General features: G+C 67.1%; 35 protein-coding genes and 2 pseudogenes (2 of these 37 only partly in view). 20 read left to right on the top strand and 17 right to left on the bottom strand.

The features are described from left to right. Positions 1-19802, top strand: partial view of a non-ribosomal peptide synthase/polyketide synthase gene (locus ERC79_RS09385; protein WP_242676790.1) — the 3' portion only. Its footprint begins 4786 nt before the window's first position; only the last 19802 of its 24588 coding nucleotides appear in the window; its start codon lies off the left edge, out of view; the stop codon is at positions 19800-19802. A 28-nt stretch (positions 19803-19830) separates the two neighbouring features. Here the strand turns inward: ERC79_RS09385 and ERC79_RS09380 are convergent, their stop codons facing one another. Continuing rightward, complete coding sequence (locus tag ERC79_RS09380) at positions 19831-21432, bottom strand: acyl--CoA ligase family protein (protein WP_131577632.1); 1602 nt, start codon at positions 21430-21432, stop codon at positions 19831-19833. A 156-nt stretch (positions 21433-21588) separates the two neighbouring features. Between ERC79_RS09380 and ERC79_RS09375 the strand changes: the two genes are divergently transcribed. The 10 genes from ERC79_RS09375 (at position 21589) to ERC79_RS09330 (ending at position 32019) form a co-directional block, all read left to right on the top strand. Beyond that, positions 21589-22440 (top strand): response regulator transcription factor, encoded by an 852-nt coding sequence (locus tag ERC79_RS09375; protein ID WP_131577631.1) that lies wholly within the window; start codon positions 21589-21591, stop codon positions 22438-22440. Positions 22441-22699: 259 nt separating this feature from the next. Beyond that, positions 22700-23857, top strand: a complete 1158-nt coding sequence (locus ERC79_RS09370; RefSeq protein ID WP_131580936.1) for a magnesium and cobalt transport protein CorA — start codon at positions 22700-22702, stop codon at positions 23855-23857. A 214-nt stretch (positions 23858-24071) separates the two neighbouring features. Continuing rightward, complete coding sequence (locus ERC79_RS09365; protein WP_131577630.1) at positions 24072-24599, top strand: OsmC family protein; 528 nt, start codon at positions 24072-24074, stop codon at positions 24597-24599. Between the two features lie 62 nt (positions 24600-24661). After that, positions 24662-25735, top strand: a complete 1074-nt coding sequence (locus ERC79_RS09360) for an ATP-dependent DNA ligase (RefSeq protein WP_131577629.1) — start codon at positions 24662-24664, stop codon at positions 25733-25735. A gap of 26 nt (positions 25736-25761) precedes the next feature. After that, positions 25762-26832, top strand: a complete 1071-nt coding sequence (locus ERC79_RS09355; RefSeq protein ID WP_131577627.1) for a DNA polymerase domain-containing protein — start codon at positions 25762-25764, stop codon at positions 26830-26832. Between the two features lie 126 nt (positions 26833-26958). Next, on the top strand, positions 26959-28179 hold the full coding sequence (locus ERC79_RS09350; RefSeq protein ID WP_131577626.1) for a serine hydrolase domain-containing protein: 1221 nt from the start codon (positions 26959-26961) through the stop codon (positions 28177-28179). Positions 28180-28218: 39 nt separating this feature from the next. Further along, positions 28219-28425 (top strand): dodecin, encoded by a 207-nt coding sequence (locus ERC79_RS09345; RefSeq protein ID WP_131577624.1) that lies wholly within the window; start codon positions 28219-28221, stop codon positions 28423-28425. A 117-nt stretch (positions 28426-28542) separates the two neighbouring features. Next, positions 28543-30225 carry an FAD-dependent oxidoreductase gene (locus ERC79_RS09340; protein ID WP_165497067.1) on the top strand — a complete coding sequence of 561 codons (1683 nt, stop codon included), beginning with the start codon at positions 28543-28545 and terminating at the stop codon, positions 30223-30225. A 123-nt stretch (positions 30226-30348) separates the two neighbouring features. Further along, on the top strand, positions 30349-31380 hold the full coding sequence (locus tag ERC79_RS09335) for a L,D-transpeptidase (protein WP_131577623.1): 1032 nt from the start codon (positions 30349-30351) through the stop codon (positions 31378-31380). A 312-nt stretch (positions 31381-31692) separates the two neighbouring features. After that, positions 31693-32019: a YnfA family protein gene (locus ERC79_RS09330; protein ID WP_131577622.1), complete on the top strand. Its 327-nt coding sequence runs from the start codon at positions 31693-31695 to the stop codon at positions 32017-32019. Positions 32020-32076: 57 nt separating this feature from the next. Here the strand turns inward: ERC79_RS09330 and ERC79_RS09325 are convergent, their stop codons facing one another. Then, positions 32077-34035, bottom strand: coding sequence for a M13 family metallopeptidase (locus tag ERC79_RS09325; RefSeq protein WP_131577620.1), 1959 nt, complete (start codon positions 34033-34035; stop codon positions 32077-32079). 183 nt (positions 34036-34218) lie between these two features. On the opposite strand from ERC79_RS09325, the gene ERC79_RS09320 reads away from it, so the two are divergent. After that, on the top strand, positions 34219-35559 hold the full coding sequence (locus tag ERC79_RS09320; RefSeq protein WP_207390451.1) for a lytic polysaccharide monooxygenase: 1341 nt from the start codon (positions 34219-34221) through the stop codon (positions 35557-35559). A 55-nt stretch (positions 35560-35614) separates the two neighbouring features. Here the strand turns inward: ERC79_RS09320 and ERC79_RS09315 are convergent, their stop codons facing one another. From ERC79_RS09315 to ERC79_RS09300, 4 genes are all read right to left on the bottom strand, one after another. After that, complete coding sequence (locus ERC79_RS09315; RefSeq protein WP_131577617.1) at positions 35615-36538, bottom strand: hotdog fold thioesterase; 924 nt, start codon at positions 36536-36538, stop codon at positions 35615-35617. 84 nt (positions 36539-36622) lie between these two features. Then, positions 36623-37387: a pirin-like bicupin family protein gene (locus tag ERC79_RS09310; RefSeq protein ID WP_131577616.1), complete on the bottom strand. Its 765-nt coding sequence runs from the start codon at positions 37385-37387 to the stop codon at positions 36623-36625. Positions 37388-37593: 206 nt separating this feature from the next. Continuing rightward, positions 37594-38649 (bottom strand): pirin family protein, encoded by a 1056-nt coding sequence (locus ERC79_RS09305; protein WP_131577614.1) that lies wholly within the window; start codon positions 38647-38649, stop codon positions 37594-37596. Between the two features lie 105 nt (positions 38650-38754). Next, positions 38755-41310, bottom strand: coding sequence for a LuxR C-terminal-related transcriptional regulator (locus ERC79_RS09300; protein ID WP_242676789.1), 2556 nt, complete (start codon positions 41308-41310; stop codon positions 38755-38757). A gap of 336 nt (positions 41311-41646) precedes the next feature. On the opposite strand from ERC79_RS09300, the gene ERC79_RS09295 reads away from it, so the two are divergent. Both ERC79_RS09295 and ERC79_RS09290 read left to right on the top strand, forming a co-directional pair. Beyond that, entirely contained in the window at positions 41647-41928 is a 282-nt protein-coding gene (locus ERC79_RS09295) for a hypothetical protein (RefSeq protein WP_131577612.1), read from the top strand. A gap of 108 nt (positions 41929-42036) precedes the next feature. After that, positions 42037-42441 (top strand): VOC family protein, encoded by a 405-nt coding sequence (locus ERC79_RS09290; RefSeq protein WP_131577609.1) that lies wholly within the window; start codon positions 42037-42039, stop codon positions 42439-42441. Positions 42442-42474: 33 nt separating this feature from the next. Here ERC79_RS09290 and ERC79_RS09285 read toward each other — a convergent pair whose 3' ends face one another. Next, entirely contained in the window at positions 42475-43461 is a 987-nt protein-coding gene (locus ERC79_RS09285) for a sigma-70 family RNA polymerase sigma factor (protein ID WP_131577607.1), read from the bottom strand. Between the two features lie 194 nt (positions 43462-43655). Here ERC79_RS09285 and ERC79_RS09280 point away from each other — a divergent pair, with 194 nt between their 5' ends. From ERC79_RS09280 to ERC79_RS09265, 4 genes are all read left to right on the top strand, one after another. Further along, positions 43656-44498, top strand: coding sequence for an alpha/beta hydrolase (locus ERC79_RS09280; protein ID WP_131577605.1), 843 nt, complete (start codon positions 43656-43658; stop codon positions 44496-44498). 10 nt (positions 44499-44508) lie between these two features. Continuing rightward, positions 44509-45486 carry an alpha/beta hydrolase gene (locus ERC79_RS09275; RefSeq protein WP_131577603.1) on the top strand — a complete coding sequence of 326 codons (978 nt, stop codon included), beginning with the start codon at positions 44509-44511 and terminating at the stop codon, positions 45484-45486. Between the two features lie 104 nt (positions 45487-45590). Next, positions 45591-45932 (top strand): YciI family protein, encoded by a 342-nt coding sequence (locus tag ERC79_RS09270; protein ID WP_131577601.1) that lies wholly within the window; start codon positions 45591-45593, stop codon positions 45930-45932. A gap of 5 nt (positions 45933-45937) precedes the next feature. Continuing rightward, positions 45938-47203 carry a DUF6596 domain-containing protein gene (locus tag ERC79_RS09265; RefSeq protein WP_131577599.1) on the top strand — a complete coding sequence of 422 codons (1266 nt, stop codon included), beginning with the start codon at positions 45938-45940 and terminating at the stop codon, positions 47201-47203. A gap of 4 nt (positions 47204-47207) precedes the next feature. Here ERC79_RS09265 and ERC79_RS23395 read toward each other — a convergent pair. From ERC79_RS23395 to ERC79_RS09250, 3 genes and pseudogenes are all read right to left on the bottom strand, one after another. Then, positions 47208-47498: pseudogene (locus ERC79_RS23395) on the bottom strand (transposase); the annotation flags it as partial. Between the two features lie 76 nt (positions 47499-47574). Next, the gene (locus ERC79_RS09255; protein ID WP_165497066.1) at positions 47575-47913 is read right to left on the bottom strand and encodes a hypothetical protein; all 339 of its coding nucleotides are present in this window, start codon (positions 47911-47913) and stop codon (positions 47575-47577) included. Between the two features lie 5 nt (positions 47914-47918). Beyond that, positions 47919-48947 (bottom strand): trypsin-like serine protease, encoded by a 1029-nt coding sequence (locus ERC79_RS09250; RefSeq protein WP_131577595.1) that lies wholly within the window; start codon positions 48945-48947, stop codon positions 47919-47921. Positions 48948-49484: 537 nt separating this feature from the next. Between ERC79_RS09250 and ERC79_RS09245 the strand changes: the two are divergent. Next, positions 49485-49706 (top strand): annotated as a pseudogene (locus ERC79_RS09245) (transposase); the annotation flags it as partial. Between the two features lie 95 nt (positions 49707-49801). Here ERC79_RS09245 and ERC79_RS09240 read toward each other — a convergent pair. Beyond that, positions 49802-50203, bottom strand: a complete 402-nt coding sequence (locus tag ERC79_RS09240) for a DUF5313 family protein (protein ID WP_207390450.1) — start codon at positions 50201-50203, stop codon at positions 49802-49804. A gap of 29 nt (positions 50204-50232) precedes the next feature. Then, positions 50233-50718 carry a MarR family transcriptional regulator gene (locus tag ERC79_RS09235; protein ID WP_207390449.1) on the bottom strand — a complete coding sequence of 162 codons (486 nt, stop codon included), beginning with the start codon at positions 50716-50718 and terminating at the stop codon, positions 50233-50235. Between the two features lie 160 nt (positions 50719-50878). Here ERC79_RS09235 and ERC79_RS09230 point away from each other — a divergent pair, with 160 nt between their 5' ends. Next, positions 50879-52123, top strand: a complete 1245-nt coding sequence (locus ERC79_RS09230; RefSeq protein ID WP_131577593.1) for an acyl-CoA dehydrogenase family protein — start codon at positions 50879-50881, stop codon at positions 52121-52123. A 54-nt stretch (positions 52124-52177) separates the two neighbouring features. On the opposite strand, the gene hutG is transcribed toward ERC79_RS09230, so the two are convergent. The 5 genes from hutG to ERC79_RS09205 form a co-directional block, all read right to left on the bottom strand. After that, positions 52178-53143, bottom strand: a complete 966-nt coding sequence (gene hutG / locus ERC79_RS09225; RefSeq protein WP_131577591.1) for a formimidoylglutamase — start codon at positions 53141-53143, stop codon at positions 52178-52180. Continuing rightward, positions 53140-54345: an imidazolonepropionase gene (hutI, locus tag ERC79_RS09220; RefSeq protein WP_131577589.1), complete on the bottom strand. Its 1206-nt coding sequence runs from the start codon at positions 54343-54345 to the stop codon at positions 53140-53142. Before hutI ends, hutG begins: the two co-directional genes overlap by 4 nt. A 51-nt stretch (positions 54346-54396) precedes the next feature. After that, positions 54397-55833 (bottom strand): cytosine permease, encoded by a 1437-nt coding sequence (locus ERC79_RS09215; protein ID WP_131577587.1) that lies wholly within the window; start codon positions 55831-55833, stop codon positions 54397-54399. 167 nt (positions 55834-56000) lie between these two features. After that, positions 56001-57365 carry an FAD-linked oxidase C-terminal domain-containing protein gene (locus ERC79_RS09210; RefSeq protein WP_131577585.1) on the bottom strand — a complete coding sequence of 455 codons (1365 nt, stop codon included), beginning with the start codon at positions 57363-57365 and terminating at the stop codon, positions 56001-56003. A 14-nt stretch (positions 57366-57379) separates the two neighbouring features. Beyond that, positions 57380-57671: the final stretch of a histidinol-phosphate transaminase gene (locus ERC79_RS09205; RefSeq protein WP_131577583.1), read on the bottom strand. It continues 797 nt past the right edge of the window; 292 of the gene's 1089 nt are visible here — the last part of the coding sequence; its start codon lies beyond the right edge, outside the window — the gene reads right to left on this strand; the stop codon is at positions 57380-57382.

Raw genomic sequence — 57671 nt, 5'->3', positions numbered from 1 at the left:
ACGGGTTCTTCGCCCTCGGCGGCAACTCGCTCGTGGCGGCACAGCTGGTGGCGCGGATCAATGACGCGACCGGGGGCACGCTCGGCATCCGGGATGTGTTCGACGGCCCCACAGTTGCCGAGCTGGCGCAGCGGGTCGAGAGGACCGGCACCGGCGTCAATCGCCCGCCGCTTCGCCCCCATGCCCGGCCGCACAGGATTCCCCTGTCCCCGCCGCAGCAGCGGATGTGGTTCGTCAACCAGTTCGATCCGCAATCCCCCGCCTACAACATCTCGTTCTCACTGCGGCTGACGGGAGACCTCGACGTTTCGGCGCTGCGGGCCGCGCTCGGCGATGTCATTGCCCGGCACGAATCCCTGCGCACCGTCTACCCGCTCACTGACGACGGACCTCGTCAGGAGATTCGATCGGCTGCGTCGATGGAAGCCGATCTCGAGGTCGAGCCCGTCCCCGACGCAGCCGATCTGCGCGACCGGATTCGGGCAACGATGGCGCGCGGCTTCGACGTCGCCGACCAGGTTCCGCTGCGGGCCCGCCTGTTCCGGGTCGACGAGACCGACCATGTGCTGACCGTGGTGCTGCATCACATTCTCGCGGATGGCTTCTCTCTCAATCCGTTGGCTCGGGACATGGCGACGGCATACGCTGCGCGTCTGCGGGGGGCCGCGCCGCAGTGGTCACCCCTCGCGGCGCAGTACGCGGACTACACACTGTGGCAGCGGGACTGGCTGGGCGATGAGGACGACCCGTCATCGCCGCTCGCGCGCCAATTGGCCTACTGGACCACCGCGCTCTCCGGGGTGCCCGAGGTGCTCGATCTGCCGTGCGACCGTCCCCGTCCGTCGGTCCGCTCACAGTCCGGTGGCAGGGTGGAGTTCGCGGTCGCCGGTCGACTGCACCGGTGCCTGATCGAGTTGGCACGTGCGCACGATGCAAGTGTGTTCATGGTGATGCACGCGGCCCTGGCCACATTGCTCTCGCGGCTCTCCGGCACCGATGACATCGCGATCGGCACCCCGATCGCCGGCCGCGGTGCGGCCGCCCTCGACGACATGGTCGGGATGTTCGTGGGCACTCTGGTCCTGCGCTGCGATGTCGGTGGAGGGTGCTCGTTCGCCGAGCTGTTGCGCCGGGTCCGGGAGGCGGACCTGGGTGCGTTCATGAACTCCGACATCCCTTTCGAGCGGATAGTCGAGGAGTTGGATCCCCCGCGCTCGACGGCTCATTCACCGTTGTTCCAGGTAATGCTCGAGTTCCGAACGATCGCGCGACCGGACCTCGAACTGCCTGGGCTGCGCGTCACCCCCCTCGACTCCCCGGATGAGGTCGCCAACTTCGACCTGCAACTGAGCGTGGCCGAGGAGTTCGATTCTGCCGGTGACGGTGCTGGGATGTCCGCGGGTCTGGTGTTCGCTGCCGACCTGTTCGACGGGTCCACGGTACGGACGTTCGCGGACCGGTTCGTACGAATCCTCGAGGCGGTCACCGAATCCCCGGATAAGCCGGTGTCTGACATCGACATCCTCGATGGTGCCGAGCGTGCGGAGCTGAGCGCCCGCCGCGGTACTCCGGGCGCAGTGCCGCGCTCGCTGGCGGCGCTGCTCGCGTCGGGCGTGGCGGCAAATCCACACGGGACGGCCGCCCGCTTCGCGGACCGGGAGATCTCCTACGCCGACCTCGATCGCATCTCGAACAGACTGGCGCGCAGCCTGATCGAATCGGGTGCCGGTCCGGGTGCGGTGGTGGCGCTGGGTATGCCTCGCAGTCTCGAGTACGTGATCGGGTTGTGGGCCGTCGCGAAGACCGGGGCCGCCTTCGTTCCGATCGACCCCGCCCACCCCGCGGAGCGGATCGCCTTCATGCTCGACGATTCGGACGCGATCCTCGGACTGACTGTCCCGCGGTCCCGTGACGCCCTTCCCGATGACACCCGGTGGCGGGTACTCGAATCGGACGACCTTGCTCCCGAACCGTCGACGACGGCGGATCGGCCGATCCTCGATGCAGAAAGGACCGCTCCGCTCCGGATCGATCAGGTCGCATATCTGATCTACACGTCCGGTTCCACGGGAATCCCGAAGGGCGTGAGCGTGACCCATCGTGGGATCGCAGCGTTTGCCGATCACCTGCACCGACGGTGCCGGACGACTGCCCATTCCCGAACCTTGCACGCTGCCTCGCCGAGCTTCGATGCGTCGATTCTGGAATTGCTGCTCGCGGCCGGAGCCGGAGCGACGATGGTGATTGCCCCACCCGCCATGTACGGCGGTGATGAACTGCGGGATCTGCTGGCGTCCGAGCACGTCACCCACTGCATCCTTACCCCGACCTCGCTGGCGGCAACGGATCCGGATGGCCTCGACGAGCTTGGCTGCGTCCTGTCGGGTGGTGAGGCATGCCCGCCCGGCGTGATGGATCGGTGGTCGCCGGGCAGGGAGATGCTCAATGCGTACGGCCCGACGGAAGCGACGGTAGTGGCGAGCATCAGCGAGCGGATGGCGCCTGGAAGTCCCGTTACGATCGGCTCTCCCGCACCGGATTTCCGGGCTCAGGTGCTCGACCGCCGGATGCAACCGGTACCGATCGGGGTGCCCGGTGAGCTTTATCTGACTGGCCCGGCGCTGGCCCGTTGCTACCATCGGCGTCCAGCTCTGACGGCAGTGCGGTTCGTCGCCGATCCCGGTGGGGATCCCGGCGAACGTATGTACCGCACCGGCGATCTCGTGCGGTGGACTTCCGGTGGCCAACTGGTTTCCCTGGGTCGTTGTGACAGGCAGGTCAAACTGCGCGGCCACCGAGTCGAGCTGGGTGAGGTCGAATCGTCCTTGACCGCAGACCGATCCGTCGAGCAGGCGGTTGCCGAGGTCCGCGACGTCGGGTACGGCGGGAAGCGGCTGATCGGATACGTGGTGCCCGCGGCCGGCGGCGCGCCCGTCGACACCGCGCGCCTGCACGACGCGGTCTCCGGTCGTCTCCCGGCGTACATGGTGCCCGCGCACATAATGGTGCTCCCGGAACTGCCGATGACTGTGCACGGCAAACTCGATCGTGCAGCTCTGCCGACGCCCGATCTCGGGGATGCGGTGTCGCTGGACCGGGGGCCCTCCGGTGCGGCGGAGCAGACCCTGGGCCGGTTGTTCGCCGAGGTGCTCGGCCTGGACGCGGTCGGGATGGACGACTCGTTTTTCAGCCTCGGCGGCGACAGCATCATGTCTATTCAACTGGTCGCGCGGGCGAAGGCAGCCGGGCTGTCCCTCACACCGCGGGACGTATTCGATCAGCCGTCTGTCGCCGGGCTCGCAGCAGTGGCGAATGCCCGTGTCGCGACCGGATCGCCCGGGCTCGAGGAACTTCCGGGCGGGGGCGTCGGGGAGGTACCGCTCACCCCGATCCTCGCTTGGATGCTCCGCCGCAGTGCCGGCCGGATCGACCGTTTCTCCCAATCGGTGCTGCTGGCGCTGCCCGACGGGGTCGACCGGGCCGACCTCGAGGTCGCGGTGCAGGCGGTTCTGGACCGGCACGACCTGCTCCGCGCCCAGCTCTGCCGTGACGAGAGTGCCGAAAGTGGTTGGACAATGTCGGTTTCCGCGCCGGGTGAGGTCCGGGCCGCGGACGTGGTGACCCGCGTCGAAGTGGCATCGGTGGACGATGCGGCGTTCGACACCCGGTCGGCCGCGGCGGCGGATGCGGCTGCCGATCGTTTGAGTCCGTCGTCGGGCATCATGCTGCAGCTCGTGTGGTTCGACGGCCCATTCGGCGCCGGCCGTTTGCTGATGGTCGTCCACCACGTCGTGGTCGACGGCGTTTCCTGGCGGGTGCTGGTACCGGACCTGGCATCGGCGTGGGCGCAGGCATCGGAGGGGCTGGTTCCCAGGCTACCGCCGGTGGGCACATCGATGCGGCGATGGGCGCACGCTCTGGAAGACGTTGCCTCGCAGCGACTCGGCGAGCTGCCGATGTGGGAGCGGCTTCTCGACGGCGAGGACTCGCCGATCGGGTCACGACCGTTGGATCCCGAGCGCGACGTCCAGGCCACGAGCGAGACGGTGACCGTCGATGCGCCCGCAGGCATTACCGACGCGCTACTGACCGTGCTCCCCGAATCGTGCCATGCCAGCGTGCTGGACGGACTGCTGACAGCACTCGCGATGGCTGTGGTGCGGTGGCGAGGCGAGCGCGGCACACCGCGACCGGACACCCTGCTCGGCATCGAGGGACACGGCCGGGAGGAGTCCGTGGTACCGGGCGCCGATCTCACCCGCACCGTCGGCTGGTTCACCACACTGTCCCCGGTACGTCCGGACCTGTCGTCGATCGATCTCGACGGGGCTTTCGTCGGGGGTGTGGCGGCGGGAGCGGCGATGAAGCTGGTGAAGGAACACCTGCGAGCCATCCCGGACCGGGGCATCGGCTACGGAATTCTCCGCGAACACACCGGACCGTCCGGTGCGCGATTGTGCGAACGCGGTGAGCCGCAGGTGGTCTTCAACTACCTGGGCCGGATGGCCGCGGGTACCGGGAACGATGTACAGCCGTGGATGCCTACTCCGCGGCACGGGCTCGGCGGAGCACATGATTCGCGGATGCCGGTGACGGCCGCCGTCGACATCTCGGCGGGTGTCCGGTCGGGTCCGGAAGGAGCTGTCCTGCAGTCGTCGTGGACCTTCCCGACCGGGGTTCTGGACGCCGGTGACGTCCGCCGTCTGATCGATCTCTGGCACGGGGCGCTGAGCGCACTCGCCACGTACGCGCACACGCCCGGCGCGGGTGGGCTCACTCCGTCGGACATCGACCTGGTCCCGCTCGACCAGACCGTGCTCGACACACTCGAGGCGAGACGACCGGGACTGACCGATGTGTGGCCGCTGACCCCGCTGCAGTCGGGGCTGTTGTTCCATGCCCGCTTCTCGGAGCACTCGGTGGACGTGTATCTGGTGCAGCTCGTCGTCGAACTGCATGGCCGGCCGTCACGGGAGCGGATGCGCCGCGCTGCCCAGACACTGCTCGATACTCACCCGCCCCTACGTGCCTGCTTCGTGGAGGATGACGCGGGCGATGCCTACCAGATCATCGAGGATCGGGTTCCGCTGCTGTGGAAAGATATCGACCTTTCCGGATGCGCCGTGGACGATGTACCCCGACGCCTGCGGGCGCTGCGGGAGGTGGACCGGACGCTCCCGTTCCAGATGGACCGTGCACCACTGCTGCGCTTCACGCTGATCCGCGCCGGAGCAGAAGACTACCGATTGCTCGTCACCTACCACCACATCCTGCTCGACGGGTGGTCCACGCCGCTCCTGCTGGAGCGGCTGTTGACGTTCTATGCCGTGGACGAGGAATCGCGGGCGCTTCCGGGTCCGGGTGACTACCGGGACTACCTGGCGTGGTTGACCGTTCAGGATCACGACTCGGCGATTGACGAATGGCGGCGAGTCCTCGCGGACGCCGACGGCCCGACCCTGCTAGTCCCTTCCGGCTATGGCGACATCGCGGTGGCCGAACCGGGAGAGGTGGCGCTGGCACTGTCCGAGACGGATACCGCGGCGCTGGTGGCTGCGGCGAGGAGCCGGGGCGTGACGGTAAACACCGTCGTCCAGGTCGCGTGGGCGCTGGTACTCGGGACGCTGACGGGGCGCACCGATGTGGTGTTCGGTGCGACGGTGTCCGGTCGCCCGCCGCAGGTGCCCGGGATCGAGACCATGATCGGGCTGTTCATCAACACCCTGCCGGTGCGGATCGCATTCGATCCAGTAGAGTCCCTGGGCGACTTGCTGATTCGAGTACAGACCGAGCAGGCCGCGATGCTCGATCACCACCATGTCGGGCTCGCGGAGATTCAGCAGGCGTCCGGTCCGGCGGCGGTGTTCGACACCCTGACGGTTTTCGAGTCGTATCCAGTCGACCGCTCGGCACTGCTACGCGGCACCGATATTGCCGGGCTGCGGGTGGCCGGAGTCGAGGGATTCGACGCTACGCACTACCCGCTGACGGTACTGGCGAGCCTGGGAGATCAACTGCAGCTGGTTCTGAAGTACCGTCCGGACCTACTCGAGCGCACCGAGGTGGAGTCGATCGCCAACCGCCTACGGCGCGCCTTCGGGGCGGTGACGCACGAGGCCGCGTTGTCAGTCGCCCGGGTTGATCTGTTGTCGGGGCCGGAGCGTGCGGCGGTGGCCCCGATTCGTGTCGGCGCGGCCGTCTCGCCACGCTTGCTGCCGGAGATCCTCATGCTCGGCGCCGCGGTCGAGCCCGACCGTGTCGCGGTGGACGCGGAAGATAGCAGGCTGTCGTATCGGGAACTGGACGCGGAGTCGAATCAGCTGGCACGAAGATTGATCGGAGGAGGTTCCGGACCCGGAGCGGTGATCGCGATCGCGCTCCCCAGATCGGCGTGGTCGGTGACGGCGACGTGGGCGGTCGCGAAGACCGGCGCGGCGTTTCTTCCGGTGGACCCGACCTACCCGCGCGCCCGCGTCGAGCACATGCTCACCGATTCGGGTGCGGCAGTTGGCCTCGCGCTCGGAGCCGACCGTGACCGTCTACCGGACTCGGTGCAATGGCTGGTGCTCGACGATCCGGCGTGTGCAGACGGCCTGCGGGACCTCGCGCCGGACGCGATCAACGATTCCGATCGGATGCGCACCCTCCGGATCGACGACGCGGCGTACCTCATCTACACGTCGGGATCCACGGGCCGGCCGAAGGGCGTGACGGTCACCCACCGGGGCCTGTCGAGTCTGCTCGCCGAACAGGATGAGCGTTACCCGATCCCGCGCCGGGCCCGCTGTCTGCACGTGTGCTCGCCGAGCTTCGATGTCTCGGTTCTCGAGCTGCTGCAGGCCGCCGCGGCAGGTGCGACCCTGGTGATCTCCCCACCCCGGATCTACGGCGGGACCGAGCTGTCGGGGCTCCTCCGCAGCAAGCGGATCACCCACGCGTGCATCACACCTGCTGTCCTCGCCACTGTCGATACCGAGCACCTCGACGCACTCGAGGTGCTGGTCGTCGCGGGCGACGCCATCGGACCGGATCTGGTGTCGGACTGGGCGCCGGGCCGGAGGATGCTCGACGGATACGGGCCGACCGAAGCGACGATTCTGGCCACGCTCAGCGAGCCGCTGACTCCCGGGGAGCGAGTACCGATCGGAGGACCGGTCCGTGGCACCGATCTGCTGGTGCTCGACGGGTTCCTGCGACCCGTCCCGACCGGGGTTCCCGGTGAGTTGTACATCGCGGGAGCGGGATTGGCGCGCGGATACCATCGGCGGTCCGCGCTGACCGCCGAGCGTTTCGTCGCGGACCCGTACGGACGCGTCGGCAGCCGAATGTACCGCACAGGCGACGTCGTCCGACGGGGGTCGGATGGTTCGATCGAGTTCCTGGGCCGTATCGATTTCCAGGTCAAGGTGCGCGGGCTGCGCGTCGAGCTCGGCGAGATCGACGCCGTGCTATCCGCTCACCGGGCGGTCGGGTTCGCCGTCACGACCGCGCGACCGCGCGATGCGGGCGACCCACTGCTGGTGTCGTACGTCGTCGCGAACACCGAGGGTGGTGTCGATATCGCGGAGCTGACGGACTTCGCGGCGCGTCGCCTGCCGGCGCACATGGTGCCGACGGCGATACTGGTACTCGACGAGGTGCCGCTCACCCCGGTGGGGAAACTGGATCGGGGCGCGCTGCCCGAACCGGAATTCTCCTCCCTGGCAACTCGGTTTCGTGAACCGAGTACCTCTACCGAGGCCGATCTGGTCGCTGTCTTCACCGACATCACCGGGGTCGACACGGTCGGGGTCGACGACAACTTCTTCGCCCTGGGCGGCAACTCGCTCAGTGCCACGCGCGCCGTGGCCCGGATCAATCGCGCGCTCGGCAGCGGGATCGGCGTCCGCGATCTGTTCGAGTGCGGCACCCCGGCCGCATTGGCGCCCCGGTGCACGGCCGTCGGATCCTCGTCCGATACCGGGTTGCGCGCGGTCGTCCGGCCGGACCGCATCCCGTTGTCGCCGGCGCAGGAACGCATGTGGTTCGTCAACCAGTTCGATTCGGCGTCGGCCGCATACAACATTCCGATGGTGCTACGGCTCATTGGGAGCCTGAACGAAACGGCACTGCGCTGCGCGCTGGTCGACGTGGTCGAGCGTCAGGAATCGTTGCGTACGGTGTTTCCGGCGTCCCCTGATGGCCCATTCCAGACGACGATGCCCGCGTCGGAGGTGGTCGGGGACCTGTTCCCCGAGCCGATCGCGAGCGATCGTCTGCGCGACCGCGTGGACGAGATCGTTCACTCCGGGTTCGATGTGGCGCAAGAGGTTCCGTTGCTGATTCGGCTGCTGCGGATAGCGTCGGACGATCACGTGCTGGTGCTGGCCGCGCACCACATAGTCGCCGACGGCTTTTCGATCGGCCCGTTGGCTCGCGATGTGGCGTGCGCGTACTCGGCCCGGCTCGGCGGCGCCGCACCGTACTGGCCGCCGCTGCCCGTCCAGTACGCCGACTTCGCCGTGTGGCAGCACCGGACGATGGGCTCGCGGGACGACCCCGATTCGCGGGTGTCCCGGGAGCTGGCGTGGTGGGAGGCTCGCTTGTCCGATGCGCCGCCGGTGATGCAGTTGCCGCTGGACCGTCCGCGTGCGGTCCGGCGATCGACTCACGGTGGGCGGGTGCGCTTCTCAGTGGAGTCGGCCACTCACTCCAGGCTCATCGATCTCGCCCGCCGGCACGATTCGACGATCTTCATGGTGGTGCACGCTGCACTGGCGACTCTGCTGTCCCGCGTCGGCGCGGGCCGTGACATCGTGGTCGGCACCCCGGTGGCCGGCCGCGGTGAGGAAGAACTGGACGACGTGGTCGGCATGTTCGTCGGCACCCTGGTGCTGCGAACCGCGGTCGATCCCGCGGCCTCGTTCGACTCGGTGCTCGCTGCGACACGGAACGCCGACGTGGAGTCGTTCGCGCACGCCGATGTTCCGTTCGAGCAGCTCGTCGAGAGGTTCGCGGCGGCTCGGTCGACGTCGTATGCGCCCCTGTTCCAGGTGATGCTGGAGTTCCGCAACGTCGACCGTCCCCGCGTCGAACTGCCGGGTCTGACGGCCGAGGTACTCGATGTCGAGATAGCCGAGGTGAAGTTCGATCTCCAGTTCGGGATCGCGGAGTGTTTCGACGAATCCGGCTTCCCGGCAGGGCTGTCGGGAGAGGTACTGTTCGCATCGGATGTGTTCGACGAATCGACCGCCAGGAGACTGGCGGACATGTTCGCTCGGGTCCTGGCGGCAGTCGCGGCCGATCCTGCGGTCCCGGTCGGGGACATCGCAGTAACGGGGACGCGCTGTGCGGAGGTGGCCGAGCTCGCCTCCGGTCATGACCTGCCGGAGCCGGCGCACGCGACGTTGACCGAACTGTTCAACGCTGCGCTGGCCACTGACCCGGACGCCGTCGCGATCACCGATGGTGGCGAGCGGATGACGTACCGTGCGCTCGACGCGAGGTCGAACCGGTTGGCGCGGTGGCTGATCGGTCGGGGCATCGGGCCGGAGTCCGTGGTGGCCGTGATGATGCGACGCTCGGTGGATCTGGTGGCCACGCTCATCGGGGTCACCCGTTCGGGCGCGGCCTACCTGCCGGTGGATCCGGCGTACCCGGCGGACCGGATCGGGTTCGTACTCGGCGATGCGTCTCCGGCATGCGCGCTGGTCGATACCGGCGTCCCGAGGGATATTGTCGATCTCGACGTACCCATCGTGCGCATCGACGATGCCGAGATCCAGGAGCAACTGGCCGGATGCGATGCAGCAGCGGTGACCGAGGCCGACCGGATCGGTCCGCTGCACCCGGATTCGGTTGCCTACGTCATCTACACGTCAGGGTCGACAGGGAGGCCGAAGGGCGTCGCGGTGACACACCGGAACGCGGTGACGTTGCTGACCGGAGCCCACGCCGTCCTCGGCTTCGGGGCCGCCGATGTGTGGACGATGTTCCATTCGTTCGCGTTCGACTTCGCGGTATGGGAGATGTGGGGAGCCTTGGGCTTCGGCGGCCGGTTGGTGATCGTAGATCATGACACCGCGCGTTCGCCGGACGATCTGCGCCGCCTGCTGGTAGACGAGTCGGTGACGATGCTGAGTCAGACGCCGTCGGCGTTCTACCAGTTCGCGCGAGCCGACGCCGACTCACATGCCTACCCCCGTGACGGTGCCGACGCTGCTGCCATGGCCCTTCGGTGGGTGGTCTTCGGGGGTGAGGCTCTCGATGTCACCAGACTCGCCGAATGGGTGGACCGGCATGGCGATGCCGCCCCGGCCCTGGTGAACATGTTCGGTATCACGGAGACCTGTGTGCACGTGACGTGGCAGAGGATCGACGCCACGACGGTTCACGGGGCGCGAACCATCGGTTCATCGATCGGCAGGGGGCTGCCGGGGGTTCGGGTCCGGGTCCTCGACGACCGACTGCATCCCGCACCGATCGGCGTGGCCGGGAAACTGTACGTCGCGGGCCCGCAGGTAGCGCGAGGCTACCGGGCACGCCCTGGATTGACCTCGGAGCGCTTCGTGGCCGACCCGTTCGCGGCGGCGGGCCGGATGTACCGGACCGGGGATCGGGCGCGATGGACCTCGCGCGGCACGCTCGAGTATTTGGGACGCAGTGATTTTCAGGTGCAGATCCGCGGATTCCGGGTGGAGCCGGGTGAGGTCGAGTCCGCACTCGCCGCTGTCCCCGGAGTTGCGTCGGCGGTGGTGCTGGCACATCGAGGCGCGGGTGACGTTGGTGCGCGTCTGCTCGCCTACGTGGTTCCGGATTCCGGTACGTCCCTGGATCCGGTGGCGGTCACCGAAGCCGTTGGCCGTCGTCTGCCCGCATACATGGTGCCGTCGGTGACGACGGTGCTCGCGGAGTTCCCGGTCACCGCGAACGGCAAACTGGACCGGGCGGCTCTTCCCGCACCGCGGCTCGGCACAGCAGAGGGGCGGAAGCCGACATCTGGCACCGAGAGCATTCTCGTCGAGCTGTTCGCGGAGATCCTCGGCGCTCCGGCGGTGGGTGTCGACGACTCCTTCTTCGCTCTCGGTGGCGACTCGATCATGTCGATTCAGTTGGTGTCGCGGGCGAGGAGTGCGGGCGTGATCTTCACACCGCGCGATGTGTTCGAGCGCAGCACCGTCGCGGGGCTTGCGGAGATTGCCGACCTCTCCGATCCCGAGCGCGTCGAGGTGCTGCCGGAACTGCCGGGCGGTGGCGTCGGCGATGTTGTGCTCACCCCGATCGTTCACTGGATGCTCGAGCGTTCAAGGGCGCAGCGCGGTAGCGACTTCCGCCGCTACTCGCAGTCGGTCCTGCTTTCGGTGCCGGCCGAGATCGACCACCGGGCCCTCGTGCAGGCTGTGGCCGCGGTGCTGGACCGACACGACATGCTGCGGTCGCAGTTACGACCGGACGTTCGTGCGCGCTCCGGATGGCGGCTCGAGATTCGACCGCCTGGTGCGGTGGCGGACGAGGCCCTGGTACGGACAGTCCCGGCCGAAACCGTGACGGGAGCAGGCTTCGCCGCGGCCGCCCACAGCGAACTCGAGGCCGCGGCCGACAGGCTGGATCCGGAGTCCGGCATCATGATCCAGCTGGTGCACTTCGCCGGGACCGACGCTGGCCGGATACTCGTGGTTGCGCACCACGTTGTTGTCGACGGAGTGTCGTGGCGGATTCTGATCCCCGATCTCGCGGTCGCATATGCCCGGGCCGAAGCCGGCCTCGATGTGGACCTGCCGCCGGTCCGGACGTCGATGCGCACATGGGCGGACGCTCTCGCTCAGATCGCAGCCGCCCGTGCCGGCGAGCTGGATCTGTGGCGCTCGATGCTTCAGGATGACCCCGCGGAACGCGCTGTCCGCGAGATCGATCCGTCGGTGGATGTCACCGGAACACTCGAACGCATCGAGGTGGAACTGCCGCCATGGGTGACTCGGGGCCTGACGACGACAGTGCCGCGGATGTTCCATGGATCCGTCGAGGACGGACTGCTCGCCGCACTGGCGATCGCGTTGGCGCGCTGGCGCCGCGACCGCGGTGTCGACACTCGGAACGTCACGGTTGCCCTCGAAGGACACGGGCGGCAGGCGCACGTGGTTCCAGGGGCCGACCTGTCCCGAACCGTGGGGTGGTTCACGTCGATCCACCCGGTGCGGTTCGACCTGTCCGGCATCGACATCGACGCCGCACTCGGCGGCGGGGACGCCGTCGGTGTCGCCCTGAAAACGGTCAAGGAGCAGCTACGGCGGGTGCCCGACCATGGCATCGGCTACGGACTGCTCCGCTATCTCCACGAAGAGACAGCGGCGGAGTTGCGTGAGCTCCGAGAGCCGGAGATCAGCTTCAACTATCTCGGCCGCTTCGACGGCGGCTCCTACCCGCATGGCGACGAAAGCTGGCTCCCGGTCGTCGAATCCGGCCTGCACGACGCGGTTGCGGTGGACATGCCGGTGGCCTTCGCGATCGACGTCAATGCCGTGGCCGTGCCGGGCCCCGACGGTGCCCGGATCAAGGCGACGTGGGCCTTCCCACGCGGTGTGCTGGACGCCGCGGAGGCGGAACGATTGGCGAAGTGGTGGATTCGAGCCGCCGAGTCGCTGGTGGCGCACGCGAATACACCGGGGTCGGGTGGACGGACGCCGTCGGATCTGGATCTGGTGCGGCTGAATCAGGACGCAGTGGACAACTTCGAGGACCGGTTCCCGACCCTGTCCGATGTGTGGCCGCTGTCGCCGATGCAGCGCGGCATGCTCTTTCACGCGGAACTCGCCGATACATCGATGGATGCGTACCTGGTGCAGCAGATCCTGGCCCTCGATGGCGATGTGGACTCCTCGCGTCTGCGTCGTGCGATTCGAGCCGTGCTCGAGCGGTACGCGAATCTGCGTACCGCCTTCGTCCGCGCACCGGACGGTGAGGCCGCGGCGATCGTGCAGGACCAGGTGACCGCGCCGTGGACGGAAACGGATCTGCGCGCGTCCAGCGAGGTGGCTGCGTCGGAGCGTATCGGCGAGATCCTGGCTGAGGATCGCGCCCTGCCGTTCGACATGGCATCTGCGCCGCTGCTGCGAATTCACCTGATACATCTGCCGGGTGGCGGAAGCCGGCTCGTCCTGACCAACCACCACATTCTGTTCGACGGATGGTCGACACCGCTGTTGCTCGGAGAACTCATCGCGCTCTACGCTGCCGACGGTGACGCCGCCGTCCTGCCTCGAGTACATCCCTACCGGGCGTATCTCGAATGGCTTGCCGCGCAGGATCAGTCGCTGGCGCTACGCACATGGACCGGCGTCCTCGGTGGGCTGGACGAGCCCACGTTGCTGGTCCGCGACCGGTCCGCCGTGGTGGCGCAGTCCACCCCGGCGCGCGACGTGCCGTACGACCTCGACGCCATAGCGACGGCACGGCTGCGAGACCTTGCACACGAACGTGGCCTGACGCTCAACACCGTCGTCGAGGCCGCTTGGGCGATCGTCCTCGGTCTCCTCACCGGCCGGAGCGATGTCGTGTTCGGTGCCACGGTGTCCGGGCGGCCGCCGCATGTCCCGGGTATCGAGACCATGATCGGGCTGTTCATCAACACGGTGCCGGTCCGGATCCGGCTCGATCCTGCGGAAACCCTGGGGGCACTGCTCGACCGGGTGCAGGCGGAGCAGGCGTCGCTGCTCGACTACCACTACGTCGGTCTGTCCGATATCCAGCGCGCGGCGGGTTCGGGTGCGGGTTTCGACACGCTCACCGTGTTCGAGTCTTACCCAGTACCAGGCGAGCTGTCGGCGGACACCGATGTGGCCGGAATGCGATTGACGGGCATCGACGTCCGGGATTCCGCCCACTACCCGCTGAGCGTAGTCGTGTCCGCGTCCGGCCGTCTGCACCTGACGATGAAGTATCGCCCGGATCTCCTCGGTATGGATACGGTGAATGCCGCCGCTCGCCGCCTGCTGCGCGTGCTGAGTGCGATCGGAGAGGATCCGGGGCGGCCTCTGGCCCAGCTGGAGCTGCTGACCGCCGATGAGCGCCGGGCGCTGGCGCCGGTACGGGGCGGCCCGCGCGGCCCCAGCCGCACCCTTCCGGAGATTCTTGCCGCGGCCGCCGCACATGCCCCGGAAGCGGTGGCGCTGGTCAACGGCGGACGGGAACTCACCTACACGGAACTCGATGCCCGGTCGAACCGGCTGGCGCGAGTGCTCATCGACCACGGAGCAGGTCCGGAAACCTATGTGGCATTGGGGATTCCCCGATCAGTGGATTCGGTGCTGGCGATGTGGGCCGTGGCCCGGACCGGTGCCGCGTTCGTTCCGGTGGACCCCGACTATCCCGCTGAGCGCATCGAGAACATGCTTGCCGATTCGGGCGCCACGGTGGGGCTGACGGTGGCGGCGCACCGCGCCCGGTTGTCCGATGGGCTGGCATGGCTAACTCTCGACGATCCCGGTTTCGCTGCGGACTGCGCCTCCCGATCGGCAGCGCCGGTGACAGACTCCGAGAGGACGGCTCCCCTGCGGATCGACAACCCGGCATACCTGATCTACACATCCGGCTCCACCGGCCGGCCGAAGGCCGTGACCCTGACGCATCGGGGCCTGGCGAACTATGCGGATGAGCAGCGGGAGCGGTGCGCAGTGACCGAGGACGCACGGACACTGCACTTTTCGTCTCCCAGCTTCGATGTCTCGCTGCTCGAGTACCTGCTGTGCTTCGCGTCGGCCGCGACCATGGTGATCGTCCCGCGTACCGTTTACGGCGGCACGGAACTGGCTGCGGTGCTCGAGAAACAGCGCGTCACCCACGCCTTCATCACCCCGGCGGCGCTCGCCTCACTCGACCCCACCGGGCTCGACGATCTCGAGTGCGTGATGGTCGGTGGTGAGGCCTGGCCGCCCGAACTCGCCGCGGACTGGATGCCGCAGCAACGCATCGTCAACGTGTACGGGCCGACGGAGACCACGATCGTTGTCAACATGGAGGAGTGCGTCCCCGGGATCGTCCCCATATCGTTGGGCGGTCCGATCCGCGGCGTCGCCGAGGTGGTGCTCGACGGACGGTTGCAGCCGGTGCCGGCAGGTGTCGAGGGAGAGATCTACATCGCCGGGCCCGGTCTGGCCCGCGGTTACCATCGTCGTGCCGGTACCACAGCGGGACGGTTCGTGGCAGACCCGTTCGGCGAGCCCGGCGGGCGGATGTACCGTACCGGTGACGTCGGAGTGTGGACCGTCGATGGCAAGCTCGAATACCGTGGCCGCAGTGACTTTCAGGTAAAGATCCGAGGATTCCGGATCGAACTCGGCGAGATCGACTCGGTGCTCGCGGGACATCCCGACGTGCGGTTCGCTGCGACCCTCGGCCGCTCGGGGCCGGGCGGTGACACCGTGCTCGTATCGTATGTGTCGGTCTTCGACGGCCGGGATGTCGCCGTCGACGAACTCCGGGCGCGGCTGTCCGCGCAGCTCCCCGAGTACATGGTGCCGGCTTCTATCGTCGTCCTCGACGAGATTCCGCTGACGCCCACCGGGAAGCTCGATCGTCGATCGTTACCCGATCCTGAGTTCAGCTCCACAGCAACCGTGTTCAGGCCTCCCACCAATCCGGTAGAGGAGGCCGTCACCGAGGTGTTTGCAGCCGTCCTCGATGTCGGCCGTGTCGGTATCGGTGATGATTTCTTCGAACTCGGCGGCAACTCGCTGTCCGCGACCCGCGTGGTGGCGCGGCTCGGCGGGACCCTCGGAATCGATCTGGGGGTACGCGCGCTCTTCGAGGCTCCTACCCCGGCGGCACTCGCGGAGCGCATCGAGCACGAGGGCGCGGGTGCGTCCGGGCGACCTGTCCTCGAGGCCGTCACTAGGCCGGACGAGATTCCGCTGTCGCCGGCACAGCAGCGGATGTGGTTCATCAACCAGTTCGATCCGGCTTCGCCTGCCTACAACGTGCCACTGGTGGTGCGCCTGTCGGGAGCGCTCGACACTACAGCGCTCAGTGCGGCCTTGGCGGACGTCGTGGATAGGCACGAGGCGTTGCGGACGGTCTACCCGATCGGCCGCGACGGCCCGGTGCAGCAGGTGCTTCCGGTGGCCGAGGCGATTCCAGTCCTGCGTCCGGTTCGGGTCGCGGACGAACGCGAGTTGGCCCGGCGGATCCGGGCCGAGGTATCTGCCGGTTTCGACGTCACCGCCCGGGTGCCGATGCGGGGTGCACTGTTCGCCGTCGGTGACGACCAGCACATCCTGGTTCTGGTGGCGCACCACATCGCGGTCGACGGATTCTCCACCGGACCGTTGTCCCGGGACCTGGTCCGCGCCTATGCGGCGCGCGCGACGGGTGGTGCCCCGGTGTGGTCGCCGCTCGCCGTGCAGTACGCCGACTACACCCTGTGGCAGCGGAGGCTGCTGGGTGAAGCCGACGATCCTGGGTCGCTCGCGGCGCGGCAACTGGACTATTGGACGTCGACGCTCGCGGGGGCGCCGGATCTGCTGGGTCTACCGCTGGATCGACCCCGGCCGCTCCAGCAGTCGTTCCGCGGCGCCCGAACGCGATTCGACATCGAGCCACAGCTACATCGCAGGATCGAGGAGTTCGCGCGGCGTCACGGCACGAGTGTGTTCATGACGGTGCATGCCGCACTCGCGGTACTCCTGAGTCGTCTCGGTGACACCGACGACATCGTGATCGGCACCCCGATCGCGGGCCGTGGCGAACCGGCCCTGGACGATCTGGTGGGGATGCTTGTCGGCACCCTCGCGCTGCGCACCCGCGTCGATGCGGGACGGTCGTTCGCGGAACTGCTGGCAACGGTGCGTGATGTCGACCTCGGGGCGTTCGCGCAGGCCGACGTCCCGTTCGAACGCGTGGTGGAGGCCCTCGATCCGCCGCGATCGACTGCGTACTCCCCGATCTTCCAGGTGGCGTTGGAGTTCCAGAACGACGTACCCGTCCGTCTCGACCTTCCGGGGCTGACGGTAGAGGGGCTCTCCCCTCAGTCCGGTGTGGTCAAGGAGGATCTCGAGTTCGTGCTCGCCGGGCGGTTCGACGCTGCCGGTGACCCGGCCGGCATCGCCGGGAGCATCGAGTATGCGACGGACCTGTTCGACGCCGCCACAGTGCGCGGGTTCGCCGAACGCTTCGTCCGGGTCCTGGAGTCCGCGCTCGCGGAACCGCACGGCGCGGTTGGTGACATCGCGATCCTGGGCGATGCCGAGCTTCGCGGCCTCGCGCCGGCCCGCGGTGGTCCGGACGCGCCCTTGCTGATACTGCCGGAGCTGCTCGCTCGGGCGGCCCGAGAATCGGATGCGATCGCGGTCGTCTGCGACGGTGCTTACATGTCGTATGGCGAGCTCGATCGGCGGTCGAACCGGCTGGCGCGCATGCTGATCGGTCGAGGCGCGGGCCCCGAGCGCTATGTGGCGCTCGCACTGTCGCGATCACTCGAATCGGTGCTCGCACTGTGGGCGGTCGCGAAGACCGGTGCGGCATTCGTGCCGATCGATCCGGGCTATCCGGCCGGGCGGATCGAGCGCATGATCGGCGATTCCGGTGCCGTGCTGGGTTTGACAGTAGACAGTCAGCGGAATCTGTTGCCGGACAACGTCGACTGGGTGGTGCTTGACGACCCCGACACCCCGGCGGTGGTTGCGGTGATGTCGGAGACGGAGATCACCGACGCGGAGCGGCTCAACCAGGTGCACGTCGATCATCCCGCGTACCTGATCTACACGTCGGGATCCACCGGCATCCCGAAGGGCGTCGTCCTCACCCATCGCGGTCTGGCGAATCTCGCAACCGAGGAGCGCACACACCTGGGCGTGACGGCGGCCGCCCGTACCCTGCATTTCGCGTCGCCGAGCTTCGATGCATCGGTGTTCGAGACAGTGATGGCGCTCAGTGCCGGAGCGACGATGGTGATCGTTCCGCCGCACGTCTACGGTGGTGCTGAACTGGCTGATTTCCTCGAATCCGAGAAAGTATCACATGGATTCGTCACGCCGACGACGCTCGCTTCGGTGGACCCCGGCGGGCTCGACTCACTCCGGACGCTCGTCGTCGCGGGTGAACCGTGCCCGCCGGAACTGGTTGTGCGGTGGGCGCCGGGGCGGACGATGCTCAACGCATACGGGCCCACCGAAACCACGATCATGGCGAACATCAGCGCCCCGATGAGTCCGGGTGCACAGATCACTCTCGGCGGACCGATCCGCGGAGTGTCCGAACTGGTACTCGATGCGCGCCTTCATCCGGTGGCATACGGGGTGGTGGGCGAGCTGTACATCGCCGGGTCGGCGCTGGCACGTGGCTATCACCACCAGCCCGGGCTCACAGCGGGCCGCTTCGTTGCCGATCCCTTCGGTGATCCCGGCGAAAGGATCTACCGCACCGGTGATTTGGTTCGTCGACGAATCGATGGAGAGCTCGAGTACGTCGGGCGCAGCGACTTCCAGGTCAAGGTTCGAGGCTTCCGCATCGAACCCGCGGAGATCGACGCCGTGCTCACCGCGCAGCCGGGTGTCGCCTTCGCGGTCACGATCGCGCGCACCGGACCTGCGGGAAACTCGCTGCTGTGCTCGTATGTGCGGTCCGCCGAGAATGAGAACGTCGATCCTGACGAGCTGCGCCGCGCTGTGGCACAACTACTTCCGGGCCACATGGTTCCCGCATCGGTGACGGTACTCGAACGGATCCCGTCCACCCCGACCGGTAAGCTCGACCGGAATGCGTTGCCGATGCCCGAGTTCATGTCGGGCGGTAGCCGGTTCCGAGAGCCGTCGGGTCCGCTGGAATCGGCGGCGGCGAGCGTGTTCGCCGCGGCGCTGGGGTTGGATCGAATCGGCGCGGACGACAGCTTCTTCGACCTGGGTGGGAACTCGCTGCTGGCGACGCGGGTGGTGACCGAACTCCGTGAGCGGCTGGGACGGGAGATTCCGCTGCAGGCGCTGTTCCTTCATCCGACGCCGGCTGGGCTGGCTGGGCGGATCGGAGCTGCGGCCACCGAAAGTGACGTGGACCAGGCTCTGAGAGTTGTGATCCCGCTGCGCAACAAAGGAACCGGGCGCCCGCTGTTCTGTGTTCACCCCGGCATCGGGTTGTCGTGGGGGTACACCGGCCTGGTCCGCCACCTTCCGCCTGATCGCCCAGTGTTCGGGCTGCAGCTGCCCACGATCAGTGGCGGCCCTGGATATGGATCGCTCGAGGACCTCGCACACCGATACGTCGACGAGATCCGGTCGATCGCCCCGAACGGGCCGTACGATCTGCTCGGCTGGTCGCTCGGCGGCGTCCTCGCACACGCCATGGCCGTTGAGTTGCAGAGCAGCGGACACTCCGTGTCGACACTGGCCGTCATGGACAGCTACCCGGACGACGGTTCGGATCCCCTGCTCGGACGCCTCGACCTCGTTGATCTGCTTCGCGGTCTGGGGCTGGAGGTGGCTGTATCCGAAGATGATCGGGATCTCACCTACGAATCGGCGGCTCGCCTGCTGAACGACTTCCTCGGTACCAGGGGGATCACGGCCGCACATCTGGAACGAATCAACGACGGCTATGCGAACTCACGATTGCTGGTGCACCGCTTCGTGCCCGGAGTGTTCGCCGGGGACCTGCTGGTGTTCCCGGCGGCGCGCGGACAGGGCGGTGGCACCGACCGGTCGTCGCAAGAGTGGCGCCCGTTCGTCACCGGGGCCATCGATGAGCATCGCGTCGACTGTCGGCACAACGACATGATCGAGCCGTCATCGCTGTCCGTGATCGGGCCCGCGCTGTCCACGTATCTGCAGCGGCGGAGCTAGCCGGGATTCGGAGTCCGGCTGCTACGCATCAGTGCATTGCCCGGAGTTCGAATTTGAGGACCTTCCCGGTGGGGGTACGGGGCAAGTCCAGTGGGAACACGATCTCCTCTGGCACCTTGTACCGCGCGAGCAGTGTGCGGGTGTGCGCGATGATCTCGTCGGCGGTGGCCGAGTGTCCCGGCTTGACGATGACGAATGCCTTGGGCCGTTCGCCCCACTTCTCATGCGGCACACCGACGACGGCCACGTCGAGCACTGCGGGGTGCGAGATGATCGCCTGCTCAACTTCGACGGTCGAGATGTTCTCGCCGCCGGAGATGATGATGTCCTTCGCGCGGTCCTTGAGCTGGATGTAGCCGTCCGCGTGCATCACGCCCAGATCGCCGGTGTGGAACCACCCGCCCGCGAACGCCTCTGCGGTGGCCTCCGGATCGCGGTAGTAGCCGAGCATCACGTTGTTGCCGCGCAACACGATCTCACCCATGGTCTGACCGTCCGCGGGGACGTCCGCCATGTTGTCGTCGACGACGCGCGCGTTCTCGGCCTGCAGCATGCCCACGCCCTGCCGGGAGATCAGCGCAGCGCGCTCCTCTGGGGTGCGCTCGTTCCACGACTCCTGGTATTCGCAGATCGTGTACGGCCCGTAGACCTCGGTGAGCCCGTACACGTGCACGACCGTGATGCCGAGCGTCTCGAGCTGTGCGATCACGGTCGGCGACGGGGGCGCGCCCGCAGTGGTGATTCGCAGCGACTCGACCGGATGAGACTGTGGCGCAGTGGCGATCGTCGTGCACACGGCCGGGGCGCCGCACAGATTGGTGATACCGAGGTGGTCGATCGCGTCCCAGATCGCGTCGGCGCGCACCGCCCGCAGGCAAACATGGGTGCCGGCGGCTGCGGTCACTGCCCACGGTGTGCACCAGCCGTTGCAGTGGAACATCGGCAGTGTCCACAGGTACTTGGTGTTGCCGTCGAATCCGTTGTGGAACGTTTCGCCCAGCGAGTTCAGGTAGGCGCCTCGATGGCTGTACATGACGCCCTTGGGCTTGCCTGTCGTTCCGGACGTGTAGTTGATGGCAATGACCTGCTGTTCGTCATCGACGCCCCAATGGAGTGGTTCGTCCGTCAGGCCGTCCCGGCTGCGCAGGAACTCGTCGTACCGTCCCGTCGCCACACCGGCGGGGACGTCGGGGCAGGGGATCGTCGAATCCGGTATCTCGATGACCTCGGTGACGCTGCCGACGTTTTCCCGCACGGTGCGCACCGAGCCCACCAGCTCGGAGTCGACGAACAGGATCCGGGCCCCGGCGTGGTCGAGAATGTACTCGAGTTCTGGTCCGGCCAGTCGGGAGTTGAGGGCGATCAGCACACCACCGGCGAGCGGCACGGCGAAGTGGGCCATCAGCATCTCGGGGGTGTTGGGGCACAGATAGGCGATGCGGTCGCCCGGTTCGATCCGGGATCGCAGCACCCGCGCGAGCTGCGCCACCTCGTCCGCGAACTCCCGATAGGTGTAGCGGCGGTCCCCGTGGATGATTGCGGTCTTGTCGGGGAACACCGACGCCGAGCGGTCCAGGAAACGCAACGGACTGAGCGGCGTGTGGTTCGCCGAGGCGGACAGTTCGGGCACGAGTACCTCCGTGGTGATGACAAGTGACGGGCATTACATACCGTCGGACGCGACGCTATGGGTCACGGTCCGGTGGTCGCTACCCTCTGAAGTGGGTATCCGAGGGTGCCCGTCCCGAACCGACAGCGACCGAACCGACAGCGACCGAACGAACAGATGACCGACTTCCTGAGACCGAGTGACGCCGACGCGATCCGCGCCGAGCTGCGCTATCTGCGCCGCAGCACGACGCTGCCGGTGCTGTTCGGGGGCATGGTGGACGGACGGTGCCTGCGGTTGTCGGGGTTCGTCGGTACGCGCGGCACGCTGCTGCGCGACCTGGTGATCGACACCGAGTGCGGGCTCGGCGGCCGGGTCATTGCCGAACAGCGAGCCGGCGCAGTCCAGGACTACGCGAACTCGCGGCACATCACACACGACTACGACCACGAGGTGGCGAGCGAGGGCATCGAGTCGCTACTCGCGGCGCCCGTCGTGGTTCGCGGGCAGACGCGGGCGGCGGTGTACGGCGGGCTGCGCGCCAACCTGCCGATCGGCGACGTGGTGGCCGACGTCGTGATGCGGTCCGCGCACAAGCTCGCTCGCGAGATCGAGATCCGCGACGAGGTGGACCGCCGGCTCACGATGATCGAGAACTCGCGCACCGCGCCGGACGCCCCGCGCGATCCGAAGGTATCGGAGGGCATCACCGAGAGCTACCTGGCGCTGCGGGCGATCGCGGACCGGCTCTCCGACGATGCGCTGAGCGCCGAGGTGCGGGCGGTCGAACGCCAGCTGCGCGGACTCGCCACGGGCGCCACCGAACCACCGAGGGTCTCGTTGTCGGCACGCGAATTCGAGGTCCTCACCCATGTCGCGCTGGGGTGCCGAAACGCGGAAATAGCCGAGCGCCTGAGCCTCAGTGTCGAAACGATCAAGAGTTACATGCGCAACATCATGACCAAGCTCGACGCCCGCAGCCGCCATGAGGCGGTCGTGGAAGCCCGGCGGCAGGGGCTCATCCCGTAGCGGTGATCGCCGCGAGTCGGTTCCAGTTGTCGCCTTCAGCGGAGTCGGAGTAAGGTGTCGTCGTTCGGGTCGGCCCGCGAGAAGCGTGCGTCGACGGGATTCGAGACGGAGGAGGTGGGGCTGACAATGAGTAGCCAACCTCCGAGTACCAGCTGAAACAGGTCAATCCACGCCACTCGATCGAGTGGTATTCGACTGGTGCCTGCAGGATCGCGCAGCGCGGTCCGAGTTGCAGGCCTTCCCGGAAGCCGTGTTCGACATGCGTGAAATGCGTCCCATTCGTTCGATTCTGCCCCGCCGCGCAGCCGGTACTACCGAAGGCCTGACGTCCCCGGAACACTCGATGGCGCCCCGCCAGCAGGCACCTCAGCAGGCGCCCTCGCAGCCCGGTGTCGTCGAGGCCAGCGTGGTCAACAGCGCCGTGTATCGCGATGGTCACCGGATCTCGACACCCGCGACGCTGGCTGAGGCGCTCGAGAGTCTGCCCGACGAGTCGTCGATGGCCTGGATCGGTCTCTATCGTCCGGATGACGCTCAATTGAATGCTGCGGCAAAGCAATTCGACCTCCATGAGCTTGCGGTCGAGGATGCGATCGTTGCGCATCAGCGGCCCAAGCTCGAGCGGTACGGCGACACGTTGTTCGTGGTACTCCGGGCGGCGCGCTACGTCGACGAGTCCGAGCGCGTCGACTTCGGTGAGGTGCATATCTTCTGCGGACCGACGTTCGTGCTCACCGTCCGGCACAGCGAATCGCCCGACCTGTCGGCTGTCCGCAAGCGGATGGAGGGTGATCCCGAACTGCTCAAGCTGGGCCCCGAGGCCGTGCTGTATGCGATTCTCGACGCCGTGGTCGACGGCTACGCGCCCGTCGTCGCCGGTTTGCAGAACGACATCGACGAGATCGAGACCGAGGTGTTCAGCGGCGACCCGATGGTGTCCCGCCGCATCTACGAACTCTCTCGTGAGGTCGTGGAGTTCCAGCGTGCCACCAAGCCGCTGGTGGGCATGCTCCGTGGGCTGTCCGCGGGCTTCGACAAGTACAACACCGACGAGGAATTGCAGCGCTACCTGCGTGATGTCACCGACCACGCGACCATGGTCGTCGAGCGGGTCGACGGATTCCGGGAACTGCTCGGCAGCATCCTCGCGCTCAACGCGACGCTGGTCTCGCAGGCGCAGAACGAAGAGATGCGCAATATGACCGAGGCCAGCTACGCGCAGAACGAGGAGATCAAGAAGGTCTCGGCGTGGGCCGCAATCCTGTTCGCGCCCACACTGATCGGCACCGTGTACGGCATGAACTTCGACACGATGCCCGAGTTGCACTGGGTCGGTGGCTATCCCTTCGCGTTGATGCTCATGGTTCTCACCTGCACGGGGCTGCACACGGTCTTCAAACGGCGCGGCTGGTTGTAGATCGAGCCGGGCGGTCGGCTAGAGTCTCGGGCGTGACCCCACTGCGTCCGATCGACTCCGGTGAGCTGCTGACGCGGCGCCGCTATGTCGATTTCGCGCTCGTGTGTACAACCGGGTGTCCGCGGGTCTGATCCGACCCGCCCCCGGTGCGTGATCGTTCGTGCCGGGTTCTCTTCACGCACCCCGCATCCGCACACGAACGATGGGCACTCACTTGACTACTGCATCCGTTTCGCACCTTGCCTCGATCATCTCCGCCACCTCCGACGCTGTGTCCGAGGACGCCGCCAAGGCACTCGTCGTCTTCCGTGCCTCCGCGCAGTCTCACGACGCCGTCGCCAGCACCGTCTCGCTCGGCAAGTACGCGGTGGAGGTGGACGAGCCGCCGGCGCTGGGCGGGGCCAATGCCGCCCCCAATCCGGTGGAGTACTACCTGGCGTCGCTGCTGTCGTGCCACGTGGTGACCTACCGATTCTGGGCCGAGAAGCTCGGCATCCGGGTCGACGACATCTCGGCGCGCGCTGAAGGAGACCTCGACGTGCGCGGCTTCTTCGGGTTCGACGATTCCGTGCGACCCGGCTTCGGCGAGGTCCGCGTCGTCGTGGACATCACCGGTCCGGAATCGCGCGAACGTTACCTCGAACTGCATGAGGCCGCCGAGGCACACTGCCCCGTGCTCGACCTGACGCGCAACGCGACGCCGGTTTCCACCGTCCTCGGGGTCTCCGCCGGTAACAACTGAGCGGGAGCACCGGCCGCGGCGAACCGCGCGCGAAGTGGGTGTGCGGGTGCCACTATGGACCCGTGGACCTGCCTATCGCGCCGCCCGTGCAACCGATGCTGGCCAAGGCCGCGGCCGGTGTGCCCGAACAACCCGACGGCGACCCGGTGTGGTCGTACGAACCGAAGTGGGACGGATTCCGCGCCATCGTGTTCCGTGATGGCGACAGCGTGGTGTTCGGATCCCGCGGCGGTAAGGACCTGGCCCGGTACTTCCCGGAGGTGGTCGCCGCGGTGCGCGCCGAACTGCCTGCGCGGTGCGTCATCGACGGAGAACTGGTGGTGCCCCGCGAGATCGGTGGCCGGACGCGGCTGGACTGGGGCTCGCTGTCCGAACGCATCCACCCCGCCGACAGCCGGGTGAAACTGCTCGCCGAGCAGACTCCTGCACAGTTCATCGGCTTCGACCTGCTCGCGCTCGGCGACGACGACTTCACCTCGCGTCCGTTCGCCGAGCGCCGCAGCGCGCTGCTCGGCACGGTCGGGGGCGGGCCCAGTTGCCACGTCACCGCGGCCACCCTGGACAGCGCCACCGCGCAGCTCTGGTTCGAGACGTTCGAGGGCGCCGGGCTCGATGGCGTCGTCGCGAAGAGGCTCGACAGCCACTACCTGCCCAACAAACGGGAGATGGTGAAGGTCAAGCACTCTCGTACCGCCGATGTCGTCGCGATCGGCTACCGGCCGCACAAGAGCCAGCCGGGTATCGGGTCGATCCTGCTGGGCCTCTACGACGGCGGTGAGTTGCACATGGTCGGAGGGGCATCCGCATTCACTGCGAATCGCCGCGTCGAGCTGCTGGCCGAGCTCGAGCCGCTGCGGGTGGGTGACGACGTCGTCGCCGAGGGCGAAGCCACGCGGTGGCGGTCGGGTGCCGACCGCAGCTGGGTGCCGCTGCGGGCCGAGCGCGTCCTCGAGGTGGCGTACGACCAGATGGAGGGCGGGCTGGGGGAGCGCGGGGACCACACCGGGGTCCGGTTCCGGCACGCGGCACGGTTCCTGCGGTGGCGCCCGGACCGGGCGCCCGAGTCGTGCACTTTCGAGCAGCTCGAGGTTCCGCTGCGCTACGACCTGGCCGACGTCCTATCCGAGAATTCCTGAGAACGGGGAACGGGGAACACTGAATCATGGCCGCCACCAAGCGCTCTCCGGCAGAGGAACTCGACATAGATGGCGTCGCAGTCCGCCTGTCGAACCCCGACAAGATCTACTACCCACGGCTCGGCGCGGAGGGTGGCACCAAGCGTCACCTCGTCGAGTACTACCGCAGGGTCGCGACCGGCGGCGAGCTGTTGAGGGCACTGCAGGACCGGCCGACCCACATCCAGCGGTTCCCTGACGGCGTCGAGGGCGAGGAGATCTACCAGAAGCGGGTGCCGGTCAAGCGACCCGAGCACGTCGGGGCGTGCGAGGTGACGTTCCCTTCGGGGCGCACCGCCGGGGTGCTGCGGGTGCGTACCGCGGCCGACATCGTGTGGGCCGCGAATCTCGGCACCGTCACGTTCCACCCGTGGGCGGTGCGCTGCCCCGACGTCGATCACCCCGATGAGCTGCGAATCGACCTTGATCCGCAACCGGGTACCGATTTCGACGATGCCCGCCGCATCGCGCTCGAGGTACTGCATCCACTACTCGACGAACTGGGTTTGATCGGATTCCCCAAGACGTCGGGTGGACGCGGGCTGCACGTCTACATTCGGCTCGAGCCGCGATGGGATTTCGTCGAGGTGCGCCGCGCCGGGATTGCACTGTGCCGGGAGATCGAGCGGCGCAGTGGTGACCGGGCCACGACGAACTGGTGGAAGGAGGAGCGTGGCCAGCGCGTCTTCCTCGACTTCAATCAGAACGCGAGGGACAAGACCATCGCGTCCGCCTATTCGGCCCGAAGCACCCCGATGGCGACCGTGTCCACCCCGGTGACCTGGTCCGAACTGGCGTCCGTCGAGCCCGACGACTTCACGATCGCGACCGTGCCGGCGCTGCTTGCGGGCCGCGGCGACCCGATGGCCACGCTCGACGATGTCGCGCACTCGCTCGAGGGCCTGCTCGAGATGGCCGATCGTGACCTGGCGACCGGGCTGGGCGATCTGCCGTACCCGCCGAACCATCCGAAGATGCCAGGAGAGCCCAAACGGGTGCAGCCGAGCCGCGATCGCGATCGCGATCTCGAGGGTGACGGCGGCGTCGGGAGTAGTTGATCTGTCGTTTGACCAGGTGTTCTGCTGTCCCGCTTATCGCGTATGTCTGTTTCCTCGCATCGTGCCCTCTTCCGCCGGTAGGCTCCCTCAGATCACAATGGAGTGGGAGCAGGATCGGAGGCCGCCATGTCGGTTCAGGTCGAGCATGAGGAACTGTCCGAGCCCGCGGCCGCGCGCCGTCAGCTGCCACCCACCGAGATGCTCGTGGATCCACGGTTCCTGTCGCTGGCAGACCGCTTCTTCTCGATGTACCGCCAGCCACACAACGGAGGCGGCGCGCTCGTCGCGTACGTGCATGGCGAGAAGGTGCTCGACATCTGGGCCGGCAATGCCGACCGTGATCGCCGGTGGAATCGCGATACCGTCGCGCTGTCCTTCTCTACCGGCAAAGGCGTCGCGAGCACCGTCACACATCGGCTCGCCGAGCGCGGAATCCTCGACTACGACGACCCGGTCGCGAAGTACTGGCCCGAGTTCGCGGCTGCGGGCAAGGAAGCGATCACGATTCGCGACATCCTGACCCACCGGACGGGATTGCACAAGGTTCGCGGTCTCGTGCCGGGCAGGCTCGGGCTTCTCGACTACGACACCGTGATCGATGCGCTTGCCGCGTCCGCTCCGGACCCGCGGCGGCTACGCGGCCCCGGCTACCACGCGGTGACGTTCGGGTGGCTCGTCGCGGAGACGGTCTCGCGTGCCACCGGCAAGCCCTTCACCCAGATCGTCCGAGAAGAGATCGCGGAGCCGCTCGGCGTCGACGAATTCTGGTACCAGGTCCCGGCCGACGAGAAGCCGCGGATTGCGAAACTCTTTCCGCATATCAATCCCGGCGGACTCGATTGGCGGATGACGTCCTCGGTGCTCTCACGCCTGGGCCCCACCCGCGGGCTGGCGGAGGCCGCGATGCCCGACGGTTTCGACGAGCTGGTGCGCAATCCGGCGGTGCACGACGCCGTCATGCCCGGGTGGAACGGCGTGTTCAGTGCGCGTTCGCTGGGCCGGATGTACGCCGCGATCGCGAACGGCGGTGTCCTCGACGGTCGACGGTTCCTCGAGCCCGAGACCCTCGAGCAGATGGGCACGGTGCAGACCCGCGACCGCGACTACGTGCTGGGCGTCAAGCTCGGCTGGCGGCTGGGCTACCACCCGCCGCTTCTCGCGAGCCGCGTGCAGCCCACCCGCGGTCTCGGCCACTACGGCGTCGGAGGTTCGGGCGCGTACGCCGATCCGGAGACCGGCCTCGCGTTGGCTTTCGTCACCAATCGGCTGGGTAATGCGGTAACCGCGCTCGGCGACCTGCGACTGGCGCGTCTGGGTGCCGAGGCCCAGGCGATCATGCGTTCGTGAAGGTCGACAGTTCAGTAGTTCGGCGAAGGAGGACGGCAGATGAGCAATCATGTGTACCGGGTTATCGAGATCGTCGGATCTTCCACTGACGGCGTCGATGCCGCGATCACGAACGCCGTTGCCCGGGCGAACGAGACGATTCGCAACCTCGAATGGTTCGAGGTGGTGGAGACCCGAGGCCACATCGAGAACGGGGCGATCGCGCATACGCAGGTGACGTTGAAGGTCGGATTCCGGCTCGAATAGGCGTCGGCGGTTCCCCCGTTACCGGCCGGTACGAAACCTCGACCAAAACTGCAACACGTTATAGTCTTGGTGAAGATCGAGATACTTGGTCAGGGCACTCACAGGTAGGGAAGAACTGTGGCTTATGTGATAACGCAGGCATGCTGCAACGACGCATCGTGTGTGGACGTCTGTCCCGTCAACTGCATTCATCCGACTCCCGACGAGCCGGAGTTCGCCACCACGGAGATGCTCTACATCGATCCGCAGACGTGCATCGACTGCGGTGCGTGTGTCGACGAGTGCCCCGTCGACGCAATCTTCGCCGAGAACGAGCTCAGCGAGGCGCACTCCATCTATCCCGAGATCAACGCCGCGTATTTCGAGAGGCATCCGATCGGGCCGGACTGGCCTGAGCTCGCGCAGCCGAAGCCGCTCAGTCCCGAACTGGGCACCCTCCGGGTTGCGATCGTCGGCACCGGACCGGCCGCCTGCTATGCCGCGATCGAGCTCACGGCCCGTCCGCGCGTCGAGGTCGACATGTTCGATCGCCTACCGACCCCGTACGGGCTGGTTCGTGCGGGCGTCGCGCCGGACCACCCGGGAACCAAGGGTGTCGCGGACGTGTTCCGGTCGGCAATGAGCAAGCGTTCCGTGCAGTGTCACTTCAACGTCGAGGTGGGGCAGCATCTGACCCACGAAGAGTTGCTCGAACACCACCACGCCGTCATCTACGCGGTCGGTGCCGCCAGCGACCGCCGTCTCGGCGTGCCCGGTGAGGACCTGCCCGGCAGCCACGCAGCCACCGAGTTCGTGGCCTGGTACAACGGCCATCCCGACTACGCGAATCGCACCTTCGATCTTTCCAGTGAGCGCGCGGTCATCATCGGCAACGGCAATGTTGCGCTCGACGTCGCCCGCATCCTCGTCACCGATCCCGACGAGCTCGCCAAGACCGATATGGCCGAGCATGCCGTCGAGGCGTTGCGCCACAGCAACATCCGTGAGGTCGTGATCGTCGGTCGCCGCGGCCCCGCACAGGCGGCGTACACCAACCCCGAGCTGATCGCACTCGGCCAGATGGCCGACGTCGACATCGTCGTGGACCCTGACGAGGCGATCCTGGACGCGGCCAGCCGTGCCTGGGTGGACGGCCCGGACTCCGAGCCGTCCGAGAAGCTCAAGGTGCGGCAGGTCGAGGAGTTTGCGAAGCGGAGCACCTCCGACGGCCGCAAGCGGATCGTCCTGCGCTATCTGGCCTCACCCGAGGAACTCCTGGGTGACGACCGCGTCGAGGGAATCCGTCTCGTGCGCAATGAGCTGGTGGCCGATGAATCGGGCACGCTCAGTGCCCGGCCCACCGACCGTACCGAGACCCTGTCGACTGGTCTGGTGCTGCGGTCGATCGGCTACAAGGGCCTGCCCATCGCCGACCTGCCGTTCGACGAGCGTCGCGGCGTCGTCCCGAACGAGGGCGGCCGCGTCATCGACCCGAAGACGGGCGCGCCGATCCCCGGCGTCTACGTTGCGGGCTGGATCAAGCGCGGACCCACCGGCGTCATCGGCACCAACAAGCACTGCTCGACTGCCACCGTTGACCTGTTGGTGTCGGACTTCGCCGCCGGCCTGCTCGGACAGCCGGGTAGCGACCGTGAGCACCTCGGACAGTTGGTTGCCGAACGGCAGCCGGACGTGATCGACTTCCAGGGCTGGCAGCGGATCGACAAGAAGGAGCGAGCGCTCGGAGCGTCCAGTGGACGCTCGCGCACCAAGCTCGTCGACCTTGCGTCGATGCTGGAGGCCGCACGCGCCGAGGGCTGAACACCGCCACCGGCGGGTCGGAATTGGACCGATCCGCCGGATATGGCTGAATGAGGGTGATCGGGTGGCCCACTCTCCTGTCGGACATCCGCGGTGTGAAGCGGCAAGCGAGGGGTGGAGGCCATGGCCGAGATGCGAGATCGGAACGCAGGACGTCGACGCTGGACAGTGCGGGCTGCGCTGGCTCTCATCGGAGTGACCGCTGCGGGCTCCGCCCTGGCCGCGCCCGTACAAGCTGCTCCACTGTTCCCCGGTGGACCAGAGCTGCCGACCTTGCAGCTACCGACATTCCAGATGCCGGCTTTCCAGCTGCCGACGCTGGAGTTGCCGCAGATCCCGACACCCCTGCTGCAGTTGCCGCCGGGCGTCGAGTTGCCGCCACAGGTCGCCGCCGCCCTCCCTCCCGGGTTGTTCACGCCCATCCCGCCCGCTCTCGCGCCGATCGGCCCCGCCAACTTCTCGGCGCCGTCGCTGAACCCGGCGCCCGGTGAGGTGGTCGGCATCGCCCAGCCGATCATCGTCCGATTCAACGAGGCCGTCGGTGATCGCGCGGTCGCCGAGCGGGCCATCCGCGTCACCACCAATCCGCCCGTCGCCGGACACTTCTACTGGATCAACGACAAGCAGGTCCGGTGGAAGCCGGAACAGTTCTGGCCCGCGAACATTCAGGTCACCGTCGACGCCGGCGACTCGCATTCGACGTTCTCGATCGGCGACGCCCAGGTGACGGTCGCGGACGACAACACCAAGCAGATCACCGTCACCCGAAACGGTCAGGTCGTCAAGACGATGCCGACATCGCTCGGCAAGCCCGGCTATGAGACCCCCAACGGCACCTACATCGTCGGTGAGAGGTTCCGGGACATGTACATGGACTCGTCCACGTACGGTGTGCCGATCGACGCCCCTGAGGGCTACCGGACGTACGTCGAGTACGCGACGCGAATCTCCTACAGCGGTATCTTCGTTCACGCCGCGCCGTGGTCGGTGAACCAGCAAGGCCGCGCAAACGTCAGCCACGGCTGCCTCAATGTCAGCACCGAGGACGGCAAGTGGTTCTTCGAGAACGCGCAGAAGGGTGACCCGGTGATCGTGCAGAACACCGCCGGCGGCATCCTCAGCGGTGCCGACGGGCTGGGCGACTGGAACCGCTGATCTGATGCTACGAGAAGGCGCTGCGCGAGTACGACCCGCGCAGCGCCTTCTTCGTACGACGTCAGTTGGTCTCCGTCACCGAAGCACGGTTGTGCAGCGTTTGCGCCACGGAGGTACTGCAGGGCCGGCCCCGACCGCCGTGCCATACCGGGCGTATCGGAGGAACGCATCCATCGGCCGATCCTCCCGAACGGCACGGGAGATTTCGGGTCTTCGTGATTGCGGGACACTCTGGCCGGCCCGGGCCCCGGGCCGGGTCGGGCCGTTACCTGCAAGATCTCCGGCGGGAGGATCTCGCGCATAATCCCTGCCATGACCGTGACGCGTTCGATCCTGCTGTTCGTCCTGGCTGCCCTGTTCGAGATCGGTGGGGCGTGGCTGGTATGGCAGGGTATCCGCGAGCACCGCGGCTGGCTGTGGGTAGGTGCCGGCATGCTCGCGCTCGGCATCTATGGTCTGGTCGCGACGCTGCAGCCCGACGCCAACTTCGGACGCATCCTCGCCGCGTACGGTGGGGTGTTCGTGGCGGGTTCGCTGCTGTGGGCGGTGGTGATGGACGGCTTCCGCCCCGACCGCTACGACATCATCGGCGCCGCGATCTGCCTGTGCGGCGTCGGCGTGATCATGTATGCACGCTAGGCCCGTGCGCGGTAAGGGTGCACAGAGACTCCCTAACCGCGCACGGGCGCGGAGCGCCTACCAGATCTTCACGCGCTTCTCGGGTTCGAGATAGAGTGCGTCACCCGGCTGCACGCCGAACGCGTCGTGGAAGCTGTCGAGATTGCGAATCACGCCGTTGCAGCGGAACTCCGGCGGCGAGTGTGGGTCGACGGCCAGGCGTCGGATAGCTTCCTCATTGCGCGCCTTGGTCCGCCACACCTGCGCCCAGCCGAAGAACACGCGCTGCAGCCCGGTGAGCTCGTCGAGCACCGGCGCTTCGGTGCCCTCGGTCGCGATTCGGTATGCCGCGAGCGCGATCGACAGCCCGCCCAGGTCGCCGATGTTCTCGCCGATCGTGAACTCGCCGTTGACGTGATGGCCCGGCAGGTCCTTGGGTTCGAACTCGTTGTACTGCTCGATGAGCGCCTTGGTCCGCTTGCCGAACTCGGTGCGGTCGTCGTCGGTCCACCAGTCCACCATGTTGCCGTCGCCGTCGTACTTGGCGCCCTGGTCGTCGAAGCCGTGCCCGATTTCGTGCCCGATCACGGCTCCGATGCCGCCGTAGTTGGCCGCATCGTCAGCCGTCGCATCGAAGAACGGCGGCTGCAGAATCGCTGCGGGAAAAACGATCTCGTTCATGCCCGGGTTGTAGTAGGCGTTGACCGTCTGCGGCGTCATGAACCACTCGTCGCGGTCCACCGGACCGCCGAGCTTGGCGATGTCGCGGTCATGTTCGGCTGCGTACCCGCTGCGGTAGTTGCCGACCAGGTCGGCCGGATCGATCTCGACGGCCGAGTAGTCCCGCCACTTGTCGGGGTAACCGATCTTCGGGGTGAACTTCTCGAGCTTCGCGAGCGCAGCCTGCCGGGTCTCCGGCGACATCCACTCGAGGTCGGAGATATTGCGGCGGTACGCTTCCTGCAGGTTCGCCACCAGCTGCTTCATGCGCGCCTTGGACTCGGGCGGGAAGTGCCGGTCGACGTACAGCTTGCCGACGGCCTCGCCCAAGAGGTCCTGTACCAGTGAGACGCCGCGCTTCCAGCGTTCACGGTTCTCCTCGGTGCCGCTGAGTGTCTTGCCGTAGAACGCGAAGTCCTCCGCGACGATCGCCTCGGTCAGGTACGGCGCCCGCGAGTGCAGGATGCGCCACGTGGCCCACGCCTTCCAGTCCTCGATCGCGCTCGACGTCCACAGTTCGGTGAACGACTCGACGAAGCCAGGCTGGCGCACCACGATCTCGGCGAGCTGTTCCGGCGTCGCCTGCAGTCCGGAAATCCATGAATCCCAGTCGAATCCGCCGTACTGCGTATGCAGATCGTCCAACGTCACCAGGTTGTAGCTCAGCTCGGCGTCGCGGCGTTTGACGACGTCCCAGTGACCGGCCGCGAGCTTCGTCTCGAGGTCGAACACCCGCTGCGCGTCGTACTCGATCCCGGCCAGCTCGAACATCTTCCGGATGTGCGCAACGTACGCCTCGCGTATCGGGGCGTAGTTCTCCTCTCGGTAGTACGACTCGTCGGGCAGACCGATGCCGGACTGGGTGAAGTGCACCAGGTAGCGTGCCGAGTTCTTGGCGTCGGTGTCGACGTACTGGCCGATTGCGCCGCCGACGCCGGTGCGCTGCAGGCGTCCGACGATCCCAGCCAGTTCGCTCCGGTCGGCCGCGGCCGCGACGGCTGCGAGTTCGTCCGCGATCGGTGACAACCCGGCGGCTTCGACCGCGTCGGCTGCCATGAAGCTCGAATACAGGTCGCCGATCTTCTGGGCGTCGGAGCCGGGAGCCGCACCGGAAGCCGAGGCCTCCTGAATGAGCGTCTGGACATCCACCTCGGCCTTGTCGTACAGCGTGCGGAAGGCCCCGTCCACCGCGCGGTCGGCGGGGATTTCGTATTCGTTCAACCACTTGCCGTTGACGTGGACGAACAAATCGTCCTGCGGTCGGATGCCGGTGTCGAGATGAGTGAGGTCGATGCCGGAGGGCTGCGCGGTCGTCATCGCTCCATCTTTACACCGCGACGCGTTTCGGGACCGGCCGTCGCGGATTCGTGCAGCGTCCGAGCGTGTGACGGCGGAGAATCCGGCCGCCCCGCTATCCGTTGACAGCAGTCCAAAGCGTGTGCAAGATCACTTCGAAATCGGGTGATTTGCCGGGCACTCATGATCGGGAACGGGTGGAGCTTGAAGAGAATTGTCACGGCAGGGGCGGGTCTGCTGGTCGCGAGTGCGGTTGTATTGGGATCGGTTTCGACGGCCTCCGCACACGGCTACGTCAGCGGTTCCATCGTCGCGCGGCAGGCCGCGACGCAGAACGTCAACCGTGGTGCCGTGCAGTACGAACCGCAGAGCCTCGAGGCGCCCAAGGGCTTCCCGCAGGCCGGACCCGTGGACGGGAAGTTGGCCTCCGCTGGCGGTCTGTTCGGAGGCAACCTCGATGAACAGTCGTCGACCCGCTGGTACAAGAACCGGGTCCGGTCCGGCCCCAACCAGTTCACGTGGACCTTCACCGCTCCGCATCGGACGTCGCAGTGGCGCTACTACATCACCAAGACCGGGTGGGATCCGAATGCGCCGCTCACCCGCAGCGAGCTCGAGCTGATCACCACGGTGCAGCACGATGGTTCGGCGGCGTCATCGAATCCGACCCACACCATTGCGATTCCGGCAGATCGCAAGGGCTACCACGTGGTCTACGCGGTGTGGGACATTGCCGACACCTCCAACGCGTTCTACAACGCCATCGACCTCGACATCGTGGATTCCGGGACGCCGCCGGCGGATACGACGGCGCCCTCGGCTCCTTCGGACCCCGTTGCGGGCGATGTGACGGCAGGCTCGGTCCGGTTGTCGTGGGCTACGGCGTCGGACAACGTAGGCGTCGCCGGCTACCGAGTGTTCCGGAACGGCCACCAGGTCGGAGTGTCCACGGGCCCGACGTACACCGACACCGGCCTCGCGCCGTCGACCCGGTACAGCTACACGATTCGGGCCGTTGACGCGGCCGGCAACGTGTCGGGTGACAGTGCGGCGGTCACCGTGACCACCGCCGCGGTTCCGGCCGTCGACGTGACCGCGCCGAGCGCACCCACCGGGTTGCACTCGATGGGTACCACCTCGTCGAGCGTCTCGCTGATGTGGACGGCCGCCACCGACAACGTCGGCGTCCACCACTACGACGTGCTGCGGGCACCCGCCGGGACGGCGGATACGTTCGCCAAGGTCGGCACCACCACCGGCACCACGTTCGAGAGCACAGGGCTCGCCGCCTCCACCACGTACCGCTACCGGGTGGTCGCGTTCGACGCGGCCGGCAATGCAACGGCGGGGACGCCGTTCACCGTCACCACGAAGGCCACGGGTTCTACCCCCACCCAGCCGATTGGGACGTGGAACGCCCGGGCTGCATACGTGAAGGGAGACCGGGTCACCCACGGTGGTCGGACCTACGAGTGCGTGCAGTCCTATCGGGGTGTGGGCGATCCGAACTGGATCAACGCCCCGTCACTCTGGAAGCTGGTCTGACCGCAAACCGTCTTGGACGCCGGTTTGGAGAGTGGCCGATAAGGCGGGCGACTGATTACAGCAGCTGCGCACTCGCGGACGCCCGGATCAGCGTCTGACCGGAGCCGTCGACGAGCCGGGATTCGATGAGCGCCAATCGTCGCCCGGCCCGCACCACCTCTGCCTCGGCGGTGATCGGGGGGCCGTCGGTGGCGGGAGAGCGGATGAAGTCGATCCGCAGGTCGAGGATTCGGTACTGCTGGTCGGCGGCCGTCAGCGTCTGCGCGACGAGCCCGTTGATCAGATCAGCGGCGCTGATCAGGATGCCGCCCTGTATCGATCCGAGCGGATTGCTCATCCAGTCCAGAGGCGTGAACGATGCGGTGAGGTTGCCGCGTTCGACATCGGTGAGGCGCAGATCGAGCAGGCCGGCGAGCGGGCCGCGGGCGATGCGCTCGGATGCGATGTCGTCGACGATGTCGAGCCCGCTGCGTCCGGCGAGTTCGTCGGCGGCGGCGCAGGGCTCGGGCGCGGGGACGGGTAGCCTTTCCCCGCTGAGCACCGCGTCGGCGTTGGCGCGAGGGCGGGTGACGAGGACGCTCCGGGACTGCAGCACGGCGACGACATTGCCGTCTCCGTCGTGCATGACGCCCGACGCCAGGCCCATACCGCTGTCGGCATCGAGGTGGACGGCGTCACCGGTCGCGACGATGGTGCCGTGCGCGGGCATCGGTGCGGCCAGCGTCGCCGACACCTGCGACAGCACCACCCCGACGCCCTTCGGGACCGAGTTACCGAGCGCCCCGCCAGGGCACGCGTCGGTGAGTACGCCCATCGACCCCAGGACGGTGTGGCCGCGGTGGTCGTGGAACCGCGGCCCCACCTCCTGGGCGAGGACGAGGTGCCCGGGCCGCAGCTCACGTACTTGCACTCCCATCAGCAGGTTGAGCCGGTCGAGCAACTCGGGGGCTGGGCGCACATCTTCGGCAGCGGTGGTCATTCGTTCTGTGTACCACCACAGCTCACCGTCGCCGAACCGCTGCCCAGTTCGCCGCGCCCGTGGTCGGGGTTCACGCGCCGCATCTCAGTTCCCGATACGTGCGTGCATCTCCCAGATGAGGACCTCCGCGGCGCTGTCAGTGGACAGTGTCTGCCCGCCGGATGTGCTGAGCCGGACGGCGTCACCCTCATAGATCGTGCCGACACCCTCCATCTCCGCAGTGCCCCGTGCGACGAAGACGTGTACGAACAGTGCCTCGGGCACCCGCACCGGCTTGCCTGGCTGCAGGCGTGCGACGTGCAGCGACGCATGCTTGTTGTGGATGCGAATTGCGGCATGATCGCGGTGTTCGCGCATGCCCGACGCGACTGGGACGAGGGCGCCGGAGAGCAGCTCGGCATCGATCTCGAGCTGCTCGTACCCGGGCGCGATACCGGCCTCGTCGGGCACCACCCACATCTGGACGAAGTGCACAGGATCGCTGTGTTCGTCGCCCTCGAGCCGCCACGAGTCGTTCTTCTCCGAGTGCAGGATGCCGGTTCCTGCGCTCATCCGCTGCGCCAGCCCGGGGTAGATCACGCCGGAGTGGCCGATGGAGTCCTGGTGCACCAGCGACCCGCGCAGGACCCAGGTGACGATCTCCATGTCCTTGTGTGGGTGGGTGTCGAAACCCTGACCGGGCTGGACGGTGTCGTCGTTGTTGACGAGCAGCAGACCGTGATGAGTGTTGTCCGGGTCGTAGTGGTGTCCGAATGAGAACGAGTGCTTCGAGTCCAGCCACGGGATCTTGGTCTTCAGGCGGTCGCCCGCGCGGTGGACGTCGATGTGGGGGGTCGTGAGTGCGGTCATTGCGGTCCTCCTCGGTGACAGTCGCTGTCGGGCGCACGCACTGTCGAGCCCAGCGTACGAAGTGGGGGTCTTCCGCGTCGAATCAGTGGTGTCGGTTCGGTCTCGGAGTGTTCACGGACGAGTGACGGAATCGGCGATCGAGGAGTTATGGTCGCCGACACCCGTGATCGGTTGCCCGCCAGTATAATTGGTCGCTCAGGCGAGAATCAGTCGAGGCTCTCGTGGGCCGCGGGAACGGAGCCCAGTCGACCGGCTTGGTAGTCCTCGAACGCCTGCATGACCTCGGCCTTGGTGTTCATCACGAACGGGCCGGCCATCGCGATGGGCTCACGGATGGGCCGCCCGCCCAGGATGAACACCTCGAGCGACTCGGTGCGTGAGTCCTGGGTGTTCGCGGCGGTGATCGTGATCGTGTCGCCGCTGTATGGTCCCCCGTCGCTTCGCTCGCCGCTGTGAAATCCCCCGTCGCTTCGCTCGCCGCTGTGAAATCCCCCGTCGCTTCGCTCGCCGCGTCCGAACACTGCGGTCTGTCCGGACGAGATCGGCCGACGATCGACGCCGACGAATCCGTCCCCCGCCAGCACGTAGACGAGTGCGTTGAAGCCGCGGTTCCACGGCAGTGTGACGCTTGCGCCCGGCGCGACCGTGGTGTGTGACAGCGCGATCGGGGTGTACGTCGAGCCCGGTCCCTGGTGGCCGGCGATCTCGCCCGCGATCACGCGGATCAACGCGCCGCCGTCGTGGCTCGAGAGCAGTGCGACCTTGCTGCCGGTGATGTCCTGGTACCGGGGTGCGGCCATCTTGTTGTTCTTGGGTAGGTTGACCCACAGCTGGACGCCGTGGAACAGGCCGCCGCTCATGACGAGGTGCTCGGGCGGGGTCTCGATGTGGAGGATGCCGCCACCCGCGGTCATCCACTGGGTGTCGCCGCCACCGATGGTGCCGCCGCCGCCATTGGAATCCTGATGCTCCATGATCCCGTCGATCATGTAGGTGACTGTCTCGAAGCCGCGATGCGGATGCCACGGCGTGCCCTTGGGCTCTCCGGGGGCGTAGTTCACCTCGCCCATCTGGTCCATGTGGATGAACGGGTCGAGGTGGTGGAGGTCGATGCCGGCGAACGCGCGCCGAACCGGGAAGCCCTCGCCTTCATATCCGGTGGGTGCGGTGACGACGTCCAGCACGGGACGGTCGATCGCGGTCGGGTCGGCTACCTCGATGCGGGGCAGCGTGAGGATGTTGTCGACGGTCACGGCAGGCATGTGGCACCCCTCAGGTTATGTAGTTGAGGATTCAACTAGTTCACCTTAGCTCAACGCCTCACATGCGCGTCTATTCCCCGCCCATCAACGGAACGGGTTGCCGCGTCAGGCGTCGGCGTCGTGCCCAGAACTCAGCAGGCCGAGCTTGATTGCCGTCGTAAGTGCGTCGGCTCGCGAGTGCACGCCCAATTTGCGGTACAGACTGCGGAGCTGGCTCTTGACGGTGTTCTGTGAGACGTACAGTCGGGCCGCGATGTCCGCGACGGCCGGCGACTCGGTCAGGGCGGCGAGGACCGCTGACTCCCGGTCGCTGATCTGGATGAGCTTGATGACGTCGGGGAACACCGCCCGGTCGGGCGGAGGTGTCGCGGTCAGCCAGTTCTCCGGTAGTGCCACCTCCAGTTCCGACAACTGCGCGATCCGCCCGGCCGGCTGCGAGGCGTACGGGCGGACCAGTCCCGTCTGCCCGGACAGCGCGACGGCGCGCTGCAGCATCGCCCTGGCCCGGGTCTTGTTCGACAGATCGAGGTGAGCGGCCGCCTGGATCAGCGCCGATTCCATCCGGACCCGTGGGTGCGGGCAGTCCGACACCACCGCTCGTGCGCAATCTGCAAGTGCGGACGCCGGGTTGCCACTCGACAGATCTACCCGAGCCCGGGCAATCGTCGTCCACGGTCCCTGTCCGCGGGCGCCTTCGATAGCCGCCCGCGCCTCGTTGCCCTGGCCGAGCGCCGACAACAGTTCCGCCTCGGCCGCGGCGAGGAGCGGCGCCGCGACGGAGCAGGGCGTGAACCACCGGTCGTACACCGCGGTGGCGCGGTGTAGCCGGTCGAGTCCTTGTTCGGCGGTTCCGGACACAAGCGCGAGCTGGCAGTGCGCGTAGACCGCGAATGCCCACAGCTCCTCGTCGTCGGGTAGGTCGCCCAGATCCGCGAGGATCTTCGCCGCGACGTGGACCTCCATCCGGTCGAGCGCGACCAACGCGCCCGCCACCAGGCCACCGACTCGGACCATCGACGAGATCCAGGTCGACGCGTCCTCGTACCGCTGTTCTTTCTCGAGCCAGGACTCGGCGTGGGTAAGCTCGCCGGCCAACGCGTAGTTGAGGGCGATGCTGCCTGCGGCGTTGCGGGCGATGAAGTCCGTGCCGGCCGGACGGTTGCTGGTGAAGGCGCGGCGGAACTCCATCGACGCGCGGGTCAGGTTGCCGTGCAACTGGTGGGTGATGCCCCACTGCAGGCGCAGGAGGGGGAGGAAATCCGCGACGGCGTCGTTCTGGAACTCGACCGCGGTGTCACCCAGCGTGGCCAGCCGGATGCTGAGCTCGGAGGCCTGCGCGAAGTTGCCGGAGACTCGCAGGATGAGCGACTGTACGCTGCTCACAGCGAGCGCGTCCGAGGCATCCTGGGTGCGGCCGAGGGCCTCGAGTGCGTCGGCGTCCACAGGGGTTGATTCCGGAAACCGAGTCAGGTCCGAGCCGAGGCGGAGGAACAGCTCACGGCCGGCGCTGATCGACGGCTCGCCCTCGGCGATATCGGCGGGCAACAACAGGAGCGCCTCCCGCACCAGCTGGAAGTGTTGCGAGACCAACTCCGCCCAGTTCGACCGGAGAGTAGACATCGCGAGCTCCCAGTCGTGTGCGTCGAGTGCATGGACGAGCGCCTGTGCTGGTTCTTGTCGCGACAGGAACCAGCGTGCGAGCTCGCCGGGCGCCCGCAGCGGGCCGGCGGGGGACTCGAGTCGCACTGTGCGCATCAGCGACTCACGGATCGCGCGGGGGAACTGCCACTCGTCGTCGTTCGGCCACAGCGAGCGGCTCAGCACACCCGCCGATTCCAGCGCGCGAAGGTGCCGGGCCGCGTCATCGTCACCGGTCAGGGCCGTGAGAGCGGCTTCGGTGAGGACCCGTGCCGCGGAGGCGGTAAAGATCAGCTCCCGCCGTTCGGCCAGTTCGGGATCGCCGAGAATCTCCCGGTCGACGTATCTGTCGATGGACCGTTCCAGGGCGAGCCGCGCGAGCTCCCGGTTCTGGGCGTAGTCGGAGTCGAACGGGCGCGCGACAGTCGCGGCGGCCCGCACCAGCGGCGGAAATCCGCCCGTGACGTCCTGGACGAGCTCGAGCAGGTGCGGCGGCAGATCGACCCCGCGATCCTTCAGCACGTTGTGCGACTCGTCGGGGGTGAACAGCAGATCGGACGGCGAGATCACCACATGGTCGACGTCCGATGCACCGGGATCGCCGAACACGCTGGTGTCCCGGGCGGTGAGCACGACGTGCAGCCGATCGTGCAGGTGCAGCATGTCGAGGATGCGTGATTCGGTCTCCGGGTCACCAATCCGGTCGATGTCGTCGAGAACCAACACCACGGGGTCGGTGGAATCGGCCTCGAGTGCGTTGGCGAGGCTGTGCACGACCGCCTGCCAGTAGCGGTCGGCCGTGATGTCGGGATCCGGCGACCCGGCGACGACGGGATCGGCCGGTGCGGCGTCGGAGGTGAGCCATGTAGACAGCAGCGCCGACTTGCCGGAACCGCGTGGCCCACGGATCACGGCCAAAGCCGGTGGGTCGAGGAGCAGTCCGGACAGGCGGGGCCTGGCGAGCAGCGACTGTTCCGCCCGCACCGCCCGCCTCGCCTGCACGTTCTCCCCCTCGCCTGTCACAAGCTCACCCCCGTGAAAGCTCGACGTGCACGGGCTGTCAGACGCGGCCACGTGCACGGACAGGTCATACTTCCACACCGGCAGGGCGCAGGAAGGCAAAGTCGTGAGCCGGTCATGCCGCGGCCGCGATTCCTCCGCGATATCGGGTGGCTCGACCTACCCGATGCATAGCGGCAGCAGGAATGCAGCGACAAGGTCGACTGCCTGTATGCGTGCGCAAGCGCCCGTGGCGGGGGACAATCGTCATGAAGGCCGTCGCGAGCTCTGCCCGACGGCGCATCACAAGGGACACATGGCAACGAGAGCACAATCGGAACATTGGACCGGGAGGCTTTTGTGAACGACTTCGAGAACGACCCGTCGGACTTCGAGCGTGTGCATCCAGGTGAGGCAATCGAGGACGCCCGCAACTGGCCGGGCTACGCGCTGATCGGGATCTCTATCGTGACGCTTGGAATGGCGCTGGTCGCGGCCGGATACGGCTTCAACGGATGGGCGTGGATCGCTGGCGTCATCTGCGCGGTGAGCCTGGTGGTCGGGACCCTGCTGGTCCTCGCAGAGCACCGCCGCATCAAGCGGCTCGACGCGCTGGGCCTGCCGGACGGGCTGGGGTACTGACCACGTAGGTGCGGGGCGCGATGAGTTTTCGGGCCGGGCCAGGTCTGTATCGGTGGGAGCCCTCGCCGAGGGTTCGCATCCGAGAGCCCTTTCGAATCAGGAGACCCCATGTCCCGTCTGCTTTTCGTGAACCTGCCCGTCACTGACATCGTCGCGACCCGGAAGTTCTTCGGTGGTCTCGGCTTCGAGTTCAACGAGATGTTCAGCGACGACAACTGCGCCTGCATGGTGATCAGCGACTCGGCCTGGGTCATGTTGCTGGAAGAGGCGCGTTTCCGGGACTTCATCGCCGACGATATCTGCGACACGTCCAGTAGCCGCGAGGTCCTCACCTGTATCTCGGCCGACAGCCGCGACGAGGTGGACACCCTGGTGGACGCCGCGATTGCCGCGGGCGGCTCCAAATGGATGGACCCGCAGGATCAGGGGTTCATGTACGGCCGCTCCTTCCGTGACCTCGACAACCATGTCTGGGAGGTCATGTGGATGGACCCCGCCGCTACTGGGCAGTGATTGCCCGGTTCCGGGTGGTGCCAGGTAGCGGGATCAGGGGTGCGGCGGCAGTCCGAACGTCTTGAACAGGCCGGTGTCGAAGAAGCACGTCACGTGCGCGACTCCGCGATCGGTGACGTCGAGGACGTGTAGCTGGAACGGACGGTGGATGCCATCTGCTCCCCGCATGTAGAGCCCCAGCGCGGGCTGGGCGTTGGCGGACGTCGGCAGCAGGCGCATGTCGCCCGCCCCCTGAGCGGGGCACTTCTCCTTGATGAGACGGGCGATGTCGCTGCCGCCGACGTACCAGCCGACGAACGGCGGCATTTCCCATACCGCATCGCGGGTAAACATCTCCACGAGCCCGTCGATGTCGTACTTCTCGAACCCGTCGACGTAGCGGCGCAGCAGTTCGCGCGTGTCCTCGGATTCGGGCTCGACGAGGACGTCGGGGTCGGGCATTGCCTCCGACAGTTGGGCCCGGGCTCGCTGCAGCAGGCTGTTGACGGCGGCGGTGGACGTGCCGAGCGCGTCCGCAACCTCGGCGGCCTTCCACTGCAGTACCTCCCGCAGCACCAGCACAGCTCGCTGACGCGCCGAAAGGTGTTGCAGGGCAGCGATGAACGCGAGCCGCACCGATTCGCGTCCCGCGACGATGGCCGCCGGATCGTCGGCGCGGCCCGATTCGCCCCACACCATCGAGTCCGGGATCGGCTCGAGCCACGGGATCTCGCCTCGCTCGACGAGGTCGTCGGATGGATCGGAACTCGAGGCGCCCAGGCCGGTCGGCAGGGGGCGTCGGCCGCGTCCCTCGAGCGCGGTAAGGCAAGCGTTGGTTGCGATCCGGTGGAGCCACGTGCGGATCGACGAGCGACCGTCGAAGCTGTCGTAGCCGCGCCAGCCTCGGAGCAGCGTTTCCTGTAGGAGGTCCTCGGCGTCGTGGATCGAACCCATCATGCGATAGCAGTGCGCGAGTAGTTCGCGCCGGTAAGGATCTGCTGCCGTGAGGAATTCGCTGTCGAGGTCCTGTCCTGCAGTCATGTCCCGAACCCTAGCGGCCGTATCCGACAAGCGGAACGGCGTGCGCGTCTACTGGTCGTGAACGTCTCGTGTCGTGGGGCGCTGTCGTGGGGCCGGTCGCAGCGAGGCGCCAGCGAGGCGCTATCGAGCTCTCGGGCCGACGCGGTCGGCGTAAGACCTCCCCGACGGCGTCATACCGTCCTACACTCGCATTCGTGCAGCACATCGAGTCCGACTTCTCCGGGGTGCACGGCACCCGCATCGTGTACGACGTCTGGCGCCCCGACGGTGAGCCGACCGGGGTGCTCCTGCTCGCGCACGGTCTCGGCGAGCACGCTCGCCGGTACGACCATGTCGTCGCGCGACTGACCGAGATCGGCCTGGTGGTGTACGCCCCCGATCACCGCGGGCACGGTCGCTCGGGCGGCAAACGGATCGATCTCCGCAACTGGTCGGACTTCACCGACGATCTCCATCACCTGTCCAAGCTCGCTGCCGCCGAGAATCCCGGTCTCGATCGTTTCCTGTTGGGCCACAGCATGGGCGGAGCGATCGCGCTGTCGTACGCGCTGGACCACCAGGACGAGCTGGCCGGGTTGATCCTGTCCGCGCCCGCCGTGGTCCTGGCCACGGGTACCCCGAAGATCGTGATCGAGATCGGCAAGATCCTCGGGCGGTTCGCTCCGGGCGTTCCCGTCGAGACGCTCGACGCCAAGGCGGTTTCGCGTGACCCGAAGGTTGTCGCGGCGTACGAGTCCGACCCGCTCGTCTATCACGGGAAGGTCAAGGCGGGCATCGCCCGCGGCCTGATCACCTCGGCCGAGAGCTTCCCCGCGCGGCTGCCGTCACTCACCCTGCCGGTGCTGGTGCTGCACGGCACCGACGATCGGCTCGCCGACGTCGCGGGCAGCCGGATGATCGCTGAGCGGGCCGGCTCGGCGGATCTGACGCTCGAGACGTACGACGGACTGTTCCACGAGGTGTTCAACGAGCCGGAGCAGGACAAGGTCCTCGACGACCTGGTCGATTGGCTCCGTCCGCGTCTGAAGGTGACGTAGCCTGCGGCCCATGACCGATCCCGGCACCACGCTCACCCACCGAACCGTCGACGTCGGCGACATCGAGATGCATGTCGTCGAGCAGGGGCAGGGCGCGCCGGTCGTGCTCTGTCATGGCTTTCCGGGCCTCTGGTACAGCTGGCGGCACCAGATGCCGGCGCTCGCCGCAGCCGGATACCGGGTGATCGCCCCCGACATGCGCGGCTACGGGCGAACCGGCGCGCCGCCGGATCCGCGCGCGTACGACCGCCGGCACACCGTGGCCGACATGGTCGGTCTGCTCGACGCGCTCGGCGTCGAGCAGGCGGTATTCGCCGGTCACGACTTCGGCGCGCAGCTGGTGTGGGATCTGCCCGCGTGGGCGCCGGGCCGCGTCCGCGCGCTGATGCAGCTCAGCGTGCCGCGCATGCCACGTCAGCCCATCCAGCCCACGATCGGATTCCGGTACCTCGCGTCGCAGCACTTCGTGCACCTGCACTACTTTCAAGAGCGCGGCCCGGCGGACCGCGAGTTGGACGCAAATCCGAAGGAGTTCCTGGCCAAGATCTTCCACGCTCTCAGCGGCGCCAACCGCTACCTGGGCTGCTGGGATTTCCCGTCCGAGGGCAACGGCTACCTCGACGTGCTGCCGGAGCCGCCGGCGCTACCGTGGCCGTGGCTGAGCGAGGACGAGTTCGACTACTACGTACAGGAGTTTGCGCGTACCGGATTCACCGGCGGGCTCAATTGGTACCGGGCCGACGACTACGTGTGGGAGCAGAACGAGGACCTGCACGACCGCCCGATCACGCTTCCCACGACGTTCATCGCCGGCGCGAAGGATCCGGTGCTCGAGATGATGGGTAGGGATCCGTTCGAGACGATGGCGTCGATGGTGCCAGGTCTTCGCTCGACCCACGTGATCCCCGGCGTCGGGCATTTCGTGCAGATGGAGGCGCCGGATCAAGTGAACGCCGCGATGCTCGAGTTCCTGGCGGGACTCGACTGATCGGGATTGCCCGAAAGTTGATCGGTGGCCCTGTCGATCGGGTGGTGTCCCGTTCGTCGTCAACGTGTACGGCAACCGAACACGGACACGAAGGAGTCAGAACCATGAAGTACCTGATGCTGATCAACGCAGAATCCGCCGAGCCAAATGCGGGATGCACTCCTGAGGACTGGATGGTCTACGACAAGGAGGTCAAGGACGCCGGAATCTTCGTTTCGGGGGAATCGCTGGCCGATCTGGTGACGGCAACCAGCGTGCGCGTGGGGGACGACGGCCAGCGCACCATCACGACGGACGGTCCGTTCGCCGAGACCCGGGAGGTGCTCGGCGGCTTCTACGTGATCGACGTGCCCCACCTGGACGTCGCCCTCGACTGGGCGGCGCGCTGTCCGGGCTCGCGTGGCGGTGGCCGCATCGTGGTGCGCCCGGTGGCTGACTGGGACTGACCGTGATGAACGAGCCGTCAGTCGGCCGGGATCCGGCCGTGGACGCGGCTGTCGAGGCGGTCTTCCGGGAGGAACGCGGCCGACTGCTCGCCACCCTGGTCGGCCGGTTCCACGACCTCGACCTGGCGGAGGAGATGGCGTCCGAGGCCATCGAGGCGGCGCTGGTGCATTGGCCGGTGGACGGGGTCCCGTCGAAACCCGGCGCGTGGCTGCTGACCACTGCGCGGCGCCGCGCAGTGGATCGGCTGCGACGAGACAAGTCCTACGCCGCGCGTCTGGCCGTCCTGCAGGCCGAGGCGGACCGCACAGATCCTGCGCCGGCCGCGGATGCCGCCGGTGAGCTGCCCGACGATCGGCTTCAGCTGTTCTTCACATGCACCCACCCGGCGCTGCCGGCCGAGGACCGCGCGGCGCTGACGCTGCGGTGCCTCGCCGGGCTGACGACGCTCGAGGTGGCACGTGCGTTCCTGGTGCCACCGTCCACGATGGCGCAGCGGATAGTGCGGGCCAAGAAGAAGATTCGACAGGCCCGCGTCCCCTTCCGGGTGCCGGGTGGCGATGAGCTGCCACAGCGGTTGCCCGGCGTGCTGCAGGTCCTGTACTCGATCTTCACCGAGGGATATGCCGCTAGCAACGGAGAACATCTGCAGCGGGTCGACGCCGCCGACGAGGCCATCCGCCTCACCCGCATACTGCGTCGGCTGATGCCCGATCAGCGTGAGGTGGCGGGGTTGCTCGCTTTGATGCTTCTGGTCCACGCGCGGCGCACCGCCCGTACCGGCCCGGGCGGCGCACTGGTGCTGTTGGGGGACCAAGATCGCGCGAGCTGGGACCGGCCGATGATCGAGGAGGGCCGCGTCCTGGTGCGGGTCGCGCTCACCGGGGGTCCGCCCGGACCGTACGGGGTGCAGGCCGCGATTGCTGCGCTGCACGACGAAGTCGAAGACATCGCAAGCACCGACTGGCCGCAGATCGTGGGGCTGTACGACGTGCTGCTCGCACTCACTCCGTCCCCCGTCGTCGCACTGAACCGCGCGGTGGCCGTCGCGATGCGGGATGGGCCGGATGCGGGTCTGCTTCTGCTCGATGAGCTGGCCGACGAACCGCGTCTGCGCGATCATCATCCGTATGCCGCGGCGCGCGCGGAGCTGCTGTCCCGGGCAGGACGACGGCAGGAGGCCGCGGAGGCGTACCGGCGCGCACTGGATCTGGCCGGGACCGAACCCGAGCGCGAGTATCTGCGGCGCCGGCTCGCGGACGTGCAGGACTAGGCTTCCCCACTGCCCGTTCGAGCGCGGGGTTGATCCCGGTGAGTATGTCCGCGGATGCGGTTACTGATCCGGGTGGCCCCACCGGCGAGGTCGCCGTCAAACGAGGTTGCCGTCAAACACGACGAGCACCCCGAGTTCGGTAAGGGTTTCGTCGCCGACGTCGAACCGGCACAGCGTGTGCGCGGGCGGTGTCGGCGGTGATGAACGCGTCGCGGGCATCGGCTTTCGCGCATGTCTCGGGATGCAGGACGGCGACTCGGTGCATCTTCAGCCCGGGGAGATAGGTGACGTCGTAGCTACAGGCGCGGGCGGGTGACCGGGCGGGTCGACACCACAGGATGTGGTGCCGACCCGAAAGGCGGTGCGCTGAATCAACCCATGGAGCCGAACAGCACATACCCAGAGCCGAACAGCAGCCGGGCTACAGCGAGGTCCATCTCGGTGATCGGTCGCACAGGGCAGGGGCGGAGGCCGGTTGAGGCGTCGCCTTCGGCGTCCTCCCGACACTTGGTGATCTCCTGCTCGGTGAAGGTCCGGTTGAACCGAATGGCGTCCGAGATGGTCTCGGCGGAACCCGCCTGGAAGAAGCTGCTGCCGCTGGCGGGAAGGCTCCCGCCACCGACGGAATCTTGGGCGTGGGCCACTGACGGGGCTGCGGCGAGGAATAGCCCTACGGTCAGGATTACGGATCTAGTCAGGGTGAGTCGCATGGCGGTCAGCTTCCTATGTAGCCGATATTCGGGGCGTATCCAGCGTTGCGGAAGGGCAAGTTTGCGCCCACCCCGCCGGTGAATGCACGGGCGATCTCACCGATGTTGGATTGGGATTGCGTCGCCATAATATTCTGAATCCACGGAATATACGGGGTGAGGTTGGTCATCATTGACCAATTGGTGCAGTTGTAGATCGTATTCTGGGACACAACAACTCCCTGTCCAGTATGGACACCGAACATAGTTCCGGCGGAGAAATAGGCACCACCGGAATCACCCTTGCAAGTGGGGTAATCGGTGGCAGTGAACGACGAGAGGTCATTGAACACTGAGCCGTCGACGAACGTTATCGAGGGAATGTGGTACTGGTAGTCGAGTGTCGACGAAGAGGAGAAGTCCTGAGGGGTGTTGGTGTTGTTGATCCCTGAGTACCCGACGAGTTTGAGGGTGTCGGAAATGGTGGGCGTGCGGGTTGACAAGCTGAATGGTGTCGCACTGATGCCGGACCCGACCTTGATCAGTGCCAAGTCCACGTTCGGCTGGTTAATGCGGTAGATGTTCTCGATCCCGGCGAACTGCCCGTCGGACTGCTGAATGAATCCCGGCGCCCAGGGGGCGAGTTTGACACAGTGATCGGCGGTGAGCCAGAACTTTCCACCGATGTAGTTCGCGGTGCACGAGCGGTAGGAGTAGGCGACCGCGGTGAAATAGAGTGCTCCGACGCCGTCGTGACGCGTCTCGACGGGGTTGGTGCTGCGAGCGGAAACCCGGCCGGCCCCGCCGCTGTCCGGCGACGTCACCGTCGGTGCCGTCTGAACCGTCTGCTGGTATTGCTGTTCTTGCTGAAGGTAGGCCTGGAAGTCGGGATCGAGCTCCAGCTCGCTCTGACTCAGAATCGGGGCGGGATCGTCTGGTGTCTCTGGGATTTGCACCACCATGGCGTTGGGAGTGTCGGTTTCCGCGTTCGCGGGTGCCGTCGGGACAAGCACAAGGCTGACCGCCCCCGCCGCGGCCGCGGCGATCTTTAACATCCGTCTCACTGTTTCATCTCCAGAATTGAAAAGTTCGTCTCGTGCACTGGCAGATATGACTCGTCCTGCCACGAGCGACGATTCGATAGATCGAACGAAGTTTGGACGCCGTCCCCGATCGGGAGGCGCCCAGGCGAGCGCAGGTAGGCGCTACACAGAATCGTACCGACTGAACGGTCTTATGTGACGAAAACGGGCAATTCGGTAGCGGTCTTTCGGGAGTCCCGGTATCGGCCGCATCAGGTTCGGATTGGTTGTCCCGGTGATGGTTTTGAAGTTCCGGGCGTGTGGAATGAGGCGCCCTTCCTGTCGTGCGTCATCGTGTCTCACCGGTCAGGCGGGTTTCGATTGTCCAGTCCGGTCATCCTGATGGGTCGAGCAGGCCGGCGAGTTCGTTGACCCTGGCGCCGTCGTGGACCTTCGGTCCCGGCCCACCGGCCACCGAGTGCCCCGCGCGTCGACGGATCGGTCGAGCAGGTGTGGTTACTGGCCGAATGGCTCGTCGGTGCAACAGAACCCGCCGACTAGTGGCTCGTCACCCTGCCTGCCGACACGCCGGTCGGCGAACTCGTCCGCCTCGCGAAACTCCGCTGGCGCATCGAGCACGACTACCGGGAACTCAAAGTCGCACTCGGCCTCGACCACTTCGAAGGCCGCTCCTGGCTCGGTTGGCACCACCACGCCACTCTCGTCACTGCCGCCCACCTGTTCCTGACCGCCCTGCGGCTGACCGACCGAAAAGCCGCCGGGCAGGCCTGACCCTCTACGGCATCGTCCGCGAACTCCAACGCGTACTTGCCCATTGGATCGGCACTGCCCGCTGTGTCACCACACCTTTCCGACTTGACCTAGTCCTACTGGATGCTGTGCGGGTGCGCCTTCTCGTACGCGGCCTTCTCGGCGTTGTACCGAGCGGTCTTCTTGGGGTTCTCCAGGTCTGCGGGCAAACCGTTCTTCTCGAGGCGGCGGCGACGGTTCTGCTCCATGTACGCAGCCGAGAAGAACAACGCCAGCAGGACGCCGAGGAGCACCATCGACCCGCGCAGCCACAGCGGTCCGGGGAAGAGGAAGAATGCGGCGAACACCGGGATGAACGGCACCATGCTCCGGATCATGTGGCGCGGCACCGCGTAGTCGCCGACGAGGTCGTTGCGGACCCACTCCTGCATCGAGTCGGGCAGCTTGCGGCCGCAGGAGTATGCGATCCACTGGAAGGGGTTGGGGCGTTTCATCTTCCGGGTGTTGTTGCTGGACATGTCCTGGGTACCTGTCTGGAGGGGGCGGTTCACTCGTGCAGTGCGCCTGCGCGCAGGGCGGCGGTGTTGACGCGGGTGAGGACGGAGTGCAGTTCTTCGAGCTCGGCCAGGCTGACGCCGAGGCGATGCACCACGGCGCCGGGGATCAGCTCGGCCTGGGCCCGCAGAGCCTTGCCGGCGTCGGTCAGTTCGACGATCAACTGGCGCTCGTCGGTGCTGCTGCGTGTGCGGGTGATGAGGCCGCTCGACTCGAGCCGTTTGAGGAGTGGGGAGAGGGTGGGTGAGTCGAGTTGTAGCGCCTGGCCGATCTCCTTGACCGACAGCGGGGCGTCACCCCACAGTGCGAGCATCACGAGGTACTGCGGATGCGTCAGGCCCATCGGTTCGAGGAGGGGGCGATACACGGCCAGCACCGCGCGGTTGGCGACCGCGAGGGCGAAGCACACCTGTCGGTCCAGGGCGAGCGGGTCGGCTCCGCCCCAGTCGAGGTTCTGCTCGATGCTCGTTGTGGTCACGAAATTGATAGTACACGATTAAGTCGTGCACTAACTAAATGCTCGCTCGGGAGCGTCGGCTCACTGAACGAGAACCTGTTCTATATTCGGGTGTGACGGCCGCCACCGGCGGCTCCGACCTGCCGCTGTCCGGCTGTACGCACTGACTGGAGTTCATGACATGTACGAGTGGTCCGACACAGACCTGATGTTCCGTGACGCGCTGCGTGGCTTCATCGACAAGGAGGTCAAGCCGCACGTCGACAAGCTCGAGAGCGGTGAACTCCCTCCGTTCGAGATCATCCGCAAGATGTACTCCACCTTCGGTATGGACGAGATGGCGACCGAGGCGCTCGAGAAGTCTTTTGCGAAGGAGGAAGCCAAGGAGCGCGGCGAGACGCTGCCCGAGTCCGGCGAGAAGTCGAGCGGCTTCAGCGGTGCCGGCAGCATGGGAGTGATCCTCAACAGCGAGATCGCGGGCGTGAGCCTGGGCCTCGTCGCATCGATGGGTGTGAGTATCGGCCTCGCCGCCGGCACCCTCCGCAGCCGTGGCACCCTGGCGCAGAAGAAGCGCTGGCTGCCCGGTCTCGTCACGATGGAGAAGGTGGGCGCGTGGGCCATCACCGAGCCCGACTCCGGCTCCGACGCCTTCGGCGGTATGAAGTCGTACGTTCGCCGCGACGGTGAGGACTACATCCTCAACGGACAGAAGACATTCATCACCAACGGCCCGTACGCCGACGTCACGATCGTCTACGCCAAGCTCGACGAGGGCGACGCGTCGATCGACCGCCGCGACCGCAAGGTCCTCGGCTTCGTCCTCGACAAGGGGATGGAGGGCTTCACCCAGAGCGCGCCGTTCAAGAAGATGGGTATGAACTCCTCGCCCACGGGCGAACTGTTCTTCGACAACGTCCGGATCACCAAGGACAGACTGCTCGGTGAGACCGAGAATCCGGCCAAGGGTGACGGTAAGGAGAGCGCCAAGGAGTCGTTCGCGGCCGAGCGCATCGGTATCGCATCGCTCGCCCTGGGCATCATCAACGAATGCCAGCGGCTGTCCATCGAATACGCCAAGAGCCGCAAGCTGTGGGGCAAGGAGATCGCGCAGTTCCAGCTCATCCAGCTCAAGCTGGCCGAGATGGAGGTCGCGCGCCTCAACGTGCAGAACATGGTCTTCAACGCGATCGAGCGCACCGCGGCCGGTGACAAGGTGACGCTCGCCGAGGCGTCGGCGATGAAGCTGTACTCCTCGCGCGCGGCCACCGAGGTTGCGATGGAGGCCGTCCAGCTGTTCGGTGGCAACGGTTACATGGCCGAGTACAAGGTGGAGCAGCTCGCGCGTGACGCCAAGTCCCTCATGATTTACGCGGGCAGCAACGAAATCCAGGTGACGCACATCGCGAAGGGTCTGCTGGGCAAGTGATTCCGCCCTCGGTCCGCGTAGGGTGCCGCGCGGACCGAGGAGGACGGTCTCCGATCAGCGCGTCGGCGGAACGTGTGCGGTGACGATGCGGTGGATGAGCCGCGCCGCGGTACGGGCGGTGCGGTTGTCGATATCGAGAGCCGGATTGAGCTCCGCGACGTCGACCACCGCCAGCTTGCCGCTCGCACTCAGGCGATCGCAGACGCGCTGGATCGTCTCCAGTGGCACTCCGTAGGCCGCGGGAGCACTGACCCCGGGAGCAACGGCCGCAGGCAGCACATCCAGATCGATTGTCAGGTAGACGATGTCGACGTCGTCGAGGAAGTCGACGACGAACTCGTCGACGGCTGCGCGGTCCGCGATCCCGCACTGGTCATCCAATAGATACCGCACCCCGAGCCGGTGGGCGGTATCGAACAGTGCCGCGGTATTGCTCGGCTGGCTGATGCCGATCACGTCGTATCGGTGGCTGGTACCGGCGGCCTGTTCAGCCTCGGCGATCTGCCGAAATGGAGTGCCCGAACTCGGAATTGGATCGCTGCGGAGGTCGAAGTGGGCATCCAGATTGAGGATGCCGAGCCGCGGGTGGCGCTTTCGCAGCTCCGAGGGAGCCACTCCGAGATACGTCCCGAAGGCGACCTCGTGGCCGCCGCCGAGGACGACGGGCAGCCGTCCGGCGTCCATGGCGGCCGTCACGGCGCGACCGAGGGCAGCCTGGCCGGCTTCGAGGTCTGCATCCGTCACGGCCACCGTGCCGGCATCCGCGAGTGACAGCGGTTCTGCGAGCGCCATCGAGGACAACGCCGCGCGCAAGGCGTCAGGCCCGGCGGCCGCGCCACGACGGCCCTTGTTGCGACGGACGCCCTCGTCGCTCGCGAAGCCGATCAGCACGCTGCCGGCGCCCGGCTCGGGGGAGTAGGGCGCGATGGCCTGGTGCCAGCGCAGGTGCTCCGGAGTGCCGCCGTCCGTGCGGCCGGACCACGACGCGGGGGCGATGTCGACGACGATGTCGTGGCTCATGCGATACCTCCGACAGATCCGCCCGCCAGGATGCCGTTCTTGAAAACCTCACGGACGAGCGGAACACCGGGCCGATATGCGAGGTGTAGGTACGAGGGCGCGTCGAGTGCGATCGCATCCGCGCGGGCACCGATGCGGAGGCTGCCGACGTCCGCGCGCTGGAGGGCCTTGGCACCACCGGCCGTCGCTGCCCACACCGCTTCCGCCGGAGTCATGTGCATGTCGCGGACGGCGATCGCAATGCAGAACGGCAGGCTCGTGGTGTAACACGTGCCGGGGTTGCAGTCTGCGCCCAGCGCGACGGTGACGCCGGCGTCCAGCAGGGCGCGGGCATCCGGGTACTTGTTGCGGGTGGAGAAGTCCGCGCCGGGCAGCAGTGTCGCCACCGTCGAACTTCCCGCGAGTGCGTCGATGTCAGCGCGGTTGACGTAGGTGACGTGATCCACCGAGGCCGCGCCCAGCTCGACCGCCAGCTGCACGCCGGGGCCCTCGCCGAGCTGGTTGCCGTGCACGCGGGGGATCAGGCCGGCCGCGACACCCGCGCTCAGCACGGCGTGGGCCTGCTCGCGGTTGAACGCGCCGCGCTCGCAGAACACGTCGATCCACTTCGCGTGCGGGGCGCAGGCGGGGATCATCTCGTCGAGCACCATCGCCACGTAGTCGTCCGCCCGCCCCGCGTACTCCGGCGGGGGGACGTGAGCGGCGAGCAGCGTGACCTCGTCGGTGAATCGTCCCGCAATCTGCGCGCTGCGCAGCTCGTCCGGGGTGCTCTGGCCGTAGCCGGTCTTGCACTCGACGGTGGTGCTGCCCGAGCGGAGCGATTCGTCGAGCAGCCGCTGCACATTCGCGGCGAGCTGCTCGTCGGTCGCCGCCCGCGTCGCCTCGATCGTCGTACGGATCCCGCCGGCGGCGTACTTCTCACCCGACATCCGCGCGGCGAACTCCTCGGCGCGCTCGCCGGCGAACACCAGATGCGAGTGGCTCTCCACGAAGCCGGGCAGCACTGCCCGCCCTCCGAGATCGTGACCCGCGTCGGCCGCCGGGGCGTCCGCGGAGTCGCCGACCCACGCGACCACACCGTCCTCGAAGACGACCGCCGCATCGTGCCGGATACCCAGCGTCCCCTCACCCGATGTGGGGTCGTTGGTGACGAGGGTTCCGATGTTCGTCAGTGCGGTGGTCCGGGGACCGGTCGTGGTCACGTGTGTCTCCTCTTGGCGACGTCGTTGTAGCTGGACGATGGCGGATGCGGACTAGGTTCGACTGTCGACCATCTCGGTGTGCGGCGGGTAGATCATCGCGGCGGGCGGATTGCTCGTGCGCCGGGCGACCGGGTAGTAGATCGCTGCGGTGAACACGATGCCGACGATCCAGGAGATGTCCGCGCCGCCGAGCATGTCGGTTATCGGGCCGGTGTACATCTTCTGGGCGAGGAACGGGATCTGCGCCACGACGCCGAGGGCGTAGCACGCCAGGGCAGTCACATTCCAGGCGCCGTAGCGGCCATTGGCGTCGTACAACGCCGGGATGTCGACCCGCTCCTTCGAGATCAGGTAGTAGTCGATCAGGTTGATGGCACTCCACGGCGTGAAGACCATCAGCAGCACGAGCACGAAGTTCTTGAAGTTGTCCAGGAAGTCGGCACTGGCGGCGATCGCGATCACCATGGAGACCGCCGTGAACCCGACGATGTAGAGCGTGCGCGCGGTGGTGGAGATGCGGGACTGTCCGTTGAAGGCCGTGACCGTCGTGAGGATGGACATGAACCCGCCGTACGCGTTGAGGACGTTGACGGTCAGCTTGCCGACGACGATCACCAGGTAGATCAGGATGGCGATGATCGCGGGGCCGGCGAGGTCGCCCATGAAGCCGACCTGATTGCTGAGGAACGCCTTGCCTGCGACGGCGGCGACCAGGGCGCCGAACGTCATCGACCACTGCGAGCCGATCACACTGCCGAGGAAGGTCGACCAGAAGGTGGTGCGCTCGCTGGTCTCCCGGGGCAGGTAGCGGGAGTAGTCGGCGACGTACGGGCCGAAGGTGAGCTGCCATCCGGCGCTGAGGGAGATCGCGAGCAGGAACGTCACCATGTCGAAGCCGGTCACACCGACGTAGGAGATGACGTCGTATTCGCTGAAGAGGCGGATCGCGAGGTAGGTGAAGCCGACGATTCCGACGACGGTCGCGATGCGGCCGACTACGTGGATCAACTTGTACCCGGTGACGGCGACGAACGCGGTGAGCAGGCCGAAGATGATGATGCCGACTGCGGGACTGTCGATGCCCAGGATCTTGTTCACTGCCTGGCCGGCCAGCACTGTGCCGGTCGCGGCGAAGCCGAGGTACATCAGGATGACCAGAACCAGGGGCACAACGGCGCCACGGACGCCGAACTGCGCCCGGCTGGAGATCATCTGCGGAAGACCCATCCGCGGCCCCTGCGCGGAGTGCAGGGCCATGACCGCGCCGCCGAAGATGTTGCCGATCAGGAGGCCGATGATGGCCCACAGTGCATCGGCACCGAAGATCACGGCGAGGGCACCGTCGACGATCGCGGTGATCTGCATGTTCGCGCCGAACCACAGGGTGAACTGGCTACGGGGAGTGCCGTGGCGTTCGTCATCGGGAACGACGTCGATTGTCCGTCGTTCTGGGGTGAGGAGCACCTCGGGAGTGCCGTCGTGTGTCATAGCCTGCTCTTTCTGCGGCGACCCCACCGTTCGGTGAGGTCTGGTTCCGGGGGTGATGCCCACCTTCTTCAATGCTTGTGCTCTGGATCACGTCTCGCCAGAGGAAATGTATAGGCCTGTATATACAGGTCTGTCAATATCAAGGTTTGTTTCGCCTGGTGGACCCCTCAGAATCCCTTTCCGGGGTTCATGATGCCGAGCGGGTCGAAGGCGGCTTTCACCGCGCGATGGATGTCCATACCGGTCTCGCCTACCTCCAGCTCCATCCAGCGCCGTTTCAGCACGCCGACGCCGTGCTCGCCTGTCAGCGTGCCACCCAGTTCGAGGGCGCGCCGGAACACCTCGTCGGCGGCCGCCCAGACGGCGTCCGGGACGGATCCGTCGGCGAGCCGGTCGAAGACGAACGTCGGATGCACGTTTCCGTCGCCGGCATGCGCGACGGTCATGACCGTCACGCCATGACGCCGCGAGATCTCCTCGACGGACTCGACCATCTCCGGCAGCCGCGACCGTGGCACGCCCACATCCTCGACCAGACACTGTCCGAGCCGTTCGGCGGCCGGATACGCGAGCCTGCGGATCTCGAGCAGCTGTGCCGACTCGGCGGGGTCCTGGGAGACCGCGACGAAGTCCGCGCCCGCGTCGGCGAAGTGTCGTTCGATGGCCGCGGCGGCCTCGTCGGCGTCCGGACCGTCGGCCTGCGCGATCAGCATCGCCTCCGTCCCGGGCTCGAGGCCGATTCGCTTCCACTCGTCGATTGCGACGAGTGTGGCTCGGTCGATCAACTCGAGCAGGCTCGGTCCCACTCCGGCTCGTACGATCGCCGCGACGGCGTCCGCGGCCGCGCGCAGCGAGCCGAAGCTGCCGACGACGGTGACCGGTTCCCTGGGTGGGCGTGGACGCAACCGGACGGTGGCGCCCGTGACGATTCCGAGGGTGCCCTCGGAACCGACCAGGAGCCCGGTGAGGTCGTAGCCCGCCACGCCCTTGACGGTGCGGCGACCGGTGCGCAGAATCCTGCCGTCGGCCAGGACTACCTCCAACCCCAGCACCGAATCCCTTGTGACGCCGTATTTGACGCACCGCAGTCCGCCGGCGTTGGTTGCGATGTTCCCGCCGATCGTCGAGATCTGATAACTGCTGGGATCGGGGGCGTACATCAGGCCGTGCTCGGCGGCCGTGCGGTCGAGGTCGGCGTTCACCACGCCGGCCTGGACCACGGCAATTTGATCGGCCGGATCGAGTTCGACGATCGTGCGCATCGCGACGGTCGACACCACGAGGCAGCCGTCGATTGCGGTGGCGCCACCCGCCAGGCCGCTGCCTGCGCCACGGGGAACCACCGGAACGCGATGGGTGGTGGCCCATTTCATGGCCGCCGCGACATCGTCGGTGGAGTCCGCGAGCAGCACTGCGAGGGGGCGTCCGGGGATCGCCAGGTGCGCCTCGTCCCGAGTGTGGGCGTCCATGACGTCCGGGTCGGTGACGAGCCGGCTCGAGCCGAGTGAGTCGGCGAGGGCGGTGAGAGGCATCGGGTTTCCTCGTATCAGTCGGGTCGGCGTGCGGTCAGGTCGGAAGTGAGTCCGTTCAGGGCAGCGAGTACCGCGTCCTCGGCGGCGCGTTCTCCGACGGTCACCCGCACCCCTTCACCGGGGAAGGCGCGGACCGACACGCCGTGCGCCACGCAGGCCGCCTCGAGCGCCGCCGCCCGCTGGCCGACGGGAATCCAGACGAAGTTCCCTCCACTGGAGGGAGTTTCGATCCCTCTTGCGGTCAGCTCCGCGCGCAGATGTCGACGTCCGGCCCGCACCGACTCCACGATGCGGTCGGTGTGTGCC

The sequence above is a fragment of the Rhodococcus sp. ABRD24 genome, assembly GCF_004328705.1.
GTDB lineage: Bacteria > Actinomycetota > Actinomycetes > Mycobacteriales > Mycobacteriaceae > Prescottella.
Note: the sequence above shows the minus strand (reverse complement) of the source record. Positions and strands in the feature narration are given on the sequence as shown.

Excerpts from the sequence above, each read along its gene's own strand:
- ERC79_RS09375 (WP_131577631.1), top strand. The coding sequence starts at position 21,589 with ATGACCGACTTCCTGAGACCGAGTGACGCCGACGCGATCCGCGCCGAG.
- ERC79_RS09370 (WP_131580936.1), top strand. The coding sequence starts at position 22,700 with ATGCGTGAAATGCGTCCCATTCGTTCGATTCTGCCCCGCCGCGCAGCC.
- ERC79_RS09355 (WP_131577627.1), top strand. The coding sequence starts at position 25,762 with ATGGCCGCCACCAAGCGCTCTCCGGCAGAGGAACTCGACATAGATGGC.
- ERC79_RS09350 (WP_131577626.1), top strand. The coding sequence starts at position 26,959 with ATGTCGGTTCAGGTCGAGCATGAGGAACTGTCCGAGCCCGCGGCCGCG.
- ERC79_RS09345 (WP_131577624.1), top strand. The coding sequence starts at position 28,219 with ATGAGCAATCATGTGTACCGGGTTATCGAGATCGTCGGATCTTCCACT.
- ERC79_RS09335 (WP_131577623.1), top strand. The coding sequence starts at position 30,349 with ATGGCCGAGATGCGAGATCGGAACGCAGGACGTCGACGCTGGACAGTG.
- ERC79_RS09330 (WP_131577622.1), top strand. The coding sequence starts at position 31,693 with ATGACCGTGACGCGTTCGATCCTGCTGTTCGTCCTGGCTGCCCTGTTC.
- ERC79_RS09325 (WP_131577620.1), bottom strand. The coding sequence starts at position 34,035 with ATGACGACCGCGCAGCCCTCCGGCATCGACCTCACTCATCTCGACACC.
- ERC79_RS09315 (WP_131577617.1), bottom strand. The coding sequence starts at position 36,538 with ATGACCACCGCTGCCGAAGATGTGCGCCCAGCCCCCGAGTTGCTCGAC.
- ERC79_RS09310 (WP_131577616.1), bottom strand. The coding sequence starts at position 37,387 with ATGACCGCACTCACGACCCCCCACATCGACGTCCACCGCGCGGGCGAC.
- ERC79_RS09305 (WP_131577614.1), bottom strand. The coding sequence starts at position 38,649 with ATGCCTGCCGTGACCGTCGACAACATCCTCACGCTGCCCCGCATCGAG.
- ERC79_RS09290 (WP_131577609.1), top strand. The coding sequence starts at position 42,037 with ATGTCCCGTCTGCTTTTCGTGAACCTGCCCGTCACTGACATCGTCGCG.
- ERC79_RS09285 (WP_131577607.1), bottom strand. The coding sequence starts at position 43,461 with ATGACTGCAGGACAGGACCTCGACAGCGAATTCCTCACGGCAGCAGAT.
- ERC79_RS09275 (WP_131577603.1), top strand. The coding sequence starts at position 44,509 with ATGACCGATCCCGGCACCACGCTCACCCACCGAACCGTCGACGTCGGC.
- ERC79_RS09270 (WP_131577601.1), top strand. The coding sequence starts at position 45,591 with ATGAAGTACCTGATGCTGATCAACGCAGAATCCGCCGAGCCAAATGCG.
- ERC79_RS09265 (WP_131577599.1), top strand. The coding sequence starts at position 45,938 with ATGAACGAGCCGTCAGTCGGCCGGGATCCGGCCGTGGACGCGGCTGTC.
- ERC79_RS09255 (WP_165497066.1), bottom strand. The coding sequence starts at position 47,913 with ATGCGACTCACCCTGACTAGATCCGTAATCCTGACCGTAGGGCTATTC.
- ERC79_RS09250 (WP_131577595.1), bottom strand. The coding sequence starts at position 48,947 with ATGTTAAAGATCGCCGCGGCCGCGGCGGGGGCGGTCAGCCTTGTGCTT.
- ERC79_RS09240 (WP_207390450.1), bottom strand. The coding sequence starts at position 50,203 with ATGTCCAGCAACAACACCCGGAAGATGAAACGCCCCAACCCCTTCCAG.
- ERC79_RS09230 (WP_131577593.1), top strand. The coding sequence starts at position 50,879 with ATGTACGAGTGGTCCGACACAGACCTGATGTTCCGTGACGCGCTGCGT.
- hutG (WP_131577591.1), bottom strand. The coding sequence starts at position 53,143 with ATGAGCCACGACATCGTCGTCGACATCGCCCCCGCGTCGTGGTCCGGC.
- ERC79_RS09215 (WP_131577587.1), bottom strand. The coding sequence starts at position 55,833 with ATGACACACGACGGCACTCCCGAGGTGCTCCTCACCCCAGAACGACGG.
- ERC79_RS09210 (WP_131577585.1), bottom strand. The coding sequence starts at position 57,365 with ATGCCTCTCACCGCCCTCGCCGACTCACTCGGCTCGAGCCGGCTCGTC.